This is a genomic window from Brucella ciceri (assembly GCF_041930145.1).
Classification (GTDB): domain Bacteria; phylum Pseudomonadota; class Alphaproteobacteria; order Rhizobiales; family Rhizobiaceae; genus Brucella; species Brucella intermedia.
Genome location: NZ_JBHEEV010000001.1, coordinates 514809 through 572086 on the forward strand (window position 1 = coordinate 514809; position 57278 = coordinate 572086).

The following is a 57278-nucleotide window of genomic DNA, read 5'->3' on the forward strand; positions in this document are numbered from 1 at the left end:
CCGAGAAACTGCCTGCTTCCACGACCCGCATAAAAACCTGCATTTCGCCGATGCGATTGTCCATCGCCCGCTCCATCTGTGAAATCGTTTCACAGATAATGTGGATTCCGAGCGGATTTTCAAGCCCGCGCGATTGTCCTATCTGTGCAGCCGAGATCAGACCTGACCGAAAGCTGACTGGTACAAGGCTCTGAAAATTCATGGCCCGAAGCATGAGCCTCCCAAGCTCGCGCAACCGACGCGATACGCCGAAGGCCAACCGACAGGAGATGACATGAAAATCGTGAACGCACATGGCGCGGCCATACCCGCGCTCGGCTTCGGCGTTTTCCGCATGACGGATGCCGAAGTGGAAAGCGTTGTCCCGGCGGCGCTGGAAGCCGGCTTCCGCCATTTCGATACGGCGCAGATCTACCAGAACGAAGCGGCCCTCGGTCGTGCACTGGAAAAAGCGGGCGCACGGCGCGAAGACCTGTTCCTGACCACGAAAGTCTGGGTGGACAATTACAGCCCGGAAAAATTCGGCGCGTCCGTCGATGAGAGTCTCGACAAGCTGAAGGTCGATCAGGTTGACCTCCTGCTTCTGCACTGGCCCGCCGACAAGGTGGCTATCGCCGATCAGATCGACATGCTGAACGCGGTGCAGGCGGCAGGCAGGACACGCTTCATCGGCGTGAGCAACCAGAATGTCGCCCAGATGCGCCAATCCATCGAACGCAGTGCCGCACCCATCGTCACCAACCAGATCGAGGCACACCCCTATCTCGACCAGAATGCCGTGGCCGATGCCGCAAAAGCCGCAGGCGTTGCCATCACCGCCTATTACGGCATGGCAGACGGCGCAGTGCCGCGCGATCCCGCCCTGCAGGCCATCGGCGCCCGATCCGGCAAGACAGCCGCTCAGGTAGGCCTGCGCTGGCTGATCGAACGCGGCTTCATCGCGCTTTCCAAGACGGCCAAGCCTGAACGTGTCGCTGAAAATTTCGACATATTCGACTTTGATCTCAGCGCTGAAGACATGACGGCGATTTCCAAACTCGCCCGCCCCGATGGACGACTGGTCAGCCCTGCCGGACTGGCGCCCGTCTGGGACAATTGAAGAAATAACGGAGAATTTCAGATGAGTGCTGCAAATGCACAGGAAAGCGCAACGAACACGGCCGGTTTCAACTGGCCGCTTCTGGCGCTTGCAATCGGTGCCTTCGGTATTGGCACCACGGAATTTGCGCCCATGGGCCTGCTGCCGGTTATTGCCGATGGCGTCGACGTTTCCATTCCGACGGCGGGCCTTCTGGTCAGCGCCTATGCCATCGGCGTCATGGTCGGCGCACCGATCATGACGCTTGCCTTCGGGCGCTTTGGAAAGCGCACGGCGCTGATGCTCCTGATGGGCATCTTCACGGTTGGCAATATCCTTTCCGCCCTTGCGCCGGATTACTGGACGCTGCTTGCAGCGCGTCTGGTAACAAGCCTCAATCACGGCGCATTCTTCGGCCTCGGCTCCATTGTTGCAGCCAGCGTCGTGCCGCCTGAAAAGCGGGCGAGCGCCGTTGCCACCATGTTCATGGGCCTGACGATAGCCAATATCGGGGGCGTCCCGGCTGCAACCTGGATCGGCCAGCAGATCGGCTGGCGCATGTCGTTCGCCGGCACTGCCGTTCTGGGCCTGCTGGCCATCTCGGCACTCTGGCTTTCGCTGCCGCGTGGTGAAGCAGGCAAGATGCCCGACATTCGCCGCGAGCTTGGCGTGCTGATGCGCCCGACCGTGCTGATGTCGCTCGCGACCACCGTCATGGGTGCTGGCGCCATGTTCACGCTCTACACCTATGTAGCGCCTGTACTGGCCGACCGCACCGGCGCTTCGGAAGGTTTCGTGACGCTGGCGCTCATCCTCATCGGCGTGGGCTTCACGATTGGCAACGCGCTCGGCGGACGCCTTGCCGACTGGTCGCTCAATGGTGCGACGCGGATATTCCTTGCAGCACTTGCCATCATCAGCCTGGCATTGCCGCTGCTGCTGGGCAGCCATATCGGCGCTGCAATCGGCCTCCTCGCCTGGGGTGCTGCGGCCTTCGCCATCGTTCCCCCGGTTCAGACCCGCGTGATGCAGGCCGCATCGGAAGCGCCGGGGCTGGCATCGTCGATCAACATTGGCGCGTTCAACCTCGGCAATGCGGTGGGCGCGGCCCTTGGCGGCGGCGTGATCAGCGCAGGCTATGGCTATGCGGCCATTCCGGTCGCAGGCGGCCTGCTGGCGGCAGCCGGACTGCTGTTCACGCTCTCGCGCCGTCCGAAAGCGGCGCTGGCTCCATCGGCCTGCTAATCCAGCGTCCGCCGGAACCTTAACAGCGCCAGCGACGCAAACAGCACCACGAAGAACAAGAGGGCGTTCACCTCTCCGGCAATGTCGGAAAGGTGGGCGCCCTTCAGCATGACGGCGCGGACGATACGCAGGAAATGCGTGAGGGGAAAGATCTCCCCCAACGCCTGCGCCCAATCGGGCATACCCCGAAACGGGAACATGAAGCCGGACAGCATCAGCGAAGGCAGGAAGAAGAAGAAGGTAAGCTGCATGGCCTGCATCTGCGTGCGCGATGCTGTGGAAATCGTATAGCCGAGCAGGACGAGCGACAGGACGAAGATCAGGACACAGGTCAGCAGAAGCGCCAGCGATCCCACGAAGGGCACACCGAACAAAAGCTTGGCTGCGGCCAGCACCACCACGACCTGCACACCGCCGACGGCCAGAAACGGCAGCACCTTGCCCAGCATGATTTCGGCGGGCGTGGCGGGCATTGCGAGCAGGTTTTCCATCGTGCCGCGCTCGGTTTCGCGGGTCAGCGCCATGGCGGTCATCATCACCATGGTCATTTGCAGGATCACCCCCAGCAGGCCGGGAACGATATTGTATTGCGAAACGCCTTCCGGGTTATAGCGGCGGTGCACGACGACCTGTAGCTGCCCCCGCGCTGCATCGGCGGCTTCGGCTTGCTTGCCCTGTTCACGCAAAAGCGCCTGACCGGCGACGGTTCCGAGCGTGGAAATCGCACCGCTTGCCACCGACGGATCGGTCGCGTCAGCCTCGATCAGGATCTGCGGCTGCTCGCCCGCATCGACCCGCCTTGCAAAATCCGACGGGATCGTCACCACGAAGGAAACCGCGCCGCTGGCTATCAGCGCTTCCGCTTCGGCCGCACTCTGCACAACATGGTCGAAGCGATAGTAGCCCGTTGTTTCCAGAGCGGAAATCATGGCCCGCGTATAATGGTCCTGGCTTGTCACCACCAGAGCGCTCGGCAGGCTCTTCGGATCGTTGTTGATGGCAAAGCCGAAAAGCAGGAGCTGCATCAGCGGAACGACCAGCATCATGGCGAAGGTGATGCGGTCACGCCGCATCTGGATGAATTCCTTCACCAGCATCGCGCCAAGCCGCTCGAAGGAGAACCAGCCGTTCATTGCTCACCGCTCCGGGACGCCCTGTCTTTCGACATATTGTCCTGCGCATTGGCCATGAACTGGATGAACACATCTTCAAGGCTGGTTTCGCCCGCCTCGACGCTAATGCCCTCACGATGCCTGATCTTTTCCAGAGCCGCCTCGAGCTTCGCCCTGTCGGACCCTACGACATGCAGCGTCGCACCGAAAGGCGCAACCTGCTCGACACCCGGTTCGCCAGCCAGTTCGCGTGCCACGTCTCCAAGCCGGGGACCGTTGACGATAAAGGTCGTCAGCCCCGCCTTATCGATGACATCGCGGACCGTTCCCGTCGCCAACAGCTTGCCATAAGAAATATAGCTGATGCGGTGGCAGCGCTCGGCTTCGTCCATATAGTGGGTTGAAACAAGCACGGTCAGCCCGCCATCGGCCAGACGATGTATCTCGTCCCAGAAATCGCGCCGCGCCTTCGGATCGACACCGGCGGTCGGCTCATCCAGCAGCAGAAGCTTCGGCTTGTGCATGATGCAGGCGGCCAGCGCGAGCCGTTGTTTCCAGCCGCCGGAAAGCGTGCCCGCCAGCTGGTTTCCGCGTGATGTCAGGCCCAGTTCCTCAAGTGTCCGCGCCACATGGTCCTTCACCGGCTTCAACCGGTAGAGCCGCGCGACAAATTCGAGATTTTCGGCGATGGTCAGGTCTTCGTAGAAGGAAAAGCGCTGCGTCATGTAGCCGACTTCACGCTTGATCTTCAGTCCTTCCGTCCGAAGATCGAAGCCAAGCACCTGACCCTCCCCCTCGTCGGGCGTCAGCAACCCGCACATCATGCGGATGGTTGTGGTCTTTCCAGAACCGTTTGGCCCGAGAAAGCCGACAATCTCCCCCTCAGCCACCGACATGCTCACATGATCGACGACGGTAGCGTCGCCGAAACGCTTGACGAGACCTTTGACATCGATGGCGTTCGACATTGCCGCCTCCGCTTACCGGGGGGCCAGATCGACGTCCACGATCTGGCCGGGCTGGAGAGGCGACGCGGGATCGACGGGATGCGCCTCGACCAGATATACAAGCTTCTGGCGCGTTTCGAGCGAGTAGATCACCGGCGGCGTGAATTCCGGGTCGGGCGAAACATAGCTGACGCGAGCCTGCAAACCCGGAGCGCAGCCATCGCAGCGCACCGACAGCATATCGCCAACCCGTATCGCGGAAAACTTGTCCTCCGGTATGTAGACCTTCAGCTTTACCGCACCGTCGGGCAGCATGGTCAAAACCGGTGCGGACGGACCGGCAATATCGCCTGGATTGCGAATGACGTCGGTGATCCGCCCAGCCGCCGGGGCCTCGATCGTCCGCTTGGCCAGATGCCAGCGGGCGGAATCAAGCTGCGCTTCGGCACTTCTGACCGCATTTTCCGCCGCCTTGATCGTTTCCGGACGGGCGGGCAAGCGACCCACTGCAAGATTGGCCGTCGCCTGATTGATCGACGCTTCGGCCACCTCGACCTTGGTGGCGGCATCATCGAGCTGCGCCTGCGTCATCACCCCGCGCTTCGTCAGATCCTGCGTGCGCAACAGCGTCCGCCGGGCATCGTCGGCCTGTGCTTTGGCGGTCCTGACCGCCGCTTCGAGAACGGCGATTTCGTCGGGGCGCTTGCCGACCTGCAAATCCGCCAGTTGGGCGCGTGCCTGGGCCAGTGCCGCCTCGGCCTGCGCGACAGCGATCTTTGCGTCCGCGTCCTCCGTCTGTGCAATCGGCTTGCCCGGTTCGACACGGTCACCACGCCTGACGGCCACGGACTGAACCTGCGCCACTTCCAGCGGGGCAAGCTGCACGAACTCGCCCTCGACATAGCCGACAGCCAGAGGCTGTGCGCTGCATGCGGCGAAAAGATAGGACGCAAAAGGGAGAACACAGAGAAGGCTCATGACGACACCTCGCCGTTTTTCGCAGCGTCCTTCGCCGCAAGGATGGCCATCAGGTTCTGCCGCACAACTGCCGCCACCGCCCCGGCCTCTTCCGCACCCATCGCGGACCAGCCCATGCGCCGTTTCACCGCCTCGCGGCCAATACGGAAATAGATGACCTGCCCGAGCAGGGTGAAGATGAGAAGCCGCGTGCCTTCGCTTTCGGCGGGCTCGCCCGTTGCGACTTCCCAGATGGCACAGAGCCTTTTATGGGTCGGCTCGAATACGCCGGAATAGATGCGATCAAGCGCGGCCGTCGGATGCGCAAGCTCGCGAAGAAGAAACTGGACGATCTCGCCGGATTCCGGCTGCGCCACGATGAACTGCGCCATGCGCTCCACCGCCAGGGCAAGCATTTGCCGCGCTTCTTCCCTGGTCCCGGCGGAGGCGCCAATCACCCCGTAATGACCGAGAGCCTGACCGGCCACCCCCTGTATCGTCTCCACGATATAGTCCGCCGCCGCCAAACGAAGCCCTTCCTTGCCGCCGAAATGATAGGCGATGGAACCGATATTCGCCTTGGCCAGCGCAGCAATCTCGCGCGTAGACGTGGCATCGAAGCCCTTCGACCCGAAAAGCTGCAATGCCGCATGGATAAGCGCGGCGCGCGTCTGTTCGACCGACGGCTGCGGTTGCTCCTGCCCGATATTCTTCGATCTGCTCATATACCGATTTAATCAATCGATTGATTAAATGTCAAGCGATGCGAACAACGGAAGCCTGTTCGGGGGCCTGAGCTTCCGTTGTTCGCTGCGGCAAGCGGCGGAATAAAACCCGCCGCCGCCAGCCGGGTGGGACTTGGAGCAGTTCCATTTCACAAGGAACCGTGGCACCGCTACGCACTTTTGCTGGAAATGCTGTAGTTCAAACGCGGCCGTGTCAGCCGCGTATCCCGACATGCCGACCGACGGCAATCGGTGTCGGCATCTCCTGATGGGAATGGAACAACCGCTCAAGGGCTTCCCGGATGCCGGGCTTTGCCGCCACCGCTTTGCCCGCCTTGCTGTCGACATGCAGCAGCATCTGTTCCGCACTGGCAATTTCCGCATCGCCTCGCCGCAGGCTGTGAAAGACATGGGCGCGCTTCTCGTCGAAGGAAAGCAATTGCGTTTCGACATGCAACTCGTCGCCCGCCTTCGCCTCGCCGCGATGCATGATATGGGTTTCGACCGTATAGTAGCTGTGACCGGATTTCAGATAGGCGTCATCTACGCCGATATGCGCCAGAAACCTGTCCGTCGCCTGCCCGAACACGTCCAGATAACGATGCTCGGTCATGTGTCCGTTATAGTCGATCCATTCGGGGATCACACGTGCATCGAGAAGCCGAAGCGGGCCGGAACCCGCATCGGGGCGGTCCGCCGCCGTCTCAAGCCGCGCGGTATAGTTGTTGAGAAGCGCGCCCGCCCCCCAGCCCTTGCCCTGCTGCTGTTGCGACAGAGCCCGGATGATCGCAACAAGGTTTTCGTCGCGAATCCGCTCCAGATCGCGGATGGAAAGCCCTTCATTCTGCGCGTCCGACTGATCGGCGATGCGGTCAATCAGGCTGTCATCGAGGTCGGGCACATCCGTCAGTTTCGTCCATGGCCATTGCAGCGCAGGACCAAATTGCGCGAGGAAGTGCCGCATGCCTGCCGGGCCGCCGGCAATACGATAGGTCTGGAAAAGCCCCATCTGCGCCCAGCGAAGCCCGAAGGAATAGCGGATGATGTCGTCAATCTGCTCCACCGTGGCGATACCGTCGCGCACGAGCCACAGGGCCTCGCGCCACAGCGCTTCCAGAAGCCGGTCTCCGACGAAAGCGTCGATTTCCTTTTCGAGCACGACCGGCTCCATGCCGGTCTGGCGATAGAGTGCGGAAGCCCTTTCAATCGTTGCCGCCGCGGTCTTTTCGCCGGGAACGAGTTCCACCAGCGGCAGCAGGTAAACGGGGTTGTAAGGGTGGGCAATCAGCAGGCGCCCGGGATGCCGCAACCCGGCCTGCAACTTGCTCGGCAGGAAGCCGGAAGTGGATGACGCGATCAACGCATCGTCTGAACAGGCGGCCTCGATCTCGGCCATTACGGCAAGCTTCAGGTCGAGGCGCTCGGGCACACTTTCCTGAATGAGCACGGCCCCTTCAACCGCCTCCGCCAGCGAAGCGGAAATGGACAGCCGCCCCTCCTGCGGAAGGTGCACGGTTGTCAGCGCCGCCAGCGCCTTGCGCGCATTGTCGAGAATATGTTCGGTCGTCGCCCTGGCGTCCGGCGACGGATCGTAGACGGCAACATCGAAACCGTTGAGCAGAAAGCGTGCGGCCCAGCCGCTGCCGATGACACCGCTGCCGATACAGGCGATCTTGGGAGGATGGCTGTTCATGGATATCACCAGCGCTTCGTAAGCTTGAGTTTTTCGCGGACTTCGGCAGGCGTCAGGACCCTGGTTCCCATATTGACGGCGATGGCCTTGGCCCGTTCGACCAGATCGCCATTGGACGCCAGAACGCCCTTGTCGAGCCAGATATTGTCTTCCAGTCCGACCCGGATATTGCCGCCTGCCAGCACGGCAAGCGCTGCATAGGGCAACTGATTGCGGCCAATGGAGAATGCCGAGAAAATCCAGTTGTCCGGCAGGTTGTGGAGGATCGAAACCAGCGTCGCCAGATCATCGGGCGCGCCCCACGGGATGCCCATGCACAATTGCACCAGAACCGGATCGTCAAGCAGGCCCTGCTGCTGCAGCCATTGGGCAAGCGGCAGATGGCCGGTATCGAAGATCTCGATCTCCGGGCGCACGCCGAGCCGCTGTATCTGCGCGGCCATTTCCTTGAGCATGGCGGGCGTGTTGGTCATCACATAATCGCCCTCGCCGAAATTCATCGTGCCGCAGTCGAGCGTGCAGATTTCCGGCAGGAGTTCAGCGACATGGGCGAGCCGCTCCGTCGCGCCCGCCATGTCGGTCTTGGCGGCATCCGGCGGCAATGGCGCTTCGGAGGAGCCCAGAACCAGATCGCCGCCAACGCCTGCGGTCAGGTTCAGCACGATATCGACACCGGATGCCCGGATGTGATCCACCACCTCGCGGAACAGTTCCAGCTTGCGCGACGGTTCGCCCGTCTCGGGGTCGCGAACATGGATATGCGCGACGGCGGCGCCCGCCTCGGCACTTTCGATGGCCGCGTCCGCGATCTGGCGCGGCGTGACCGGCACCTTGTTCGAGCGATGCGTGGTGGCTCCGGCGCCGGTGACGGCAGCGGTGATGAATATTTCGCGGGCAGGCTTTAAAGGCATGTTCGTTTCCCTCAATTTTCACTGAGCTTGACAGGTCCCGAAATGCCGGGATTATCATTTTACGAAATCTATTTGGCGAAGAGCGAAGAGCGAAGAGCATGATCTTTGAACCGTCGGACGAAGAACTGACCGTTACGCTGCTTGTCCTGCCGGATTGTTCGCTGATGTCGCTGGCCGCGACGCTGGACCCGATGCGCGGCGCCAACCGCGTGACGGGCCGCTCGCTCTATCGCTGGCGCGTGGTCTCGCCGGACGGCAGCGATCCGGTCACGTCGAGCGGCCTCAAGGTTTCGGCGGACGGAAAATTCGAGGCTGGCGCGCAGGACATCCTCATCATCGTCAGCGCCTTTCACGCATTGGAACATGCGACGCCGAAGCTTCTCGCCATGCTGCGGCAGGCTGCCAAGCAATCGAAGCTCATCGTGGGTGTGGAAGCCGGATCATGGGTCCTGGCAAAGGCCGGATTGCTCAACGGCCGCAAGGCAACCACGCACTGGGAAGACCTGGAAGCATTTTCGCAGCGCTTTCCCGAAGTCGAAATGCAATCGGATCGCTGGGTGCGGGATGGGGCACTTCTGACGACCGGGGGTGCGGCCCCGGCGCTCGACATGATGCTGGCGCTCATTCGCGCCCGCCATGGTTACTCAATCGCGCTCGATGTCGCGAGCCTCTACGTCTATGATGAGGTGAAACAGGCTTCGGATGCGCAGCCGCTGGTCTCCCTCGGGAGATTGCTCAATCGCGAGCCGCGACTGGCCGACGCGATAAAGATCATGGAAACCCACATAGATCGCCCGATCCCTGTGTCGAGCGTGGCGCGCAGGCTGGGCCTTTCGACGCGCAGTCTCGAATTGCTGTTTGCCAATGTGATCGGCCAGTCACCGGGCAACTACTATCTGTCGCTCCGGCTGAAAGCTGCCCGGCGGCTGATCCTCGACACCCGTCTTTCCATGGCCGACACAGCAGAACAGACCGGCTTTTCGTCGATCAGTTCGCTGTCCCGCGCCTTCAAGCGGCATTTCGGTCAGTCGCCGAGCAAATTGAGGCAGTAAACGACTTACAGACCGAGACCCGACTTTACCGCAGCAAGCGCCGGCTTGCCGTCGGTAGTGGTCACACCGTCGAGCCATGCATCGAGCTGCGCCGGGTTGTCCTTGATCCATTTCGTGACGGCATCCTTGGCTTCCATGCCGTCGTTCAGGATCATGTTCATCATCGTGCTTTCCATCTCCGTGCTGAATTTCAGGTTCGACAGGAAGCGCGAGACATTGGGGCAGTCGGTTGCATACCCCTTGCGGGTCAGGGTCTCGACGGTGGCCGCACCATCGTCCGGCCCAAACAGGTTTTCGCCATTTTGCAGATAGGTCAGCTTGTAGCGAATGTTCATCGGATGCGGCGTCCAGGCGAAGAAAACGACAGGTTCATCCTTGCGCACCGCATTTTGAACCTGCGAAAGCATGGCCTGCTCGCTCGATTCCGCCAGCTGGAAATCCTTCAGGCCGAACTTGTCCTTCTCGATCATCGACTGGATCGTGGCATTGGCGCTGCTGCCAGCCTCAATGCCATAGATCTTGCCGCCAAGCTGATCCTTGAATTTGGCTATGTCGGCGTAGTTCTTGATGCCGAGATCCTTGCCCGTGGCGGCAAGACCGATCTTCGCGCCCTGAAGGTTCACACCGGCCTGCTCGACCTTTTTGCCCTCGATATAGGGTTTGCGCGCTTCCTCCTGAAGCGGCATCCAGTTGCCGAGGAAAATATCGATCTGACCGTTTTCCAGCGACTGGAAGGTGACAGGCACGGAAAGAATAGTCGTTTGCGGCTGATACCCGGCTTTTTCCAGCAGCAGGGAGGCAAGCGCCGTCGTTGCGGTAATGTCGGTCCAGCCGACATCGGAGAATTTGGGTGACTTGCAGGCTTCGCTTTCGGCAGCCTGCGCCTGCACGCTGGCAAGGCTGGCGACGCTGGCTGCAAGCAAAAGAAGTATGCGTTTCATTATCTTCTCCCCTTTGTTTTTATTGAGAACAACATGATAGGGGAAACAGGAAATACCTCTTCGCAATATACGCAATCATCTTTGCGTTTTGCGCAGCCTTTGGCCCTCAACCGTCCGGGCAGGTTTGGAAAAGCTGCCCAAAACCGGGACGAAATTTACCTGCCCGCACCATATTGCGCGTCGCTGACATGCTCCATCCAGTCCACGACCTTGCCGTCGAGCTGTTCCTGAATGGCGATATGGGTCATGGCGATGTTGGCCGATGCGCCGTGCCAGTGTTTCTCGCCGGGCTCGAACCAGACGACGTCGCCGGGCCGGATTTCCTCGATCGGCCCGCCTTCACGCTGCACGAGGCCAAGCCCGGCAGTGACGATCAGGGTCTGGCCAAGCGGATGCGTATGCCATGCCGTGCGAGCGCCGGGCTCGAAAGTCACGGTCGCCGCCGCCGCGCGCCTGGCATTGTTTGGAGAGAACAGCGGATCGATACGGACATTGCCCGTAAACCAGTCGGCTGGGCCTTTGCCGGAAGGATCGGTTCCGTTTCGCTTGATATCCATGGCGCGTTTCCTTTCGAATAAGAGAGACGCACCATAAATCAAGTCCGCGACGAGATCAGCGCCTTTTGGCGGGGTGCGCCTGCAAAATCACGTTATGCCGTTTTTCAAGCTCGACGTTGACCGCCTCGATTTCCCGCGCCTTGCGCGCATCGTCCCAGCCGAGTTCCCGCGCAACAATGCTGGCGATCGCAGCGAGATTGCTGGTCGTCAGCGCCCCGTCGATGGCAAGGGTCGTGCGCCGCAGTACGACATCCGCCAGGTGCACGACGAGTTCGTTGCGCGCGATCCATGCGATCTCCGTCGCGCTGATCGTTTCGGTTTCCGGCAACATCGTTACCGAGGCCCCGGCTTCCTCGCGGAGGATGGGCAGGGCCGTCGTGCCATAGCGCTTCAACAGGGTCTCGACCCGTGCGGCGGGCAACCGAGTTTCGGTGGCATATTTCGTCACCCAGGCCTTGCGGGCGCGATCATCGGCAGGATAGTCCCTGCCGCCACCAATGGCGAGATTGCGCGTGGACACCTGCCGGGTCTTGCCGAACCGGGTCAGAACCTTGTCGGCCACTTCCTCGGCAAAGCCCCGGAACGTTGTCCATTTGCCACCGACCAGCGCAATGATCGGGAACGGACGTTCGCTGTCCGGCTCGATCACTGGCGCGGAATGATCGCGGCTGATCAGGCCCGGTTCGGAAGCGTTGGACGCCGGAAGCGGGCGGATGCCGCTATAGGTATAGACGATCTGGCTGCGGTCGAATTTGAGCTTCGGCAGCAGCGAACGCAGGCTGTCGATGAAATAATCGGTCTCGTGATCGTCGCAACGTACATTGTCGGGATCATCGGATGGAATGTCGGTGGAACCCACCAGCGCCAGACCATGATAGTCGTAGACAAGGCAGATGCGCCCGTCATCCGCCTCGAAATAGATCATCCGCCCGTTAAGGCTCTTCACCAGTTCGGGGTGGTCGACAAGAATATGCGAGCCCTTGGTGCCGCCGATCATCTTGGTCGGTTTCCCGAGCGCGGCATTGACCCGGTCGATCCATGGCCCGGCCGCATTGATGACCAGCTTTGGCCTGACGGCGAATTTCGCACCGTCCGGCCCCTCGAAGCCCACCACGCCGTTTTCAGCGGAAATGAGCGTCATGAAATTGGCGGCAGCGCTTTTCGGACTGGCGCGCAGGCCGTCGCTCACGAGTTCATAGACCAGACGTTCCGGCTGGCTGACCTTTGCGTCGTGATAGATGCCGCCTGCCACGATTGCGGGCGTGATATAGGGCATTTCCTTCGTCGCCGTTTCCTTCAGCAGAAAACGGTGACGCGGCATGACGCGTTCGCGCGCGCCGAAATAGTCGTAGAGCGCCAGACCGATCTTGATCAGCACGGCGCCACGGCTGCGCGGCGCGGTCGTGGAACCGAACAGGGTGCGCAGCGCCGCCGTGATGCCCTTGGTCCATGAAAAGACGGGAATGAAGGTCGGCAGAGGCTCCACATTGTGCGGCGCGTTCTTCAGCAGCAGATTGCGCTCCAGCGTGGACTGCGCCACAAGACCGAACTCTCCGGTTTCCAGATATTTCAATCCGCCATGGATCAGCCGCGACGGGGCGGCGCTGGTGCCGGAACCGAAATCCGCCTTGTCGACGATCAGGCAGTTCACACCCTGCTCGCTTAGATCGCGAAAGAGCCCTGCCCCGTTGACGCCCGCACCGAGAATGAGCACATCCACGCCTTCGGCCTCAAGCTGTCCGATGCGGTTCTTCATCTGGGCCAGACTTACGAAATCATTCATGTCACTGTCTCTCTGGGCGAAGGACGCCCTTCATTTCAATCCGTGAGGGCTTCGATCTTCGGCCAGATCGGCCCGAGTGCCGACGCGATTTCCTTGAACAGCTGATAGCGCGTCTCATAGAGCGCGCTCCGCTCCGCATCCGGCTGATAGGTGCGGCCGATGGCATCGAGATCGCGCGGGTCGTTGTAGACATCGGCAAAGACACCGGCGCCCTTGCCAGCGCACAGCGCCGCACCCCATGCTGCCGCTTCATCCGTATCCGTCACCGTAACGGGCATGCCGAGCACATTGGCGAACATCTGCGCGAAAGCCGGACTGCGCGACACGCCACCCGTAAGCCGCGCGGCGGAAATCGCAAATCCGTCCTTCAGATGATCGACATGGATGCGGTGGTTGAAAGCAATGCCTTCCCACACAGCGCGCAGCATGTCGCCCCGATCCTGCCAGCCACGCAGACCGAAAAACGCGCCGCTCGCCATCGCCCCATAGGGCGAGCCGAAAAGATAAGGGTGGAACATCGCCGTCGAAGGCTTCGCCAGTGCCGAATCGATTTCCGGGCGCAGCATGTCGTGGATTGATCGCCCTGTTTCCTCCGCCTCGCGGCGTTCCGCCGGGCAGAGCTTGTCGAGGAACCAGTCATAATTGGCCGTCGATGCGGGCGAGATCGACATGTTGTTCCATTCGCCCGGCGCAATGCCGTTGCGGCAGAACCAGCTCTTGTCGACACGCGGTTCGGACGACAGCGTTTCGTTGATGGAATAGGTTCCGGCAACCACTGCAACGGTTCCGATGCCAAGCCCGCCCACGCCGAGCGCGGAGGCCGTCACGTCATGAAGCCCGCCGACAACCGGCGTACCGGCAACGAGACCGGTGCGCTTCGCGCATTCAGCCGAGACCTTGCCGACAATCTCATCGGAGCGCGACATGGGCGGCAGCGCGTCCCAAAGCGCATCGAGCCCGAACAGAGCGAGCGCTTCCTTCGAGTATTCCTGCGTGTTCACATCGGTAAAGGAGGTGGAGGCTTCGGTGCGATCCGTGCCCACGTCACCGGTGAGACAGAAGCGCAGCCAGTCCTTGCAGGCGATCACATGGGCGATGCGGCGGTAGCGTTCCGGCTCGTTTTCCTTCACCCATGCCAGAATGGCCGATGGCGCCGACGCATGGGGCAACTGGCCGGTAACGGCGATGGCGCGGTCCGCGACCGGGCTGTTCACCCAGCGCTCCGCCACATCCACGGCGCGGCTGTCGAGCGAGAGGATACCCGCGCCGAGCGGCCGGCGATCCTTGTCGAGCATATAGATGCCGTCGCCATGCGCAGTGGTGGCGATTGCCAGAACGTCGGAAGCTGGACGTCCGCTTTTGGCGATGGCTTCGGCAATCGCATCGGCGGTCGCATTCCAGAATTCATCCATGTCGCGTTCGACATGGCGCGGGCGCGGGAACGATTGCGCAACGCGGCGGCGCGCAACGGCAAGGGTGGTTCCGTCAACGTCGAACAATACGGCTTTGGTGACGGTGAGGCCGCTATCGATTCCGAGCAGAGAAGGCATGTATCGTATTCCTGATAAATATGCTGAGGCTAGTCCGGCCTGCCGCCTGTCCGGGCGCGCGCAACGACGACATTGATGCCTTGCGCCTCCATGCGCTCGATATGCGCAAAGGGCGTGTTCTCATCGACGATGACGACATCGAAATCGGTCAGGGCCCCGAAATTGTGCAGGGCGCGGCGCTCGAACTTTGTATGATCGGCCAGCAGGATGCGTTTGGCGGCGCAATCCAGCATGGCGCGCTTGGTCTCCACCATTTCCGGTGACTGGTGGAACAGAAGATCATCCGTGATCGCGGCAATCGATATGAAGGCCACATCGGCGCGAAGACGGCGAATTTCGTGGATGGTCATGCCGCCGACGAAGGCGTTGCACCAATTATAGAGCTGGCCGCCGAGACCGAGCAGCGTCACGTCCTTCATGTCGCGCAGTTCGTTCATCAGGATGAGCGAATTGGTGATAGCGGTCAGCGGCCCCTTTTCGGCCAGGTGCGGCACCATTTGCAGGACGGTGGTGGAATCGTCGAAGAAAATCGCCTGGCCGGGTTCGACGAACTGCATTGCCGCTTCGGCGATCAGTTTCTTTTCTTCCGACTGGCGGGTGACGCGATAAAGATCGCTTGCCTCGATCAGGCTTGTCGGCGCCGCCGACACGATGCCGCGCGACTTGCGAAACAGGCCGCGGCTCACCAGTTCATCGACGTCGCGATGCGCCGTCATCAGGCTGATGCCGAACCTTTCGGTCAGGTCCTCGATCCGCATCGAGCCTTCAGCCATTACAGTTTCCGCAATCTGCTGGCGCCGGACGAGCTGACGCGCATGCCGACTGTCATTCGGCACCTGCTCCGCCATAAGCTTGTCAATGCTTGCTTTGTTGCTCACTGCCATGCCCGTCACTTGTCCCCTTGCTTGCGCGTTCCGAAAGCTCCGGAATCGCCTGATAGGCTTCATATTGCGCGGTCTTCAGCCCCAAAATCCAGCGAGTGATTGCATGGGACTTTCTTGAGGAGAGGGACTTCTGGAAATACGCATCCCGGAAGCGGCTGGGCTGCCGGGATGCGCCTTGTTCAAACCTTACTGTTCGAGAACGAACGGCGAGGTGTACTTGTCGACATTGTCCTTGGTGATCAGGATGCAGTCGAAGAGCTGCTTTTCCTGATCGACGCCGGTCTTGCCGGTCTTGATGAAGTTGTCGGCCTGCTTGACGGCAGCTTCCGAGAACACGGCAACCGGCTGCAGAACGGTGTACTGCAATTCACCGGCCTTGATGGCTGCGACCGCATCCGGCGAACCGTCGAAACCGCCGACCTTGACCTGATCGAGCTTGCCGGCCTTCTTCAGAGCGGCAATCGCGCCCAGAGCCATTTCGTCGTTACCGGAGATGACGCCGATAATGTCCGGGTTGGCCTGAAGCAGGGCCTGCATCTTGTCGTGGCCCTGGGTACGGTCCCAGTTGGCGACGTCCTTGCCGGCCTTCACCAGATCGGGATACTGCGACAGAACGGTATCATAGCCGTTCGAGCGCGTTGCGGCGTTGTTGTCCGACGGCGAACCGAACAGTTCGACATACTTGCCCTTGTCGCCAACGCTTTCGACCCACTGGGTCGCGCCGAGGGCTGCGCCCTGCGCGTTGTTGGAAACGAGCTGCGCCTTGGCCAGGCCTTCCTGGTTGATTTCCGCATTGACGAGGAAAACCGGGATATTGGCGGCGATTGCGCGCTTGACCGCACCGACCGAACCGTCCGCATTGGCCGGATCGAGAATGATGGCCACCGACTTGTTGGTGATAGCGGTGTCGATCAGGTTGCTCTCGGTGTTGGTGTCGCCCTTGTGGCCACCGACAACAGCCTTGTAGCCGAGACCTTCGGCGGTCTTCTTGGCGATTTCACCTTCGGTGAACCAGTACGGGTTGGACGGATCGTTGACGATGATCGTCATCAGTCCTTCGGCCCAGGCCGTGCTGGCGATGAGAGGCAACGCTGCCGCAGCGGCGAACAGAACGCGCATTCCCTTCTTGAACATGGTCTCACTCCCTTAACATTTTTCGTTTGCGTTATGCCGGTTCCCCGGCGGTACTTATTTCCATCAGGCCGTTTTCGAGATCATGCGCCTTTCCGGAAACCTTTCGATACGCCCGAATTTCAGCGGCCCCACCCGGAACGGTGGGCAGAGCCGCTTTCGATTATCGCCGGGAGTATTGAATGCTGTTGAGCAGAACCGCGAGCACGATCACCGCGCCGGTAAAGACGGTCTGCCAGTAGGAGGACACGCCGATGATCACGAGGCCGTCGGAAAGGAAACCGATCACGAAGGCGCCGAGAAGCGTGCCCTGTATAGTACCGCGCCCCCCAGTGAGCGCAGCGCCACCGATAACCACGGCGGCGATTGCCGTGAGTTCGTAGGTGGTGCCTGCCGTCGGGCCTGCCGACGTCAGCTGCGAAGCAAGGATCAGACCGGCGATCGCAGCGCAGATGCCGGAAATGACATAGACCGACACCTTGACGCGCTTGACCGGCACGCCGGACAGTTCAGCCGCACGTTCATTGCCGCCCGATGCATAGAGCCAGCGGCCGAATGCGGTGCGGTTGAGAACGATGGCGCAGATGATGGCGAGAACCACCAGAACCAGAACACCGATCTGCACGCCGAACAGCTTGTTGAAGCCGAGCCAATCGAAGCCGGTATTGCCAAGCTCCGGCCGTCCGCCGAGATTGTTGTAAGTCAGGCCATTGGTCATCAGCAGCGCCACGCCGCGCGCGCAATAGAGAACGCCAAGCGTCGCAACGAAGGCTGGAACCCGCAGATAGGCAATCAGCACGCCATTGATCGCGCCGACGAACGCGCCAAGCGCACAGGTGATGATGACGACCGCCCATACCGGGAAATAAAGAATGACGCCGAAATGCTGCAAGGTGACGCCCTGCATCAGGAAACCGGCAACCACGCCCGCCAGCCCCAAAGTAGAGCCGACCGAAAGATCGATGCCGCCATTGAGGATGACGAGCAGCATGCCGATGGCAAGCAGGCCGAATATCGCCACATGCGACGACATGGTGAGGAAATTGTTGACCGTGAAATAATTCGGCGAAAGAAACGAGAAAACTGCAATGATCGCAATCAGCGAAAAGAACGCGCGGCCTTCGAGCAGCAGGTGCACGAGGCTGGTCTTTCGCTTCGCGCCGTTCGGAGCGGCTGTTTCCTTGTTGGTGCTTGTGACTGACATTCTATCAGTGCTCCATAACTATTCTTGAGCGTTTCTAGGAAAGGGGCGCTGGAACCGCTCTATCTATTTGTTTTTACGCATTATCCTACGCAAAACCGCTTCGCACTTTTGCTGGAAATGCTCTAATGACCGACCATGGCTTCGCCCGAGGCGGCCATGATCTTCTCCTTGGACACGTCCGATCCGAATTCGGCGGAGATGCGTCCACGGTGCATGACGATGATACGATGAGCGATGCTGAGGCATTCGCCGACTTCCGAGGTCGTATAGACGACGGCCAGGCCCTGCTTCGCCTTTTCGGCCAGAAGCTTGAACACTTCCGCCTTCGCGCCGATGTCGATGCCGCGGCTCGGCTCATCGAGCAGGATGACTTCCGGCTCGGTCGCCAGCATCTTGCCGATCACGACCTTCTGCTGGTTGCCGCCGGAAAGCGAACCGATTGCCGCTTCGCCGCCATCGGTCTTGATGTGCACATTCCGGATCGACTGATCGACAATCTGTTTCTCGCGTTTGCGCGATGTGAAAAGGCCCTTGGTCATCTCGGCGATGCTGGCGAGCGACAGGTTCTTGCCGACCGTCATCGTCTGCACGAGACCGTCGCGCTGGCGATCTTCCGGCACCAGCACAAGGCCCCGCTCGATGCGCTGCGCGATGGTGAGGCCGGAAACGTCCTGCCCTTTCAGGAGCACGCGTCCCCCGCTAGCCTTGAGACGACCGGCAACGGTTTCCAGCAATTCCGTGCGACCAGCCCCCATGAGGCCGTAGATGCAGACGATTTCACCGGCGCGCACATTGAGCGACATGCGGTCGACCAGCGAAAAGCCTGCGCCGCCCGGATCGGGAACGGTCAGGTTTTCGACAGAAAGCGCCACATCGCCCCATTCATATCCGGTGGGCGGCGAGCCGAGATCGAAGTTCTCGCCGACCATGTTGCGCACGATCCATTCCAGATCGATTTCCTCACGCGGCGCATAGGCAGTCATCGTTCCGTCGCGCAGCACAACCGCATGATTGGTGATCTGCAGCGCTTCTTCCAGATGATGCGAAATATAGACGATGGCGACGCCACGCGCCGTCAGGTCGCGGATGACCTTGAACAGGACTTCCACTTCCGAGGCGCTCAACGCCGAAGTGGGCTCATCCATGATGAGAATGCGCGAATTGACCGAAAGCGCGCGGGCGATTTCCACCACCTGCTGCTGGCCGAGACGCAGTTCCTCGACCGGCGTCAGCGGGTCGATGTCTTCTTCCAGTTCGGCCAGAAGCTCGCGCGTCAGCCGTTCTTCCTCGGCAAAATCGACGCCGGTGGCGGTGCGGATCTCGCGTCCCATGAAGATGTTGTCGCGCACATTCATGTTGGGCGCGAGGCTCAGCTCCTGATGGATGATCGAGATGCCGTGGTCGCGCGCTTCGGTGGACGAGTTGAACGTCACCGGTTCGCCGTCGAGAATGATCGTGCCGGAAGTCGGCTGGATGACGCCGGACAGCACTTTCATCAAGGTGGATTTCCCGGCGCCGTTTTCGCCGAAAAGCGTCGTGACCTGACCACGGCGGATTTCAAAATTCACGCCTTTCAGGGCATGAATGCGACCGTAGGATTTGGCGACGTTATGCGCGGCAAGAACGACATCGCCGTTTTTGCCTTCGATTTTGGGAGCGGTGCTCATTTCACTTCGAGCCCCACAGGCGTGACGAGCCAGTTCTTGGGATTGACCAGCTTGAACACGCCGACAACCGAAACGGTCTTGCCCGTCAGGTTTTCTACATCGACGCCCGAAAGCACCTGCTTCTTCATCTCGTTGTTCAGCGCCGAACCGGCGTTCTGATATTCGATCTGGTTCTTGAACTGGCCGAACTGGATTTCGCCGGTGGCATCGCGCAGGTCCGTGCCGTTGACGGCGGGGCCGGTCTGGATGCGGATCGCCATGCCTTCCGGCAGGCCTTCAACCTTCACGACATTGTAGTTGGACTTGCGCTCTTCCACGACGCCGGTGAACTTGACCGGGATGACCGGATTGACGTCGCCCACGCCATATTTCTTTCCGGCTGCAGCCTTATCGGCAGCGAGAGCCGTTCCGACTTCCACGGCATCGACGGCGCGCTGCTCGACGCTGGCCTTGACCTTGGGAAATTCGGTTGCGCCATAGGCATCGGGAGAGAAAGCCTGCTGGCGCACATCGGAATCAGACCCGATCTTCACGACCTTCGTGTCGAAAGCAATCGCGCCGACAACCACAACCGCAGCGATCACGCTCCAGACGATGGCGCGGCTCAGCTTGGCGGGTTTTTGTGAAACTTGACTGGTTTGTGCACTCATTATCAAACGCCTTCAGCAATTCTGCCGGATTGTCGTTATAGAAACAGAAGATGCGGCTGAATTCAGACCGCCCGGAGATCATCCTCGACCATCACGCCTGCCGGGTAGGCGAAAGCCTCCGCGAGAGCGGTGCAAGATGCGGCAGACGAGATCATGATATCCTCCACGTGAATTCCAGGGCCCCGCTCCTCCGTGCATCCTGGAACAGATGCGCCGCCCATCGGAACTTATGATAGCGGCGTGTTATTAACTCCAATAATGATGTTATAAAGCTCCAAAGCTGTCAATCGGATGTTTTCCAAACGCCGGTGAATTAGCATAATTTCGCGCTGAATCCCGATCACGATCCAGCGAAATCCACTACATAATCCGTTATCGGGCGCGTTATTCGCAGCTTTGACATTCATCGCCAGCCCGGATGGATCAGCAATCCGCGTCACTTAAATTATCATTTATATTCAAATATTTAAATTGAAGCCAACATAGAAGACAGCTCAACATATCGCGGAAGAACCCGGACAAAACCGCAAGCCGCCGCATAGCGATTTTCTCCACATTCACTCTTTGGTGAAAAAAAATGCGCACTCTCGAAAATTTTACAGACAAGGTGATAGCGTTATGTTATCTCCAGCTTACGCCATTGCCCGATTTCATTATAAACGGGGCCGCGAGCGATGTATTTTCAGTCGCGGGAGGAATCCAAATGTCAATGAAGGCAGATATCCGCCATGCGTAAGACAGGTGACATCATCATCGGGATCGACGCGGGCACGTCCGTGCTCAAGGCAGTCGCTTTCGACCTCAGCGGACGCCAGATCGAATCCGCGGCGGTTCGCAACAAATACGATACCGGCGACCATGGCGCGGTTACCCAGTCGCTTTCCCAGACATGGCAGGATTGCGCGCGCGCCTTGCGCGATCTCGGCGCCAAGTTGCCGGGCCTTGCCGAACGCACCGCGGCGATTGCCGTCACCGGACAGGGCGACGGAACCTGGCTTGTGGGCCACGGCAACCAGCCGGTTGGCGACGCCTGGCTGTGGCTTGATGCCCGCGCCGCCTCCACCGTCACGCGGCTTGCCGCCGGGCCCATGAACCGCGCGCGCTTTGAAGCGACCGGCACGGGACTCAATACCTGCCAGCAGGGCTCGCAGATGGCGCATATGGACGCCACCGCGCCGGAGCTTCTGGACAATGCGGAAGCAGCCCTTCACTGCAAGGACTGGCTCTATCTCAATCTCACCGGCGTTCGCGCCACCGATCCGTCGGAAGCAAGCTTCACCTTCGGCAATTTCCGCAATCGTCAGTATGATGACGTGGTGATCGAGGCCCTCGGCCTGACGAAGCGCCGCGGATTGCTGCCGGAGATCATCGACGGCACCGAAGTCCAGCATCCGCTATCCCCCGAAGCGGCGGCTGCAACGGGTCTGCGGGCGGGGACGCCGGTGAGCCTTGCCTATGTGGATATGGCGATGACTGCGCTTGGTGCGGGCGTGCGCGGCGGTACGGCTGACGCCGGATGCTCGACCATCGGCTCCACCGGCGTGCATATGCGCGCAAAGCCGGTGGCCGATATTCATCTGAACAAGGAAGGCACCGGCTACGTCATCGCGCTGCCGATCCCCGGCATCGTCACGCAGGTGCAGACCAACATGGGCGCGACCATCAATATCGACTGGATATTGCAGGTCGCAGCCGATCTCATGTCGACGCCGGACAAGCCGGTTTCGCTTGGCGATCTCATTCCCCGCCTCGATGACTGGTTCAATGCCAGCCGTCCCGGCGCCATCCTCTATCACCCGTATATTTCGGAAGCTGGCGAGCGCGGCCCCTTTGTCAATGCCGATGCGCGGGCCGGTTTCATCGGGCTTTCCAGCCGCGACCGTTTTCCGGAACTGGTGCGTTCGGTCGTGGAAGGCCTCGGCATGGCGACGCGCGATTGCTACGCGGCAATGGGCGAAATGCCTGCCGAACTGCGCATCACCGGCGGCGCTGCCCGCTCGAAGGCGCTGCGCGGCACGCTGTCGGCTGCCGTCAACGCGCCTGTGCGCGTTTCGGCCCGCGAGGAAGCGGGCGCGGCGGGTGCTGCCATGATGGCCGCCGTGGCCATCGGCGCCTATCCGACCATGGACGACTGCATCGCCGAATGGGTGGAACCGCTGCTGGGCGCGGGCGAAGCCCCGGATGCGGCGCGCGCACGGCATTATGAAGAACTTTTCGTTGCCTATCGGGAAGCGCGACTGGCTCTGACGCCGGTCTGGGACAAGCTCGCTTCCGGCAAATAAGGAAATATTGAAATGGCTGAACCGGAAACCTGCGACCTGTTTGTAATCGGCGGCGGCATCAACGGCGCGGGCGTGGCCCGCGACGCTGCCGGGCGCGGCCTCAAGGTCGTGCTGGCGGAAAAGGACGATCTGGCGCAGGGAACCTCGTCGCGCTCCGGCAAGCTGGTGCATGGGGGCTTGCGCTATCTCGAATATTATGAATTCCGCCTCGTACGGGAAGCGCTGATCGAGCGCGAAGTGCTTTTGAACGCCGCTCCCCACATCATCTGGCCGATGCGTTTTGTGCTGCCGCACAGCCCGCAGGACCGTCCGGCCTGGCTGGTGCGGCTCGGCCTGTTCCTCTACGACCATCTCGGTGGCCGCAAGAAGCTGCCCGGCACGCGCACGCTCGATCTGCGCCGCGACCCGGAAGGCACGCCGATCCTCGACCAATACACCAAGGGTTTTGAATATTCCGACTGCTGGGTGGACGATGCCCGCCTCGTGGCCCTCAATGCGGTGGGCGCTGCCGAAAAGGGCGCAACCATCCTCACCCGCACGCCTGTCGTCTCCGCACGTCGCGAGAAAGGCGGCTGGATCGTGGAAACGAAGAACCGCGACACGGGCGAGACCCGCACATTCCGCGCGCGCTGCATCGTCAACTGCGCCGGACCATGGGTCACGGATGTCATTCACAATGTCGCCGGTTCCAACTCGTCGCGCAATGTGCGCCTCGTCAAGGGCAGCCACATCATCGTTCCGAAATTCTGGTCGGGCGCGAATGCCTATCTCGTCCAGAACCACGACAAGCGCGTGATCTTCATCAACCCTTATGAGGGCGACAAGGCGCTGATCGGCACCACCGACATCGCCTATGAAGGGCGCGCCGAAGATGTTGCGGCGGATGAGAAGGAAATCGAATATCTGCTGACCGCCGTGAACCGCTATTTCAAGGAAAAGCTCAGGCGTGAAGACGTGCTGCATTCCTTCTCCGGCGTGCGCCCGCTGTTTGACGACGGCAAGGGCAATCCTTCCGCCGTCACCCGCGACTACGTCTTCGACCTCGATGAAACCAACGATGCGCCGTTGCTCAACGTCTTCGGCGGCAAGATCACCACCTTCCGCGAACTGGCGGAACGCGGCATGCATCGCCTCAAGCACATTTTCCCGAAAATGGGCGGCGACTGGACGCATGGCGCACCGCTTCCCGGCGGCGAAATCGCCAATGCCGATTATGAAACCTTCGCCAATTCCCTGCGCGACACCTATCCGTGGATGCCGCGCACGCTCGTCCATCATTACGGGCGTCTCTATGGCGCACGCACGAAGGACGTGGTTGCAGGCGCGCAGAACCTCGAAGGGCTTGGCCGTCATTTCGGCGGCAACTTCCATGAAGCGGAAGTGCGCTATCTGGTGGCAAAAGAATGGGCGAAGACGGCGGAAGACATTCTCTATCGCCGCACCAAGCATTACCTGCACCTGACAGAAGCCGAACGCGCCGCATTCGTGGAATGGTTCGACAACGCTAAAATCGTCGCTTGAGGACACATCATGGCGCTGACGCTTTCGCTGAATACCAATCCGCTTGTGAACCGCTTTGCCGAGCCGGGCGACCTGATCGAAACGGTTGCCCGCGACCTGCGCCTGCGCGACCTCCAGCTGACCCATGAATTCATCAATCCGAGCTGGCAGGCTTCGACCATCCGTCGCCTGACGCGCGACATGGACAAGGCCTTGCAGCGCACCGGCGTCCGTGTCACTTCGGGCATGACCGGCCCCTATGGCCGCCTCAACCATTTCGGCCATCCCGATGCGGAAGTGCGCCGCTACTATGTCGACTGGTTCAAGACCTTTGCCGACATTATCGGCGACCTTGGCGGCAAGTCGGTCGGTACGCAGTTCGCTATCTTCACCTACAAGGATTTCGATGATCCGGCGCGCCGCGAAGACCTGATCAAGATCGCCATCGACTGCTGGGCCGAAGTGGCCGAACATGCGGCTGGCGCCGGTCTCGACTATGTGTTCTGGGAGCCGATGAGCATCGGGCGCGAGTTCGGCGAGACGATTGCCGAATGCATGAAGCTTCAGGATCGCCTCACCGCCGCCGACATGGCGATCCCCATGTGGATGATGGCCGACATCGACCATGGCGACGTCACCTCGTCCAACCCGGACGATTATGACCCTTACGCCTGGGCGCGGGCCGTGCCGAAGGTCTCGCCGATCATTCACATCAAGCAGAGCCTGATGGACAAGGGCGGGCATCGCCCGTTCACCGCCGCGTTCAACGCCAAGGGCCGCATCCAGCCGGAACCACTCCTCAAAGCCTTTGCCGAAGGCGGCGCGGTTGATAATGAAATCTGCCTGGAGCTTTCCTTCAAGGAGCGCGAGCCGAACGACCGCGAAGTCATCCCGCAGATTGCGGAAAGTGTGGCTTTCTGGGCTCCCCACATTGACACCGGCGCCAAGGACTTGAAAATATAGGTAATTTCAGGAACCGGACCGTTTTCAATGGCAGATGCTGACGATTCACTGGCGCTGCGCGCCGCCTGGCTTCACTTTGTGGGCGGCATGACCCAGTCAGCCGTCGCCAAGCGCCTCGGCCTGCCTTCGGTGAAGGCGCATCGCCTGATTGCCAAGGCCGTCGCCGATGGTGCGGTGAAGGTAAGTATCGACGGTGACATTACCGAATGCATCGACCTCGAAAACCGCCTCGCCGACATGTACGGCCTCGATTATTGCGAGGTTGCGCCCGACATTGGCGAGGAAGGCCTGCCGCTGATGGTCCTCGGCCATGCCGGGGCGGATTTTCTGCGCCGCGAGATCGAGCACGGCGATCACGAAGTCATCGGCATCGGCCATGGGCGCACGCTTTCTGCCGCCGTCAGCTATATGCCGCGTGTCGCGGCCAGCAATGTACGTTTCGTATCCCTGCTGGGCGGCCTGACGCGCAATTTCGCCGCCAACCCGCATGATGTGATGCACCGCATCGCGGAAAAGACGGGGATGCCCGCTTATGTGATGCCGGTTCCCTTTTTCGCCAACACGGCGGAAGACCGTGAAGTGCTGCTCGCCCAGCGCGGCGTCACCACGGTTTTCGACATGGGTTGCCGCGCCGAACTGAAGATCGTGGGCATCGGCACGGTGGATGCGCAGGCGCAGCTCGTCACATCCGGCATGATAGAATTGAGCGAAGTTGAGGAGATTGCGAACCTCGGCGGCGTCGGCGAAATGCTCGGCCATTTCTTCGATGCAAACGGCCAGCGCCTCGAAACCGCGCTCACCGCCCGCACCATCGCCGCCTCGGTGGAAAACGCTGATATGAGCCGAATCATCGGGCTGGCCGGCGGAATTTCCAAGGCTGACGCCATTCGCGCCGTGCTGAAAAGCGGCCGGCTTTACGGCCTCATCACCGATGAGCGCACCGCAAGGGCTCTTATCCGACAGCCAGATGGAAAATAACAAAATCACATTTTTCTCGTGGATTTTTTTGTGATTTTGTGATCTAACTTCATGCGATAAATGTTCCGCCAATGAGATCGGAAACAGCGTGAAGCGCGACGACAGACGACAGGCGATCATAAACCTTCTCATCGAAAATCAGGCCGTCGACCTCGACGATCTGGCGGACCGGTTTGCTGTTTCCAAGATGACGATCCACCGCGATCTGGATTCGCTGGAACATTCCGGCGTGCTGCGCAAGGTGCGCGGCGGCGCGACCATCGATACCGGCACCCAGTTCGAGAGCGATTTTCGTTTCCGCGAGCGGCAGGACGGCGAAGCCAAGCAGAAGATGGCCCGCGCCGCGCTGGAACTGGTGGAACCCGGCATGACCGTGATGGTCAATGACGGCTCCATGGCAGCTGTCCTCGGCGGCATGTTGCTGGAAAAGCGCCCATTGACCGTCATCACCAACAATGCCGTCATCGTCGATGAGCTGAAGGGCGAGAACGGGATCAATCTGATCGCGCTCGGCGGAACCTATTCAGCCAAGTTCAACGCCTTTTTCGGCATACTGACGGAAGAAGCGCTGTCGCATTTGAGTGCCGACATCGCTTTCGTTTCGTCGCCCGCCGTCAACGGGCAGCTTGTCTATCACATGGATGAAAACGTGGTGCGCACCAAGCGCGCCATGACGGCGTCCGCGGCCCGCACCTGCCTTCTGGTCAATCACCAGCGGTTCGGGCGCCCTGCCCTCCACGTCATGGCAAATCTCTCCGATTTTGACGCGATCATCACCGATTCATCACCCGGCGCCGCCATACTGGACGAACTCGAGCAGGCCGGGATCAGACTGACAATAGCAGCAGACTAGGAACAGTTACGCATGAGCAGATTCTGGGTTGGAACGAGTTGGAAAATGAACAAGACGCTGGCCGAGGCCCGCGCCTTTGCCGAAGCGCTGAAGGCTGCCGATGGCGGTCGTTCCGCCGATATCCAGCGCTTTGTCATTCCACCGTTCACCGCCGTTCGCGAAGTGAAGGAAATCCTGTCGGGGACCTCCGTCAAGGTCGGCGCGCAGAACATGCACTGGGCCGATCAGGGCGCATGGACCGGCGAAATTTCACCGCTGATGCTGAAAGATTGCAATCTCGACATCGTTGAGCTTGGCCATTCGGAGCGCCGCGAGCATTTCGGCGAGACCAACGAAACGGTTGGCCTCAAGGTCGAAGCCGCCGTGCGCCACGGCCTGATCCCCCTCATCTGCATCGGCGAAACGCTGGAAGACCGCGAAAGCGGACGCGCGGCTGAAGTGCTGGAAGAAGAAGTGCGCGGCGCTCTTTCCCGGCTTTCCGACGACCAGAAACAGGCTGAAATCCTGTTCGCCTATGAGCCCGTATGGGCCATCGGCGAGAACGGCATTCCCGCTTCCGCCGATTATGCCGACGCGCGGCAGGCCGAAATCATCGCGGTTGCCGAAAGTGTGCTCGGACGCCGCGTGCCTTGCCTCTATGGCGGCTCGGTCAATCCCGGCAATTGCGAAGAACTCATCGCCTGCCCGCATATCGACGGCCTGTTCATCGGCCGCTCGGCGTGGAACGTGGAAGGCTATCTCGACATTTTGGACAAGTGCGCCAGAAAGATTCAATCCAATTAAAGGAGCAATCCCATGAAAGTAGCAGTAGCAGGCGACAGCGCCGGCGAAGGTCTGGCCAAGGTTCTCGCCGACTATCTGAAGGACCGTTTCGAGGTTTCGGAAATCTCGCGCACGGATGCTGGCGCGGATGCATTCTACGCCAACCTTTCCGACCGCGTGGCTTCCGCAGTTCTCGACGGCACCTATGACCGCGCCATCCTCGTTTGCGGCACCGGCATCGGCGTGTGCATCGCAGCCAACAAGGTTCCGGGCATTCGCGCCGCGCTCACGCACGACACCTATTCGGCAGAACGCGCAGCGCTTTCCAACAACGCCCAGATCATCACCATGGGCGCCCGCGTCATCGGCTCGGAAGTGGCCAAGACGATTGCCGACGCCTTCCTCGCACAGACCTTCGACGAAAACGGCCGTTCGGCTGGCAACGTCAACGCGATCAACGAAGTCGACGCGAAATACAACAAGGGCTGATCGCCCTTATTTGACGTCCCGGCCCGAAACGCTTCCGCTTTTCGGGCCGGTGGCGAAACCGGTTCAGCTTTCCGGAATGACGGCAGCAAAGTCCATTGCACCGTGAAGGATGTGGACGACAATCACCTGCTCACCATCAAGGCGATAAAAGATCAGATAATTGCCGTGAACCTTTCGGCGTATGCCCTGCTTTTCATATCGGGGCACCTTGGGAAAAGCCTTTGGAGAGGCGGCAATCGCCAGGCATTCCCGTTCCATTTCATCGATAAAGGATAAAGCTCTGAGCGGATTGTCCCTCGCGATATAATCGCCTATCCGCAGGAGGTCATTCGTCGCTTCGTCCGTGAAATGGACCTTCATTCGGTCGTGTCCGGCAACATTGCCTGATAGCGTTTACGCAAGGCCCCGAAAACGTCCTCCGCGCCGGCTGTCCGGCTTGCATCAGCGTCGGCGACCCCGCGCATGATGGAGGCGTCGAGCGCAGCAAGACGGGTTTCCCGCTCCTGAACGAGGCGCACGCCCTCACGCAGAACCTCACTTTTCGAGCCGTATCGTCCCGTATCGACAAGGTCCTGTACGTAGCTTTCAAGCTGCTTGCCAAGTTCTGCACTGATCATCTGTCCTGCCTCCATCGCTCTGCGATAGTGACAAGATAGATTTCTTATCAATTATTATCAAGACCCTCGACCGTGCAAACAAAAAGCGGAGGATTTCCCCTCCGCTTTTCATTTAGCTTATAGCAAGGCGCTAAGATGCTAACGCATCACGCCCTGAAGATGCTCAATCGCCGCACGGGCTTAACCAAGTCTCAGCAAGACTTGGTTAAACAGCAGAACTTAGCTGAACTTCGGGTCCAGCGAACCATCGCGATAACGCTTTGCCATGTCGGAAAGCGGGATCGGACGGATTGAGGCGGCATGACCGGCAGTGCCGAACTGCTCGAAACGCTCCTTGCAGAGCTTGGTCATGGCAGCCATTGCCGGCTTCAGGTACTTGCGCGGATCGAACTCGCTCGGGTCTTCCTGCAGGACGCGGCGGATCTGGCCGGTCAGCGCCATGCGGTTGTCCGTATCGATGTTGATCTTGCGCACGCCATGCTTGATGCCGCGCTGGATTTCCTCGACCGGAACACCCCAGGTCGGCTTCATCTGGCCGCCATATTTGTTGATGATTTCCTGCAATTCTTCCGGCACGGAAGACGAGCCGTGCATGACGAGGTGCGTGTTCGGCAGCTTGCGGTGGATTTCCTCGATCACATGCATGGCGAGCACGGAACCGTCCGGCTTGCGGCTGAACTTGTAGGCGCCATGCGAGGTGCCCATGGCGATCGCCAGTGCATCGACCTTGGTTTCGCGCACGAACTTCACGGCTTCGTCCGGATCGGTCAGAAGCTGGTCGTGCGACAGCACGCCTTCCGCGCCGTGGCCGTCTTCGGCATCGCCCATGCCGGTTTCGAGCGAACCGAGAACGCCGAGTTCACCTTCCACCGAGATGCCGCCCAGATGCGACATCTCGCTGACCTGACGCGTGACCGAAACGTTATAGTCCCAGTCGGCCGGGGTCTTGCCGTCGGCTTTCAGCGAACCGTCCATCATGACGGAGGTGAAGCCTGCCTGAATGGCGGTCATGCAGGTTGCGGCTTCATTGCCATGGTCGAGGTGGACGCAGACCGGGATATGCGGATAGATTTCCGTCACCGCGTCCATCATGTGGCGAAGCATGATGTCGTTGGCATAGGCACGCGCGCCGCGCGAAGCCTGCAGGATCACCGGCGCATCGACGGCATCCGCCGCTTCCATGATGGCCAGAGCCTGTTCCATGTTGTTGATGTTGAATGCCGGGACGCCGTAACCCTTTTCAGCGGCGTGATCGAGCAATTGCCGCAGCGTAATGCGCGCCATTTCTAGCCTCCTAGAGCGCATCCCGAAAAGTGTGAAACGGTTTTCGGAACAGGATGCGCGTTGCAAAACAATTGGATGGAGCATTTGCAATGCTCCAGGCGATGTCAGGTCAGGTTATTTCGCGAAGTACTCGCCGAGGATGTCCACCTCTTCGGCAACGCCGAACACCAGCGCACTGCGCTCGTGATAGGTTTGCGGGACGATATCGAGAATGGATCTCGAACCGTCGGTCGCCTTGCCTCCCGCCTCACGGGCGAGGAAAGCAATCGGATTGGCTTCGTAGACGAGCCGCAGGCGGCCCTTCTCGTAGCCGGGGCGGCTGTCGTTCACGTAGAAGAACAGCCCGCCGCGCTGCAGGATGCGGTGCATGTCGCCCACCGCAGCACCAAGCCAGCGCATGTTGAAGTTACGCCCGCGCGGACCGTCCTTGCCGTTATAGGCATCATCCACATAGGCTTTCATGCCAGCCGAAAGGTGGCGATAAACGGATGCGTTGAACGCCAGATCGGAGGTGCGCTCGGGCAACGTCACATTGCGGCGCGTGATATGGAAAATCCCGCTCACCGGATCGAAGGTCGCGAAGATCACGCCTTCGCCGACCGAAAAGCCGAGATCGACCGAATTGCCGTAGGACACATAACCGGCGGCGAGCTGGCGGTTGCCGGGCTGCAGGAACGGTTCTTCCACATCGGCGGGAAAGATCGAGAAGATCGTGCCAAGCGGTGCGCCGAGGCCCACATTGCCGGAACCGTCGAGCGGGTCGATGGCGACGGCGATCAGCCCATCGGCCTTGCCAGCCACCGGCAGGTCCGCTTCTTCGGAAAGAATTGAGGCCGCGCCCGCAGCAATCAGCAGCTCGACGAACAGGTCGTGCGAACCGACATCGATGCACTTCTGCTGGTCCTGATCGCTGTTGACGCCGACGAGCTTGCCCGGATCGCCGGGAAGCGAACCGCGAGCAATGCGACCGGCAAGCCGTGTCGCGCCCGCCAGAATGGCCTTGATCGCATCGGCGGTCGCAAGACGCAGACCATCCTTGCCAGCCCAGTTGTCCAGATAGGCGCCGACCGCTTCGGCTTCCACGCGCTCGCTGTCGCCCACCAGAACCAGCGGAGAAAAATTGCCAGCCATCGTCATTCGCCCTGCTCCAGCAAGAACTTGGCGCGGGCGACAATCGCCTCGGCCGTAATGCCGAATTTCTCATAAAGCACCTCGGCAGGGGCCGAAGCGCCGAAGCCGTCCATGCCGATCACATCGTCTTCGCTGTCGACATAACGTGTCCAGCCGAACTTGCCCGCAGCTTCGACAGCGATGCGCGGCGCATCGCCCAGAACACCCTTGCGGTATTCCTTGCTCTGCTTTTCGAACAGGTCCCAGCTCGGCATGGAGACGACCGCGGTTGCGATGCCTTCTTCAGCAAGCTTTTCGGCAGCCTTCACGGCGAGCGAGACTTCGGTGCCCGTGGCAAGCAATGTGATCTGGCGTTCGCCCTTCGCCTCACGCAGCACATAGGCGCCGCGTGCGGAAAGATTCTCGCCATTGTCGGTGCGCAACTGCGGCACGTTCTGGCGCGACAGGGCCAGAACCGAAGGCGTGTTCGGATCGGAAACCGCAACAGCCCAGCATTCCAGCGTTTCAATCGTATCCGCCGGGCGGAAGACATGCAGGTTCGGCATGGCGCGCAGGCTGGCCAGATGTTCGACCGGCTGGTGGGTCGGGCCGTCTTCGCCAAGACCGATGGAGTCATGCGTCAGCACATGGATGACGCGCACGCCCATCAGAGCCGAGAGCCGGATGGCGTTGCGGGCATAATCGGAGAACACCATGAAGGTGCCGCCGTAAGGAATGAAGCCGCCATGGACCGCAATGCCGTTCATGGCCGCACCCATTGCGAACTCGCGCACGCCGTAGCTCACATAGCGGCCGCTCTTTTCCGGCGTGAAGTCGCTGTCGACAGCCGGAACGCGGGTGAGGTTCGAATGGGTAAGGTCAGCCGAGCCGCCGATCATTTCCGGGAGCGCCGCCGTCAGGCTTTCAAGCGCAATCTGGCTTGCCTTGCGGGTCGCGACATTCTGCGGCTTGTCGAGAAGGCGCTGCTTTGCGTCCGCGACAACCGCAGCGAAGCCTTCCGGCAGGACACCGGCGATCCGGCGGTCGAATTCGGCACGTTCGGCTGCGGGCAGCGCATCGACGCGCTTCTGCCATGCATCGCGTTCCGACGCGCCACGGGCACCGGCTTCGCGCCAGGCATTGAGCAGGGGAGCAGGAATTTCAAAGGCTTCCGCCGTCCAGCCGAGCGCTGCCTTGGTGGCCGCATTTTCGGCGGCACCAAGCGGAGCGCCGTGAACGCCGCTCGTACCGGCGCGGTTCGGCGAACCATAGCCGATGACGGTCTTGAGCGCGATCAGCGTCGGGCGGTCGGCCTGAGCCTTGGCGCGCGTCAACGCCGCATCGATGGCGTCGTGATCGTGACCGTCGACCTTTTCGACATTCCAGCCGCACGCCTTGAACTTGGCCGGAATATCGTCGGTGAAGGCGATTTCCGTGCTGCCGTCGATGGTGATGCCGTTGTCGTCATAAAGCACGATCAGCTTGCCGAGGCGAAGATGCCCGGCGAGAGAGATCGCCTCCTGGCCCACGCCTTCCATGAGGCAGCCGTCGCCGCAGAAAACATAGGTGCGGTGATCGACTATATCCTTGCCGAACTGGTCGGCGAGCGCGCGTTCGGCGATTGCCATGCCGACGGAGCTTGCAAGGCCCTGACCGAGCGGCCCGGTGGTCAGTTCGACGCCTTCGGTATGGCCATATTCGGGGTGACCGGCGGTCTTAGAACCCCACTGGCGGAAGTTCTTCAGCTCATCGAGCGACACGTCCTTGTAGCCCGCCAGATAGAGCGCGCTGTAAAGCAGCATCGAGCCATGGCCGTTGGAAAGCACGAAGCGGTCGCGGTCGGCCCAGTTGGGGGCCGACGCGTCGAATTTCAGGTGCTTCGAGAACAGAACGGCTGCGGCGTCGGCCATGCCGAGTGGCATTCCCGGATGGCCGGAATTGGCGGCATCGACGGCATCGATCGAGAGAGCGCGAATGCAGTTGGCGAGTTGCAGCATATCTGATACGGGCGGGGCGAAATTCATCGGCGGCAACCTCCTTGCCAAATGCAAAGTCTCAGGCATTTCCGGCAAGGCGAAACCCGGGTTCCGGCACCGGCATGCGTATAAACAACAAAGCCACGGCGCATTATGCAACGCGGGCGTTACGCCGACTGGATGCAATGCGCTCGTGCTGCCCGGGTTTGCGCGGTCCCTTCAGGACCAGCCTCCCGGGCACCAATTCCGGTAACACCGTTTCAAAAGCATAACAATATGGTCATAACATTATAACGATTTAAATGTGATCTTGAGTGTGATTTTTCTTTCCACACCCCCGTTTCAGGCCCTTTGGACGGGCAGAATCGCAGGATCGGCGCCGCGACTCACCCCCGCAAAACAAAAAGACAGCCCGCGGGCGACCGCGGACTGTCATTTGAATGATCCTTGCGATGGGGCGGATTACGCGCCCGCCATGCGCTGGCGTCTCTCGCGTAACAGCATCGGACCATATTCCAGAACGTAAAGCCCGAAAGCGCCCATCCAGAGCAAGGCCGAGGCGGCGAGGATGGTGTGGAAGAAATTCGGCATGATTTCCGCCAACGGACGGATCAACGCCGCCGCGACAAGGCAGAGATAAGCGGCCTGCGTGACGGGCGATGCCGTCAGTTCGCGCCCGGTATGGCCGCGGGTGGCCCGCGTCATGACCGCCAGCATCATGCAGCCGATCGCACCCACCGTCACAACATGCAGTGCGGAATAGGGATTGAGGCGATCAATGGCCGAGAGACCGATGGCGATGAAACCGAGCGGGATGAACGCATAGGCGACATGAAGAACCAGCAGCAGCTTTTCCCGCGCCACAGACCATCCCCGCCAGCGGTAAAGCCGCACGATGTGAAACAGGGCTGCAATCCACGCCAGTACCGCCGTTATCGTCTGGTCGGGAGCGGCGATCCAGCCGATACAGGCAGCCACTCCGACGAGAATGCTGAAACCGTCATAGCGGTTGAAAGGCACCGGAAAGCGCGTCTCCCCCATCTTGTTGAGCCAATTGCGGGTGAAGCTTGGCACAATGCGCCCACCAATCACCATAACCAGCAGGACATAGGCGCTGACCCCGATGCGGTCGGCCAATGCCACGTCACCGTCGGTCAGGATCAGATAATGGAAGACGAGATTGGCAACCATCACCGTTGCCACGCCAACCAGCACCTTCAGGTTTTTCCATTGGCGCCCGGCAATGATTTCCCGCGCGCAGATGAAAAGCAGCGAGGGCAGAAACAGACTTTCGACAGCGACTGCAAAGCGCACATCGATCAGGTCAGGCTCGAGAAAGACGAGCCGTCCTGCAAGCCATACCCCGCAGAGAATGGCGAGCGGTGTGCCCGATACCGGCAGGCCGCCTGTCCAGTTCGGAATGGCGGTCAGCAGAAAGCCTGCGAGAACGGCGGAAGAAAAACCGAACACCATTTCATGGGCGTGCCAGTTCAGCCCGCCATAGGAACCGCCCAACGGCGTTCCAAGAGTGAGCGACAATATCCAGAAGAGCATGGCCAGAACGGCCCATATGGCTCCGCCCAGAAAGAATGGGCGGAAGCCATAGCTGAGGAGGACGGGACCGGTCATCTTCAGTCCGCGCGGCATACCTTTTTGATCGGATGGCATCGCAGCAGGTACTGCCTGCAGGCCTGGCTGTCTGGTCATGATGTCCTCGCCATGAAGCCGGTCAAGTCCGGCTCATCGAGTTTCGGTATTACTGGCCCCTATTACTGGCCCGCATTATTTGGCGCTGGCGATGACCTTTTCCAGCCGCTCCTGAACGACCTTCGGCTTCTTGGCCGAAACGATCTGTTCGAGATTGGCCGGGCTGTCGCCCACGGCGATCAGCGCGATCATGCCCATTGCATAATGCGGAGTGCACTTTACCAGATATGCGCCGGGTTCCGTAACCGTCAGCACATAATTCTCGTTGATCTTGCTTTTGAACTTCTCCGCGCCTTCCGGGATCATGTCCTTGATGGATTCGACATTGTGCCCCTTGTCCACCGGCACGAAGGTGATCGTGTCGCCGGGATTGGCCTTGATATAGGCGGGCTCGAAAACCATGGCGCCCTCGGCGCCCTTGTTGAGCATGTGAACTTCGATATTTTCGGCAAGGGCTGGGGCCGCCAGCACCGCAAGAATGCCTGCTGCAGCAAATTTGATTGCGAGTTTACGCATTTTCGTCCTGATCTCCATCGGGTGGGCGCAGCTGCCGTCTCGGCTTTACACGCCACACGACGGGATTTAGACCCGCCGCAGGCCATTCTCTTTGATCTGGATCAAACAGGTTGCGTTATTCATGATAATGACTCTCAGAATAAAAAGGGTTGATTTTCCGCGTCGGCCCACCGCACCATTTCGGGTGAAGCCCTTTTGCCGCAGGCCCCGGCCCGCCTCCCCGGCATGACAACCCTGCATGCATCTTGTATGCATTTCAGCGAACTTTATTCGCCCCTATCCGCACTGCCTCAAGAACCGGCAAGGAATGACAGAATGAGCGACACCATTTCGATTTCGACAGAAGAACTCGCCGGGCTTGTGCGGGAAATCCTGAACAAGGCGGGTTTCAGCGCCGACCATGCCGCAGCCATCGCCAAGACGATTGTGGCGGGCGAGCGCGACGGCTGCAAATCCCATGGTGTCTACCGCATCGAAGGCTGCCTGCGCACGCTGAAAAGCGGCAAGGTGGTCGCCGATGCTGATCCGGTCGTCGCGACCGATGACAGCGCCGTTGTTCGCGTCGACGCCAAGGGCGGCTTTGCCAATCTGGCCTTTGAACGTGGCGCCCCTGCCCTGGTCGAGAAGGCACGCAAGCTCGGCATTGCGGCGCTGGCGATCAACGATTGCACCCATTTCGCCGCCCTGTGGCCGGAAGTCGAGGCGCTTGCCGAACAGGGGCTTGCCGCAATCGCCATGTGCCCGAGCTATGCAACCGTTGCGCCAGCAGGCGGAACGAAGCCGCTTCTGGGCACCAACCCCTTCGCCTTCGGCTGGCCCCGCCCCGGCGATTATCCTTATGTGTTCGACTTTGCCACCAGCGTGGCCGCGCGCGGCGAACTGGAGCTTTATCGCCGCGCCGGAAAGCAGCTGCCCGAAGGCTGGGCCGTCGATGCGGACGGCAAGCCCACGACCGACCCGGAAGCAGCCCTTGCAGGCGCGATGCTGCCATTCGGCGAGCACAAGGGCTCGGCCATTTCCACGATGATCGAACTTCTGGCTGGTGTGATGATCGGTGACTTCACCAGTCCTGAAGCGCTCGACTTCCTTGGCACGACGACGCTTGCGCCGCGCCATGGCGAACTCATCATTGCCTTCGACCCTGCCCGCATGGCGGGCGGTCGTGGCAATCCGCAAGAGCGCGGCGAAGTCCTGATCGAAGCGATTGCCGGACAGGGCGCGCGCCTGCCGTCGCAGCGCCGCTTTGCCGCTCGCCGCGATTCACTCAGCAAGGGCATCACACTCACCGCCGCTGAAATGGCGCTGCTGGAAAAGCTCAAGGAAAAGGGTCTCGACGCAGTGTCGTGATCCCAAACAAAAAGGCGCCGGAAACCGGCGCCTTTTTGTTTTTTGAACTGATTTCAGGCAGCGTATTTCGTTGCTGCGCTGCCCTGCTTGTTCCAGTCGGCATACCAGGTCTGGAACAGCTTCAACTGGGTTTCGCAATAGCCGCGCTGGCTATCGGACAGCTTGTCCGTCTCGTTGAAATGCAGTTCATATTCCGGATTGCCGGTCAGCACCATCATGTGCTTGTAGAAGAGAACGAGGTCCGGACCTTCATCGAAGGACGACAGCACGTCGAGTGCGGCTTCCAGTTCCAGCGCCAGCTTGCGCGCTTCGACGTCGCCGGTGGCTGCGGCCTTCGACAGGGCAACCAGATGCTGCACTTCCTTCGGCAGCACATTGCCGATGCCCGTGATTGCGCCGGTTGCACCGCAATTGACGAAACCATGGAAAACGCCGGTATCGACGCCGACCATCAGGGTCACATTGTCATCGGCGCTGGTGATGTTTTCAGCGGCGTAGCGCATGGCTTCCGCGCCGCCGAATTCCTTGAAGCCGATCAGGTTCGGATGTTCCGCACGCAGCGCGAAGAACAGGTCGGCGCGGGTGGCGAAACCATAGTAAGGGCTGTTGTAGATCACGGCAGGCAGATCGGGAGCAGCCGACAGGATCGCCTTGAAATGCGCCTTCTGCGCCGAGATGGACGAGCCGCGCGACAGAACACGCGGAATGACCATCAGGCCCTTCGCGCCAACCTTCTGCGCGTGGGCAGCATGGGCGGCGGCAATCTTGGTGTTGACCGCGCCGGTGCCGACGACGACCGGCACGCCGGCCTTGGCAAGCGCTTCAACGCCAGCCATGCGTTCCTCGTCCGAAAGAAGCGGCCAGTCACCCATGGAGCCGCAATAGACAACCGCAGACATGCCCTTCGCGATCAGTTCCTTGCCTTTGCGGACCAGCGCATCGAAATCCGGCGTGCGGTCGGGCTTGCAGGGGGTCATGAGGGCCGGAATGCAGCCGGAGAAAATGTTAGAAGTCATAGCGTCTTTCCTTGGCGTTTTCCTTGGGCGCTTTCGCGCGAGCTGAACCTACAATCGCTCTGTCGAACCTTGTATTGCAATCAAATATACACTTTGTATTTTTCTTGTCGACCAAAATTTTAAATGAGGATAGGATTGCTTGACCGGTGGAACTTAAACTGCTGTTAGAATGCGGTTGTGCCGCGCCAAATACACCGTAAGAAGGCAGAAAGATCATGGACAAAGACGACGCCAACCAGACAGCCGACCGGAAGAAGGGTTCAGGTGTCAAGCTGGTTTACGACGTGCTGCGCGACGAGATCATCGATCTTTCGCTCGCGCCGGGCAGTCCCATCGATGAAAACCAACTGGCAGAACGCTTTTCCATGTCGCGCACGCCGATCCGCGAGGCTTTGGTGCGGCTTGCAAGCGACGGCTTCGTGACCACGCTCCCCAATCGTTCGACTGTCGTGTCCAATATCGACTTCCTGAGCCTGCCCGCCTTTTTCGACGCGGTGACGCTGATGTACCGCGTCACGACGCGACTTGCAGCGCGCAACCGGACCGACAAGGATCTTGAGAATATCCGCGCGCATCAGGAAGCCTTTGCCCGCGCCGTCCGCTCGCAGAACGCACTGGAAATGATCGCGACCAACCGCGATTTTCATGCGGCCATTGCCGAAGCCGGACGCAATCCCTTCTACACCACGTTCTTTTCGCGGCTTCTCGACGAAGGGCGCAGGCTCTTGCGCCTTTATTACCAGTCCTTTGCGGACCGCCTGCCGGAGCGTTACGTCACCGAGCATGAGGACATGATCCGCGCCATCGAAGAGCGCGATGTCGACACCGCCGATCTGCTCGGCAAGGCGCATGGCGACCAGATCGTCTATCAGATCCGCAAGCTGATTGCGGAAGACCGCCGCGACCAGCTGGATCTATAGAGCATCCATCGTCATACGGCTTCGGGCAATCGCCGCGCTTCCATCACGCGGTCGCACCATCCGAGCACGGCCTTGCTGTCGGGTGCCAGAAGAACGCCGCAATCCCCGGCAAAGTCGTTCCAGCCCTCGACATAGGTTTCGCGCACCACGGTCAGCACCGGAATCTGGCGCGCATAGGCCGTTTCGATGATGGAGCGGAAACCATGCCCTTCCGTCTCGCCCTTGCCGAAACGGTTGAGGATCAGCATATCCGCGCCGTCATCGAGTTCCGTCTGAAGCGCGCCTGCCACATCGGCAAGGGCCGCCGGATCGAGGCGGCAACCCTTCGACCCGGAACCGAGCGCCTGCGAAATGATCTGCGTGACGCCGGTGCCGATATGCTCGATCTCGATATCGCGGCAGCATTCCTCGCCGCCGGTTTCACGGTGCTGCAGAAAGCCGGCCACGCGCAGGCCCGCCTGTCTTGCCCGATGCGCCGCACCTGCCAGAAGCTGGTCCACCGGCACATCCTTGGCGGCGAGGATGGCCGCAAGCGTCGGTTCGTTCCTCATGCCTCGGCTCCCTCGTTCGACAACAGATCGATGCCGGTAATCTCAGCGTCGGCTGCGAGGATCGCGATATATTGCGACACCGCCTTCGACCAGGTGGAGGCTTCCAGCCAGCCCGCAATCCGGTCGGCCACATAATCGAACGGCAGTTCCTCGCCTTCGATGCGGCGGTCAAGCCGCACAATATGAAAACCGAAGCGGCTTTCAATGGGATTGGCCGTGATTTCCCCTGCCGCCATGCGCTCCAGCGCCCTTTCAAATTCAGGCACCGTGCTGCCGCGCGTGAGCTGGCCCAGATTGCCGCCTTGCGCGCCCGAAGGGCAGGACGAATATTCATGCGCGACCGAGGCGAAAGTGGCAGGCTCGGCAATCACCGCCGAAGCCAGGCGGGCAGCGGTCGCGCGGGCCTTTTCGCGGGCCTGGCTGTCGGCGGGATCGGCGGCGATCAGGATATGGCTCGCCTCCAGAATGGGCGCACTGGTGAAGCGGTGGCGGTTGTTTTCGTAGAAGCGCAAGGCTTCCTCCCGCGTGGCGGAAGGCACTTCCACCTCCCGTTCGATCACCATGCGCACCAGCGCATCCTCGTCGGTTTCGCTGCGTCCCTCGGCGTCCTTCTCGCGTTCCGGCACGATGCCCGCCTCCCTCGCCCGCTGCAAAAGCAGTTCGCGGACCGCGAGCGCCCGGGCCGCGGCAAGCAGCGCCGCGCCGGGATTGTCCGACGGATGGTTCTGCGCCTCCGTCAGGATGTCGGTTTCGTTGATCGCCACGCCATTGACGGACACCGCATCGAAAACCGGGCGCGGCTTGGGCGGCACCCGCGTATCCGGCTCCTGATAGGTGGTATAGCCGGTCGGGTGATTGTGCTGCCCGGCAGCGGGTTGTTTCCGGTCGAAAAGCGTTACCATGAGCCTTACTCCGCAGGAACGCGCATATGCGAGGGCTGAGCCGTATGGTTGCGCTCACGCACGACCTGATAGCCCGGACGCCAGATATAGCGCACCGGTGCGCTCAGCATATGCACAAGGCGCGTGAACGGGAACAGCAGGAAGATCGTCAGCCCCAGGAAGATATGCATCTTGAAGACAAACGACGCATCGGTGATGTAGCTCGATGCAGCCGGGTTGAAGGTGAAGATGCCCTGCGCCCAGTTCATGAATGTCACCATTTCGCCGCCGTCGATATGTTGCAGCGAAACCGGAATGGTGCCGAGGCCCAGCAGAAGCTGCACCCACAACAGCATGATGATCAGCGTGTCGGTCGGCCTTGAAGATGCGCGCACGCGCGGATCGAACAGGCGGCGATGCACCAGCATGCTGGCGCCGATGATTGCCATAACCCCGGCAATGCCGCCCGCCACGACGGCGAGAATCTGCTTTGCCTCATGGCTGACGCCAAGCATGTCGAACACCCAGATGGGTGTCAGCAGGCCGACGAAATGACCGGCGAAGATGAACAGCACGCCGACGTGAAACAGGACCGAACCCCACATGAGCTGCCTGCGCCGCAAAAGCTGGCTCGAGCCCGAACGCCAGGTATAGGGCTCGCGGTCGTAACGGAAGATCGAGCCGAGCACGAGCACGCTCAGCGCGATATAGGGATAGATGCCGAAAAGAAACGTATGGAGGTAAGCCATTTTCCGTCTCCTATAGATGTGAAGGGTTGGACGGGGAGCCGGGCTTGCGCTGTGCCGCACGCATCTGCATGCGCAACCGGTCCGGGCCGCAGGCGTTTTCACCCGCATTGCCGCCGAACGTCACCGCTTCTTCTTCCCAGATGCGGTCGAGCGCGGCGAGGTCGTTCGGGTCGTCTTCTTCCTGCCGAAGCAATTCTCCGACGAGGCTCTGGTCCGGCTTGGCGTTGGCGACATGCAGGAGCGCCGCAAAGGCGTTGGCATAGGGCGACTGGCGCTTGCGCAGCCGCTCGCCGATGGCCGCCGTGATATGGCCGGTCTGGGTGAGAAGATCATGGATTTCCTCCGGCGAGCGCGTCGACAGGAACTCGAGAAACAGCGGCAGATAGTCCGGCAGTTCCCTGGCATCCACCACAAAGCCGTTGTCGTCATACATCTTCATCAGGTCGACCATGGCCTGGCCGCGATCGCGGCTTTCACCATGCACATGCTCGAAAAGATGCAGCGACAGCGACCGCGTGCGGTCGAAAAGATGCACATAGCGTTCCTGCGCCTCGTAGAGGTCGCAGTCGCAGACATAATCGACAAGACTGTCGAGAAGCCTGCGGATGCCGGGCGAAAGCCTTTCCCCGGCAAGCGCCTCTTTCAGCTCCTCTCCGCCCAGTTGCAGCTCGGGCGTGGGATAGGAAAGCAGCAGCGAAATGATTTTCAGGGTCCTGTTCATTACACCTGCTCCCTGAAAATATCGGTCGGCGTTTGGACCACTTTCTGGCGCTTGGCACCGAACAGATCTTCCGTCGACGTGCCGCCCGAGCAGCCATTGCCGAAGGTGAAGCCGCAGGAGCCGCGCACGTCATAGGCGTCCTCGGTGATTTCACGATGCGTCGTCGGGATGACGAAGCGGTCCTCGTAATTGGCAATCGCCATGATGTGGTACATTTCCTCGATCATCGCGCCGCTCATGCCGACGCGGTCGGCAATCGCCTCGTCGATGACGCCATCGACCGTCTTGGCGCGCATATAGGCGCGCATGGCGAGCATGCGTTCCAGCGCCGAGATGACCGGCTCTTCCTTGCCTGCGGTCAGGAGATTGGCGAGGTAGCGGACCGGGATGCGCATGGAGCGGACATCCGGCAGCGGGCCGTCCATGCCGAGCTTGCCGGCAGCCGCAGCCGATTGCAGCGGCGAAAGCGGCGGCACATACCAGACCATCGGCAGGGTGCGGTATTCGGGATGGAGCGGGAAGGCGATCTTCCAGTCCATCGCCATCTTGTAGACCGGCGAATGCCTGGCGGATTCCAGCCAGGCTTCCGGCACGCCGTCCTTGCGCGCCTGTTCGATCACGGCAGGATCGTTCGGATCGAGGAAGATGTTGAGCTGTTCCTGATAGAGGTCCTGTTCATTGGCCGTGGAAGCGGCCTCCGAAATACGGTCTGCATCATAGAGCATCACGCCCAGATAGCGGATGCGGCCGACACAGGTTTCCGAACAGACGGTCGGCTGGCCTGCTTCGATGCGCGGATAGCAGAAGATGCACTTCTCGGACTTGCCCGAGCTCCAGTTGTAATAAATCTTCTTGTAGGGGCAGCCGGAGACGCACATGCGCCAGCCGCGGCACTTTTCCTGATCGATCAGGACGATGCCGTCATCCTCGCGCTTGTAGATCGCGCCGGACGGGCAGGCCGCAACGCAGGTGGGGTTGAGGCAGTGCTCGCACAGGCGCGGCAGGTACATCATGAAGGTATTTTCGAACTGGCCGTAGATTTCCTTCTCGACGCCTTCGAAATTGTAGTCCTTCGAGCGCTTGGCGAACTCGCCGCCGAGAATTTCCTCCCAGTTCGGCCCCCATTCGATCTTTTCCATCCGCTCGCCGGAAATCAGCGAGCGCGGGCGGGCGGTCGGCATGGTCCTGCTTTCGCCTGCCGTCTGCAGATGGCCGTAATCGAAGTCGAACGGCTCGTAATAGTCGTCGATTTCCGGCAGGTCCGGATTGGCGAAAATCTTGGCGAGGATGCGCCATTTTGCGCCCATCTTCGGCTCGATCTTGCCGTTCTTCTTGCGGACCCAGCCGCCGTTCCACTTCTTCTGGTTTTCCCATTCCTTGGGAAAACCGATGCCGGGCTTGGTCTCAACGTTGTTGAACCAGGCATATTCCACGCCTTCACGGTTGGTCCAGACGTTCTTGCACGTCACCGAGCAGGTGTGGCAGCCGATGCACTTGTCGAGATTGAGCACCATTCCAATTTGCGCACGGATTTTCATTCTGCTGCCTCCTTCACGGCGGAGTTGCGGTTGCCTTCTTCAAGCGGCCCTTCCATCCAGTCCACATGGTCGAGCTTGCGCACGACCACGAACTCGTCGCGGTTGGCGCCGACGGTGCCGTAATAGTTGAAGCCATAGGATTGGTGGGCGTAGCCGCCGATCATATGCGTCGGCTTGGTGATGATGCGGGTGACGGAGTTGTGAATGCCGCCGCGCTGGCCGGTGAGCGGCGAGCCGGGCGTATTCACGATCTTCTCCTGCGCGTGATACATGAAGATGGTTCCATCCTTCATGCGCTGGGAGACGACCGCACGGGCCACGATGGCGCCGTTGGCGTTGTAGACTTCCACCCAGTCATTATCGACGATGCCGGCCTTTGCCGCATCCGGCTCCGAAATCCAGACAACCGGCCCGCCGCGATTGAGCGTCAGCATCAGGAGATTGTCCGTATAGGTGGAGTGGATGCCCCATTTCTGGTGCGGCGTGATGAAGTTCAGCACCAGATGCGGCTGGCCGTCCGCCTTTTCGCGGATTGCCGGATTGACCGTCTTGGTGTCGATGGGCGGACGATAGACGCAGAAGCCCTCGCCGAAGGCGCGCATCCACAGGTGATCCTGATAGAGCTGCTGACGGCCGGTCAGCGTGCGCCACGGGATCAGCTCATGCACATTGGTATAGCCCGCATTATAGCAGACATGCTCGGATTCGAGCCCCGACCATGTCGGCGAGGAGATGATCTTGCGCGGCTGCGCGACGATATCGCGATAGCGGATCTTCTCGTCTTCCTTGGGAAGAGCCAGATGGGTGTGGTCGCGGCCTGTGAACTTCGACAGCGCTTCCCATGCCTTGACCGCCACTTCGCCGTTGGTTTCCGGCGCAAGCGAGAGAATGACCTCGGTTGCGTCGACATCGGTATAGATGCGCGGACGCCCTTCGGTTGCGCCCGGCTCATGAACCCTGCCGTTCAGCTTGCCGAGAAGCTCGACCTCATGCTCGGTGTTCCACGAGATGCCCTTGCCGCCATTGCCAAGCTTGTCCAGAAGCGGCCCGACGGAGGTATAGCGCTTGTAGAGGTTCGGATAATCGCGCTCCACGACCACGACCGATGGCATGGTCTTGCCGGGGATCGGCTCGACTTCGCCCTTCTTCCAGTCGAGAACATCCTTGGGCTGCGCCAGTTCGCCCGCCGTGTCATGCAGGGTCGGCACCAGAACGATGTCCTTCTCGACGCCCAGCACTTCCGGCGCCACTTCCGAGAACTTCTTCGCGATGCCCTTGAAGATGTCCCAGTCGCTGCGTGCTTCCCATGCCGGGTCGGCGGCACTCGACAACGGATGGATGAAGGGATGCATGTCGGAGGTATTGAGGTCGTTCTTTTCGTACCAGGTGGCAGTCGGCAGAACGATATCGGAATAGACGCAGGTCGTGGACATGCGGAAATCGAGCGTGACCAGAAGGTCGAGCTTTCCTTCCGGCGCATTCTCATGCCACACGGCCTCGCGGCTTTCCTGCGCGCCTTCCTGTCCCAGATCCTTGCCAAGCAAGCCGTTGGACGTGCCGAGCAGGTGCTTCAGGAAATATTCATGCCCCTTGCCCGACGAACCGAGCAGGTTCGAGCGCCAGACGAACATGTTGCGCGGCCAGTTGGCCTCGTGGTCCGGGTCCTCGCAGGACATGGTGACAGTGCCGTTCTTCAAGGCATTCGCGATGAAGTCCTTCGGCTCCTTGCCCGCTGCGGCTGCCTCTCTGGCAAGCTCCAGCGGGTTGGTCTGGAGCTGCGGCGCGGAAGGCAGCCAGCCCATCCGTTCGGCGCGGATGTTGTAGTCGATCATCGTGCCTTCCCACGCCCCCTCGGGCGCGGTGGGCGAAAGGATGTCCTGCACCTTCACGGTCTCGTAGCGCCACTGGTCGGTATGCGCATAGAAGAACGAGGTGGAGTTCATGTGGCGCGGCGGACGGTTCCAGTCCAGCGCGAAGGCAAGCGCGGTCCAGCCGGTCTGCGGGCGCAGCTTTTCCTGTCCCACATAATGGCTCCAGCCGCCGCCCGACTGGCCGATGCAGCCGCACATCACCAGCATGTTGATGATGCCGCGATAGTTCATGTCCATGTGGTACCAGTGGTTGAGACCGGCACCGAGAATGACCATGGAACGGCCATTGGTCTTTTCGGCATTGGTTGCAAATTCGCGGGCGACGGCAATGATCTGGTCGCGCGGGACGCCCGTGATCTTCTCCGCCCAGGCCGGTGTATAGGGCAGGCCCTCGTCATAGGACCTGGCGGAGTTCTCGTCGCCAAGCCCGCGATCGAGGCCGTAATTGGCGGCGAACAGGTCGAACACGGTCGCGACCAGCACTTCGCCCTTCTTCAGCTTGAGCTTGCGGGCCGGGACCTTGCGCACCAGCACGCTGTCATGGTCGGTGCCTTCAAAATAATCGTGCTCGCGATTGCCGAAATAAGGGAACGCCACATCGGCGACGGCATCGTGCGCGCCCGCCGCAATGAAACTCTTGGCGAGTTCCACATCCTTACCCCGGCCATCCTTTTCTTCAAGGTTCCACTGGCCGTCATCGCCCCAGCGGAAGCCGATGGAGCCCTGCGGGGCAACATAGGTACCCGATCTCGTATCAAAGGCGACCGTCTTCCAGTCGGGATTGTTGGCCTCGCCCAGATCGTCCTTCAGGTCCGAGGCGCGCAGGAAGCGGTCCGGCACGTAGCGTCCGTCCTTCTTCGAGAGCATGACCAGCATCGGGAAGTCGGAATATTTGCGGCAATAATCCTCGAAATAGGGAACCTGCCGGTCGAGATGGTATTCGCGCAGGATCACATGGCCAAGCGCCATGGCAAGGGCGGCGTCGGTGCCCTGCTTCGGGTGCAGCCAGAGGTCGGCGAACTTTGCGGCTTCCGAATAGTCGGGCGAGACCACGACCGACTTGGTGCCCTTGTAGCGCACTTCCGTATAGAAATGCGCATCCGGCGTGCGGGTCTGCGGCACGTTGGAACCCCAGAGCATCAGGAAGCCCGCATTGTACCAGTCTGCCGATTCCGGCACGTCGGTCTGTTCGCCCCATGTCATGGGTGACGCGGGCGGCAGGTCGCAATACCAGTCATAGAACGACATGCAGACGCCGCCGAGCAGCGACAGGTAACGCGAACCCGCCGCATAGGACACCATCGACATGGCCGGGATCGGCGAGAAGCCGATCACGCGGTCCGGGCCGTATGTCTTGGCCGTATAGGCATTGGCGGCTGCGATGATCTCGTTGACTTCTTCCCACGTGGCGCGAACGAAGCCGCCGAGACCGCGCACCTTCATATAGTCGGCGCGCTTGGCCGGGTCCTGCTGGATCGCAGCCCAAGCTCCGACCGGCGTTTTCAGCGCACGTTCCTTGCGCCACAGTTTCAGGAGGCGCGAGCGGATCAGCGGATATTTCACGCGGTTGGCCGAATAGACATACCAGCTATAGCTTGCCCCGCGCGAACAGCCGCGCGGTTCGTGGTTCGGAAGATCGGCGCGGGTGCGCGGATAGTCCGTCTGCTGGGTTTCCCAGGTGATGATGCCGCCCTTGACGTAGACCTTCCACGAGCAGGAGCCGGTGCAGTTCACGCCATGGGTGGAGCGCACGATCTTGTCGTGCTGCCAGCGCTTGCGATAGGCGTCTTCCCAGTCACGGTTTTCGTTGGTGGTGACGCCATGGCCCTCCGAGAAGGTGCCGACATTCTTGCGCGCAAGAAAGTTCAGGCGATCGAGGAGTAGACTCATGATTTTATCCTCATTTTGGTTCGTTAGGCGGCAGCAGCGGCTGGCTTGCTGCGGTGCTCCACGTCGTAGAGCAGCCCGCCTTTTCGGGTGTAGACGCCCCAGGTGATGACGAGGCATGTCACGTAGAAGATCAGGAAGGCCCAGAGTGCGGCTTCCGGCCCGCCGGTCATGCTGATCGAGGTGCCGTAGCCCTTCGGAATGAAGAAGGCGCCGAAGGCAGCGATGGCCGAGGTGAAGCCGGTGATGGCCGCGGATTCCTTGTCCGCTTCGTGGCGGCGTTCTTCCGCGGTGGCCTTGGGCATGAGCCTGTCCATTTCCTTCGACATGATCGCCGGGATCATCTGGAAGGTGGAGGCGTTGCCGATGCCGGTTGCGAAGAACAGCAGGATGAAGGAAGCGAAGAAGCCCCAGAACGCGTTCGGCTGATCCTTGATGCCGACGAAGTAGAGCACGCCCGCCACGCCGATCATCATCAGCACGAATGCCCAGATGGTGACGCGCCCACCGCCGTATTTATCGGCAAGCCAGCCCGAACCCGACCGCGACAGCGCGCCGACGAGAGGCCCGAGAAAGGCGAACTGAAGCGCATTGACTTCCGGGAAGAGGATGTTGGTCAAAAGCGGGAAGCCTGCCGAATAGCCGATGAACGAGCCGAAGGTTCCCGTATAGAGCCAGCACATGATCCAGTTGTGCCTGCGGCGGAAGATGACGGCCTGATCGGCAAACGAAGCCTTGGCCGATGCGATGTCGTTCATGCCGAACCAGTTGGCGAAGGCCGTGATGATGATGAACGGCACGAAGAAGAACCCGGCATTCTGCAGCCACAGCGGTGCGCTGCCCGCTTCGGTCGCGACCATTGCCGGATCGCCGCCGAGCTTGCCGAAGATACCGGCGGTGATGACCAGCGGCACCACGAACTGCACGACGCTGACGCCGAGATTGCCGAGGCCCGCATTGAGCGCTGCCGCATTGCCCTTCTCGTGCTTGGGGAAGAAGAACGAGATGTTGGACATGGAGGAGGCAAAGTTGCCGCCACCAAAGCCGCAGCAGAGCGCCAGCAGAAGGAAGATGAAATAAGGCGTGTTCGGGTTCTGCACCGCATAGCCGATGCCGATGGCCGGAATGACCAGCGACCAGGTGGTCAGTGTGGTCCACAGGCGACCGCCGAAGATCGGCACCATGAAGGAATAGAAAATGCGGAAGGTCGCGCCCGAAATGCCGGGGAGCGCTGCCAGCCAGAAGAGCTGGTCGGTCGTGAACTGGTAGCCCACCAGCGGCAGCTTCGCCACCACCACGGACCAGACCTGCCAGATGGCGAAGGACAGCAGAAGCGCGGGGATCGAAAGCCACAGGTTGCGCCTGGCGATCTTCCTTCCCTTCTGCTCCCAGAAGGCAGGATCGTCCGGACGCCAGTCGGTGAGGACGGAATCGCCTTTTGCCGGCTTGATTTCGGCCTTCTTCAGGCCCTGCAATTCGGCGAAGGCCGGAAGTTCTTCCGTGGCCGCGCCTTGCGAGGCGCGTTCCATCTGGCGGATCGAGACATGCATCCATGTGAACGACACGGCGACGATGACGAAAAGCAGCATGAAGCAGCTTGTCCAGAGGCCGGTCTGATCGAGGAGCACGCCGAACAGGATCGGCAGGATGAAGCCGCCAAGGCCGCCGATCATGCCCACGAGGCCGCCGACAGAGCCGACATTGCCCGGATAATAGACCGGAATGTGCTTGAAGACCGCAGCCTTGCCGAGCGCCATGAAGAAGCCGAGGATGAAGACGGTGATGGTGAAGCCGATCACGCCCATTTCGGCATGGAAGGCCAACGGGCCGTTATCGCTCTGGATGACGTAATCCGTCGGCGGATAGGACAGCACGAAGGTTGCGACCAGCGAGACGGCGAAGGTCCAGTACATGACCCGGCGCGCGCCATAGACATCCGAAAGATGCCCGCCATAGGCGCGGAACAGGCTGGCCGGGACGGAGAAGAACGCCGCGATGATGCCTGCCAGGCGAATATCGACGCCATAGACATGGATCAGATATTGCGGCAGCCACAGCGCGAGTGCCACGAAGGCGCCGAAGACGAAGAAATAGTAGAGCGAGAAACGCCAGACCTGCACATTCTTCAGCGGTTCCAGCTCCATCAGCGTGCTGGTGGGCTTTATGCCCTTGAGACGGCGCTCGACCAGAACCGGATCGTCGCTCGTGGTGAAATAGAAGATGAGCGCCATGACGACCATCGCCGCCGCCCAGACTTCCGCGACCGCGTGCCAGCCAAACGCAACCATGACCATCGGCGCGAAGAACTTCGTCACCGCCGAGCCCACATTGCCCGCGCCGAAAATGCCCAGCGCGACGCCCTGCTTTTCCGGCGGATACCAGCGCGACACATAGGCGACGCCGACCGAGAACGACCCGCCCGCCACGCCGACGCCAAGCGCTGCAACCAGCATCTGCGGATAGGTGGTGGCGTAGGTCAGAAGCCAGGTGGCGACCGCCGAGACCAGCATTGTGAGCGTGAAGATGGCGCGGCCGCCATAGCGGTCCGCCCAGATGCCGAGGATGACGCGGATCAGCGATCCGGTCAGGATGGGCGTGCCGACCAGCAGGCCGAACTGCGTTTCGCTCAGTCCAAGCTCGGACCGGATTTCAATGCCGATGATTGCGAAGATGGTCCAGACCGCGAAACAGACTGTAAAAGCGGTCGTACTCATCGCTAGCGCCGTTGTCTGCGCCCTGGGATTTTCCCCTGCGACATGTTGCATAGGCGTACTCCGAATTGAATACCATTGGGAGGTTTCGTATGCACTTATGCGTCGACTGCGAGATGAATACATTGATTAAGATCAATATCTTTAGACTATTCAAGTTGAATTTTAGTTCTTGGTGACTTAAGGACAATAATAAACCGAGTTTGGCCCAAGTATTGATTAATGCATATTGCACGATTGATATTTATCAATTATATTAGCGGGCAATAACTTGCCCCCTGAAGTGAGGATCGATGCGGAGAGAAGAAATCGACGCGCTGAGAAATCTGCCGCTTTTCGCGGACATGGCCGACGCCACGTTCGAGCGGCTGGTGCGCCCGAGTTTCGTGCAGTCGTTTCCGCCCCGCACGACCCTGATCAGGGAGGACGAGCCTGCGGATTTCCTGTTCGTGATCCTGGACGGGCTTGTGCTGATGTCGGCGAAATCGGACGATGGCGAGACCGCGCTGGAGATACTGCGCGCCGAAGACATCTTCATCCTCGCAGCCGTGCTGAACGATGATGTGTGCCTGCAAACCGCGCAGACGCTGACCCCCACCCGCGTGCTGATGGTGCCTTCCAGCCTGGTGCGCGACCTGATGAGCGAGGATGTCGGCTTCATGCGCGCCATCGTTTTTGAAACCGCGCGCGCCTATCGCCGTCTGGTGAAGGAACTGAAGGCGCAGAAGCTGCGCAGCAGCGTACAGCGCCTCGCCAACTGGATCGTCAAGGAATCGCTTTTGAACGACGGCGCCGACGTGGTGATGATTCCTTACGAAAAACGCACGCTCGCCGCCTATCTCGGCATGACGCCGGAGAACCTGTCACGCAATTTCGCGACACTCGGTTCGCATGGCGTCACGGTGCAGGCCTCGGCGATCAAGATCACCAACAAGAACAAGCTGCTGCAATTTGCGGCCCCCTCCCACCTGATCGACAGGCAGGAACCGGCGCGCGCATTCGACAGAATTTGAGATCAGCAGCCTTCATCTTCCTGTCAAACAGAACGACTATCCGGTGACTTTCTCGATCGAACGGGCCGCCGTCATGAAAGCACCTCTTGCTGCACTGTTTCTCGCCCTTGCAACCAGCGCCGTTGCGCATGAAATGCCCAAGCCCGAACTGATCGGCGCTTTCACCCTGCCCACCGGCCTGAAAATCGGCGGCGTCGAATTCGGCGGAATATCCGGCCTCGACTACGACCCGCGTGCAGATGTCTATTACGCCATATCCGACGACCGTTCGGAAAACGCGCCAGCGCGCTTTTACAAGCTCAAGCTCGCCATCGACGGTTCCGGCATGCAGAGCCTCGATATTCTGGAAACGGTTACGCTTCTGGACAAGGCGGGCAAACCATTTGCACTGAAGGACGTGGACCCGGAAAGCATCCGCTTCAATACGGCCACCGGCACCATCTACTGGTCGAGCGAAGGCGACAGGAATGGCAGACCGTTTGTCGGCGAAGCAAAGACCGATGGCAGCTTCATCCGCGAATTTGCCTTGCCGGAAGCTTACATTCCCGACGAGGGCAGGACACGCGGCATCCGCAACAATCTTTCCTTTGAAAGCCTGACGATCACACCTGACGGCAAGACGCTTCTGGCCGGTACTGAAAACGCGCTGGTACAGGACGGGGACAAGGCGACGCTCGACCATGGCAGCCGCTCGCGCATCATCGCCTTCGATCTCGCATCAGGCAATGTGACGGCGCAATATGCCTATGACACCGGCCCGATCTTCACCAAGGCGACTGAGCCGCCCTTCTGGAACGATAACGGCATGTCGGAATTCGTTGCCGATGGAAACGATCTCCTCACCGTCGAGCGCTCCTTCGCCATGGGCGTGGGCAACCGGATCACGCTCTATCGCGCATCCTTCGATGGCGCCAGCAATGTGAAAGACGTTCCGTCGCTCGCCAGCGAGCCGGTAACGCCGCTGTCAAAGCAGCTCCTCCTCCAGCTCGACGAAGGCGATTTCGGCCTCGACATCGACAATATCGAGGCCGTCACCTTCGGGCCGGTGGTGGACGGGAAGAGGACGCTGGTCCTCGCTTCCGACAACAATTTCAGCCACGGACAGGTTTCGCAGTTCATCGCCCTGAAGCTGCCCTGAAGCGACATGACCGGCCACAGCATTTCCAGCTGAAGTGTGGCGCGGTTTTGCGCAGGATGTTCAGGTCCAGAAATAGCGCACGGTGTGGAAGAAGACCGGGGCTGAAAAGACGAGGCTGTCGGCCCGGTCGAGCATGCCGCCATGCCCTTCGATCATGTGGCCCCAGTCCTTCACGCCGCGATCGCGCTTGATGGCGGAGGCGACAAGCCCGCCGAAGAAGCCCATGATGCAGGATGCGGCCGCAAGCGCGCCCGCCTGGAGCGGCGAAAACGGCGTCAGCCAGGCAAGCCCCGCACCCAGAAGCGATGCCGCCGCAACCCCGCCGACAAAGCCTTCCCAGGTCTTTGACGGCGATATGCTGGGCGCGATGCGATGTTTGCCGAACAGCTTGCCGAAAATATATTGCAGCACATCGCTGCCCTGCACGGTGGCCACCAGAAACGCGATCAGCAGCAGTTTCTTGCCGTCGAACCCGGGAATATCCAGCGTCATCAAGGCCGGTACATGGCTGATGCAATAGACCGACAGCATGATGCCCCATTGCTGCTCGCTGATGCGTTCCAGAAAGCGCGACGTGTCGCCGGAAAGCGCCGTCAGCACCGGCATTGCGAGGAAGCAATAGACCGGGATGAAGATGGAATAGAGCCCGTACCAGTCGATCCAGATCAGGTAATATTGCACTGGAATGACCAGCAGGAACATGCCGAGCAGCACGCGGTGGTCGGCGCGCCTTGTCTGGGTCAGCGTCGCATATTCGCGGAGGGCCGCGAACGAGATCATCGCGAACAGCACGATCACGCCACCCTTCCCGAACAGGAAAGCGACGCACATGGCGCCAACCATGATCCACCATGCCTTGATGCGGGCATTGAGATTGACCAGCGTGGATGAAAGCGGCTTCGGCGCGCGCCATGAAAGAACACCGGCCACGGCGCTTGCCGTTATCAGAACGCCCATGAGGCCAAGGAATAATCGGGTTGTTTCGCTCATGGCTGTTTACCGTTACGGGGCTGTATATCGAGAAGGCTCTGGCGGGCGCGGGCGAGAAATTCCTTGCGGTCCTCACCCTCGCGAAGCTGGACCGGCGCGCCGAAAACGACACGGCACAGAAGCGGCACCGGCAGCATCGCGCCCTTGGGCAGCACGCGCGACATGTTTTCGATCCAGCATGGCACCAGTTCGACATCGGGGCGCGCCAGCGCCAGATTGTAGATGCCGGAGCGAAAGCGCAGCAGCGCCTCGTCTGTCATGTTGCGCGTGCCTTCGGGAAAGATGATGAGCGAATAGCCGTCGGCCAGCGCCTTCAGCATCACTTCCATCGGGTCCTGCGTGCGTTCCACCCAGTTGCGTTCCACAAGCACGGTGCGCAACAGAACTTCCGCCATGAACTGGCGCACGCGGTTGCCCCGCCAGTAATCCGCGCCGGCGACGGCACGGGTGCGCGCGCGTTCTTCCTGGTCGAGACAGGAAGAGAGCAGGATGAAATCGCCATGACTTGTGTGATTGGCAAAATAGATGCGCTGGTTGCGCGACGGGCCAGTGCCGCTCCAGATCGGCCGCACGCCGGTAATCCCCCGCGACAGGATTGCCAGAAACGAACCGAAAATCGATTGCACCTGATGCCGGATCAGTTCCCGCATGTCACAGCCCCTGACCCGATGGCACCACGGCCAGCAGAATGAAAAGCACGATCTCAACCCCCATGAAGAACCGCAGGCGCTCCACGATGCGCCGCGAACCCTCGATCCTCGCCGCAAGCGGACGAACAGGACCGGCATGGGTGCGCAGGCCCATGCGTTCCAGAATTCGGTCCACCTCGCTCAGGCCCGTTTCGCCGGAAGCGGCAATCAGCCGGAAAAGCGCTGCATCGAACAGAAGATGCGCCGCGATACCGAGCACGATCAGCGCGCTTGCAAGCAGCAGCGGCCAGATCAGCCAGAAAGCCAGATCGTGCACCGGGCGCAGGAAGGGCGCGACCGCAAGAAGAACCACCGCGACGGCAATGCCGGGAAAGGCGTTGCGGCGCAGCCAGACCGCCGTGGAGGATGCAGGCGCGTTCATGCCGCCTCCCCCGCCAGATGCAGATGAACGGGCCAGCCTTTGGCGCGGATCAGCGTTTCTGCTTCTCGCGCATTGGCCACGCGGCCAGTCGAGACGAGCCAGGCCACCGCAACCGTGGCGCTGCGCTGGAAACCGAGCGCGCAGCAGATGAGAACCGGACCGTGATGGCGAGCCGCTTCAACAGCATCGGCGGCCAGTTGCACTTTTTCCGATGGCGGCGCGACCATATCGATCGCGGCAAAGCTCTTCCATTCCGCGTCATGCGGCGGCGGCACCATTTCAGCGGCCAGATCGATGACGGTCGCGAAGGATGAAAGTTCTGCGGCTCTAGGAAAACGCCCCAGAAACACCCCGTCGGCAAGCTCCACATGCGGCGGCAGCCTGCGGGTCCAGAACCGCACATTCAGCCCGGCAAAAAGACGATAGGGCCAAAGGAGCCAGCGGCTTGCAAGACTGACCGATCCATCCGTCTGCTTCTGGAAAATGCCAGCACCGGCCCCGAAATAGCCAAGCGCCACGATGGCCAGCGCGGTTGCGGGCCAAAGCCAGAAGATCGCATAGCCAGTCATGCTGAGGCCATGAATGCCGAGCGCGAGAAAAAGCACAGCGCCCGCCAGATAATATAGACCCAGCCGACGCGCTTTTGGGTTCGTGGTCAACTGAAAACCGGCAAATGGTGACGACCCACTACGCGGAAAAAGCCACAGGGCAAACAGGCCGAGCAAAGCGCCTGCCGGAATATCGACCGCGTGGTGCTGATAGGTGGTCAGCACCGACAGGCCGATCAGCAGGCACCAGACATGCCAGACCACGCGCACGGCGCCGCCCATCACGCGGCGCATCTGGTCCCAGATGATGATCAGAAGCGCGATATGCAGCGAAGGTGCCTGATTGAAGGGTTTGTCGAAACCGCCGAGCACATCGAACATGAAGCCCGGAATGCCAGCCGTTGCCGGTTTTACGAAGGTCGCCGTCAGCGGAAAGGCGACGAAGCAGAGAACAGCGATGATCTGAGCCGCCAGATAACGCTTCGCCAGCCGGTCCACCTGTTCCGGACTGTCATTGACGAACAGCGCGACCGCGTAGAACAGATTGACCGACCAATAGGGCACGATGCTCCACGCGATGAACGGAACCCGGTTTTCCCACGCGAAGGCAAGGTTCGGCACATGGCTTTGCTGCGATGCGAGCCAGTTGGCCGTGCCGTATGTCAGGTAGAAGAAGGGAGCGAGAAACAGAAGCCAAAGGATGGCGCGACGGACCACGGGCCGCCGCGAATATCCCTCGCGTTCCGTCAGATGCACCGTCACGCCTTGCCGTCTCCGACCCGCTCTGCAATCGAGACGGTGAAAATGCCCCACTGATCGATGCGCTGTTCGATCTTGCGATAGCCTGCCTTTTCGACAAGCTGGTCCATCTCGCCCTGCGTGCGGCGGCGCATCACCCATGCCTCGCCGCCGCGATGCGAGGTCAGCGCCCGCGCGATCATTTCAAGCTGCGGATGCCATGGCTGGTTGGTGTAGATCAGCAGTGCGCCGGGCTTCTGCACGCGGGCAAGCCCCGACAGCGAACGATTGATCAGTGCATTGTCGGGGAAAAGCTCGTAAAGACCGGACACGATGGCAAGGTCCGGCTGCGGCGTGACAGCGGCAAGGCTTTCCTCGTTGAAAGCATCGCCCTCTTCCATATGGGCAATGGCCTCCAGCCCGCGATCCCTGATGAGCTTGTTGCCCGCCAGCACATTGATCGGCGAATAGTCGCGCAGATGGATGCTGTCCGGCATCGCGCCGGCGCGCACCACCGCGTCGATCACGTAGCGGCCATGGCCGCAGGCAATATCAAGAATATTGGTCGAGCGGCCTTCGCTCTTCAGCCGGTTGATCGCCACGCCGATCAGTTCTTCCAGATGCACCTTGCGCTGCCGGATGCCCCGCCAGCCGATCGCTTCCAGAAACTGCCTGTCGATGAGCTTGCCGCCCGGTCCAATACCGCGCGCTTCGTTCTCATAAACGTAATCGAGCGTCGAACCGGAATCGAAGCCGGTGCGCCTGCCGACTTTCAGCCCTTCCGAAAACAGTGCGCCGAAGGCTATCGAAGCCCGCGTCGACGCCCAGTAAAGCCCCTGCGCCGTCAGAAGCGGCAGCGGGGTCGACAGCCGGTCCGCCTCGTCGCGCGTGTGGCCTGCAATATGCGCTTCCGTCAGGTCGGCGCGCTGCGGCGCTTCGGCAAAGCGCGCCTCGATGAAATCATGAATGCGTTCGATGGCCGGTTTGCGATCCCGCTCGCCCAGCGTGTCGTGGTAGAAGCCCTTGAGCACGTGCCGCTCCTTGATGCGGCTGCCGAGGTTCTCGAAGAAGCGATGTTGCGGCGCGGGGCGCACGACGAAATCGCTGCCGGAGATGAGCAGTTGCGTCGGAACGGTAATCGCCCGCGCATCGTCCACCACGCGCTTCGCCGTCTCGTAGAGTTGCAGCAGGATATGCGATGCAATGGGCCGTGCGATCAGCGGATCGGTGCGATAGGATTCGATGCGTTCCGGATCGTGGGTCAGGAACTGCGGCTTGACGTAGGAATTGACGTAGAAAGTGCCTTTCAGCTTCTGCCACAGGCCGATGCCTTCCTTGGCGAATGGCACATAGAGCTTGATGTCGAAGGCGGGCGAAGCCAGCACCAGCGCCCGGATATTCGGCGCATAGTCATGCACCCATGCGGCAGCAAGCACCGCACCGACGCTCTGCGCGATGATTGCCACGTCCTCGATGGCCGCGCTGGTTTCCCGCCGGATATGGGTGACGAAACTGTCGAGATCGCGGATCGACGCGCCGAAGGATGGCGAGAAGCCGCGCACGCCCGGCGACTGGCCGTGGCCGCGCGCATCCCAGGCATAGAAGGCGTAGTCATCCAGCCCCAGCTCATCGACGAGGTGCGCGACACGGCCGCTATGCTCGTGCCCGCGATGCAGCAGGACGATGACGCCTTTCGGCTTTCCGGAAAGCGCCGGCCAGAAACGGTAGAACAGCGACGTGCCGTCATGGGTCGCGAACCGGCTTTCCTGCGCCACGCGATGCGGTTTTACTGCCTGCTCGTCCATGCATCCCTCTCCACAGCGTTTCCTCGCGAGGCGGCTGCCCCCAATTTCTATTGAGTGAAACAAAATGTTTGCTTAAACGAGCTGGAGCGAACCGCAAATAGCTGTTCAATACTTATTCTTCGTTTCCCAAGAGATTCTTGATGTCCGTTTATCAACTCAAGTCGCGTTTCCAGAATTTACTGAGGCCGCTGGTCGTGCGACTTGCCGCAGGCGGTGTAACCGCCAATCAGGTTACAGTCGCCGCCGCGCTCGTCTCGATCATACTTGGGGCTTTTCTGGCGTGGAGCGGAAATGCGGCATGGTTTGCGCTCGTCCCGGTCTGGCTGTTCCTCCGCATGGCCCTGAACGCCGTCGATGGAATGCTGGCGCGCGAACATGGGCAGAAATCGACGCTGGGCGCCTATCTCAACGAGATCGGCGATGTGGTTTCCGACGCGGCGCTCTATGCCCCTTTCGCGCTGGTCGCCCCGTTCACCGGCCCGTGGATTTTCGCGGTCATATTCCTTGCCACGCTGACGGAATTTGCCGGTCTTGCCGGGGCTTCCGTGGGTGCGAGCCGCCGTTATGACGGCCCGATGGGCAAGAGCGACCGCGCCGTGGTCTTCGGCGTGCTTGGTGCCTGGATCGCCATCGACGGCACCTTGCCGGACTGGATGTTC

51 protein-coding genes and 1 pseudogene (2 of these 52 cut by a window edge) are annotated in these 57278 nt (G+C 60.7%); 16 read left to right on the top strand and 36 right to left on the bottom strand.

Annotation, left to right across the window (positions count from 1 at the left end; translation table 11 throughout):
• A protein-coding gene (locus JNC63_RS02330; RefSeq protein WP_006472458.1) for a LysR family transcriptional regulator crosses the window boundary here: on the bottom strand, nucleotides 1-64 show its 5' portion. It extends 842 nt beyond the left edge of the window; only the first 64 of its 906 coding nucleotides appear in the window; its start codon is at nucleotides 62-64; its stop codon lies off the left edge, out of view.
• A 210-nt stretch (nucleotides 65-274) separates the two neighbouring features.
• Here JNC63_RS02330 and JNC63_RS02335 point away from each other — a divergent pair, with 210 nt between their 5' ends.
• Both JNC63_RS02335 and JNC63_RS02340 read left to right on the top strand, forming a co-directional pair.
• Nucleotides 275-1099, top strand: coding sequence for an aldo/keto reductase (locus JNC63_RS02335; protein WP_374846106.1), 825 nt, complete (start codon nucleotides 275-277; stop codon nucleotides 1097-1099).
• A 21-nt stretch (nucleotides 1100-1120) separates the two neighbouring features.
• Nucleotides 1121-2323 carry an MFS transporter gene (locus JNC63_RS02340; RefSeq protein WP_006468404.1) on the top strand — a complete coding sequence of 401 codons (1203 nt, stop codon included), beginning with the start codon at nucleotides 1121-1123 and terminating at the stop codon, nucleotides 2321-2323.
• Here the strand turns inward: JNC63_RS02340 and JNC63_RS02345 are convergent.
• The 6 genes from JNC63_RS02345 to JNC63_RS02370 all read right to left on the bottom strand — a co-directional run bounded on the left by JNC63_RS02345 (nucleotide 2320) and on the right by JNC63_RS02370 (nucleotide 8668).
• Nucleotides 2320-3456 (bottom strand): ABC transporter permease, encoded by a 1137-nt coding sequence (locus JNC63_RS02345; RefSeq protein WP_006468403.1) that lies wholly within the window; start codon nucleotides 3454-3456, stop codon nucleotides 2320-2322. The genes JNC63_RS02340 and JNC63_RS02345 overlap by 4 nt on opposite strands.
• On the bottom strand, nucleotides 3453-4403 hold the full coding sequence (locus JNC63_RS02350; protein WP_006468402.1) for an ABC transporter ATP-binding protein: 951 nt from the start codon (nucleotides 4401-4403) through the stop codon (nucleotides 3453-3455). The genes JNC63_RS02345 and JNC63_RS02350 overlap by 4 nt, the downstream gene beginning before the upstream one ends.
• A 12-nt stretch (nucleotides 4404-4415) precedes the next feature.
• Nucleotides 4416-5360, bottom strand: a complete 945-nt coding sequence (locus JNC63_RS02355) for an HlyD family secretion protein (RefSeq protein ID WP_006468401.1) — start codon at nucleotides 5358-5360, stop codon at nucleotides 4416-4418.
• Nucleotides 5357-6064, bottom strand: coding sequence for a DUF1956 domain-containing protein (locus tag JNC63_RS02360; RefSeq protein ID WP_006468400.1), 708 nt, complete (start codon nucleotides 6062-6064; stop codon nucleotides 5357-5359). The genes JNC63_RS02355 and JNC63_RS02360 overlap by 4 nt, the downstream gene beginning before the upstream one ends.
• A gap of 214 nt (nucleotides 6065-6278) precedes the next feature.
• Nucleotides 6279-7757: a carnitine 3-dehydrogenase gene (locus JNC63_RS02365; protein WP_006472457.1), complete on the bottom strand. Its 1479-nt coding sequence runs from the start codon at nucleotides 7755-7757 to the stop codon at nucleotides 6279-6281.
• Between the two features lie 5 nt (nucleotides 7758-7762).
• A complete protein-coding gene (locus tag JNC63_RS02370; protein ID WP_006468396.1) occupies nucleotides 7763-8668 on the bottom strand; it encodes a beta-keto acid cleavage family enzyme in 906 nt (301 codons plus the stop codon).
• 98 nt (nucleotides 8669-8766) lie between these two features.
• Between JNC63_RS02370 and JNC63_RS02375 the strand changes: the two genes are divergently transcribed.
• The gene (locus tag JNC63_RS02375; protein WP_006468395.1) at nucleotides 8767-9720 is read left to right on the top strand and encodes a GlxA family transcriptional regulator; all 954 of its coding nucleotides are present in this window, start codon (nucleotides 8767-8769) and stop codon (nucleotides 9718-9720) included.
• A 5-nt stretch (nucleotides 9721-9725) separates the two neighbouring features.
• Here the strand turns inward: JNC63_RS02375 and choX are convergent, their stop codons facing one another.
• From choX to JNC63_RS02420, 9 genes are all read right to left on the bottom strand, one after another.
• Nucleotides 9726-10661 carry a choline ABC transporter substrate-binding protein gene (gene choX, locus JNC63_RS02380; RefSeq protein ID WP_006472456.1) on the bottom strand — a complete coding sequence of 312 codons (936 nt, stop codon included), beginning with the start codon at nucleotides 10659-10661 and terminating at the stop codon, nucleotides 9726-9728.
• Nucleotides 10662-10816: 155 nt separating this feature from the next.
• The gene (locus tag JNC63_RS02385; protein ID WP_006472455.1) at nucleotides 10817-11218 is read right to left on the bottom strand and encodes a (R)-mandelonitrile lyase; all 402 of its coding nucleotides are present in this window, start codon (nucleotides 11216-11218) and stop codon (nucleotides 10817-10819) included.
• A gap of 55 nt (nucleotides 11219-11273) precedes the next feature.
• Nucleotides 11274-13001, bottom strand: coding sequence for a glycerol-3-phosphate dehydrogenase/oxidase (locus tag JNC63_RS02390; RefSeq protein ID WP_006468392.1), 1728 nt, complete (start codon nucleotides 12999-13001; stop codon nucleotides 11274-11276).
• 35 nt (nucleotides 13002-13036) lie between these two features.
• Nucleotides 13037-14551 carry an FGGY-family carbohydrate kinase gene (locus JNC63_RS02395; protein WP_006468391.1) on the bottom strand — a complete coding sequence of 505 codons (1515 nt, stop codon included), beginning with the start codon at nucleotides 14549-14551 and terminating at the stop codon, nucleotides 13037-13039.
• Nucleotides 14552-14580: 29 nt separating this feature from the next.
• Nucleotides 14581-15435, bottom strand: coding sequence for a DeoR/GlpR family DNA-binding transcription regulator (locus JNC63_RS02400; RefSeq protein ID WP_006468390.1), 855 nt, complete (start codon nucleotides 15433-15435; stop codon nucleotides 14581-14583).
• 186 nt (nucleotides 15436-15621) lie between these two features.
• The gene (locus JNC63_RS02405) at nucleotides 15622-16569 is read right to left on the bottom strand and encodes a D-ribose ABC transporter substrate-binding protein (RefSeq protein ID WP_006468388.1); all 948 of its coding nucleotides are present in this window, start codon (nucleotides 16567-16569) and stop codon (nucleotides 15622-15624) included.
• Between the two features lie 160 nt (nucleotides 16570-16729).
• Nucleotides 16730-17770 carry an ABC transporter permease gene (locus JNC63_RS02410; RefSeq protein ID WP_006468387.1) on the bottom strand — a complete coding sequence of 347 codons (1041 nt, stop codon included), beginning with the start codon at nucleotides 17768-17770 and terminating at the stop codon, nucleotides 16730-16732.
• A 122-nt stretch (nucleotides 17771-17892) separates the two neighbouring features.
• The gene (locus JNC63_RS02415) at nucleotides 17893-19437 is read right to left on the bottom strand and encodes a sugar ABC transporter ATP-binding protein (protein WP_006468385.1); all 1545 of its coding nucleotides are present in this window, start codon (nucleotides 19435-19437) and stop codon (nucleotides 17893-17895) included.
• A complete protein-coding gene (locus JNC63_RS02420) occupies nucleotides 19434-20087 on the bottom strand; it encodes a DUF2291 family protein (RefSeq protein WP_006472454.1) in 654 nt (217 codons plus the stop codon). The genes JNC63_RS02415 and JNC63_RS02420 overlap by 4 nt, the downstream gene beginning before the upstream one ends.
• On the opposite strand from JNC63_RS02420, the pseudogene JNC63_RS02425 reads away from it, so the two are divergent.
• From JNC63_RS02425 to derI, 8 genes and pseudogenes are all read left to right on the top strand, one after another.
• Nucleotides 20067-20184: pseudogene (locus JNC63_RS02425) on the top strand (ATP-binding protein); the annotation flags it as partial. The gene JNC63_RS02420 and the pseudogene JNC63_RS02425 sit on opposite strands and share 21 nt — an antisense overlap.
• 631 nt (nucleotides 20185-20815) lie before the next feature.
• On the top strand, nucleotides 20816-22369 hold the full coding sequence (locus JNC63_RS02430) for an FGGY-family carbohydrate kinase (RefSeq protein WP_006468380.1): 1554 nt from the start codon (nucleotides 20816-20818) through the stop codon (nucleotides 22367-22369).
• Between the two features lie 12 nt (nucleotides 22370-22381).
• Nucleotides 22382-23890: a glycerol-3-phosphate dehydrogenase gene (locus JNC63_RS02435; protein ID WP_006468379.1), complete on the top strand. Its 1509-nt coding sequence runs from the start codon at nucleotides 22382-22384 to the stop codon at nucleotides 23888-23890.
• A 9-nt stretch (nucleotides 23891-23899) separates the two neighbouring features.
• On the top strand, nucleotides 23900-24832 hold the full coding sequence (locus JNC63_RS02440) for a sugar phosphate isomerase/epimerase family protein (RefSeq protein ID WP_006468378.1): 933 nt from the start codon (nucleotides 23900-23902) through the stop codon (nucleotides 24830-24832).
• A gap of 27 nt (nucleotides 24833-24859) precedes the next feature.
• Complete coding sequence (locus tag JNC63_RS02445) at nucleotides 24860-25810, top strand: sugar-binding transcriptional regulator (protein ID WP_006468377.1); 951 nt, start codon at nucleotides 24860-24862, stop codon at nucleotides 25808-25810.
• Nucleotides 25811-25898: 88 nt separating this feature from the next.
• Nucleotides 25899-26663, top strand: a complete 765-nt coding sequence (locus JNC63_RS02450; protein WP_006468376.1) for a DeoR/GlpR family DNA-binding transcription regulator — start codon at nucleotides 25899-25901, stop codon at nucleotides 26661-26663.
• A gap of 12 nt (nucleotides 26664-26675) precedes the next feature.
• A complete protein-coding gene (locus JNC63_RS02455) occupies nucleotides 26676-27446 on the top strand; it encodes a triose-phosphate isomerase (RefSeq protein ID WP_006468375.1) in 771 nt (256 codons plus the stop codon).
• 12 nt (nucleotides 27447-27458) lie between these two features.
• The gene (gene derI / locus JNC63_RS02460) at nucleotides 27459-27914 is read left to right on the top strand and encodes a D-erythrulose-4-phosphate isomerase (RefSeq protein ID WP_006468374.1); all 456 of its coding nucleotides are present in this window, start codon (nucleotides 27459-27461) and stop codon (nucleotides 27912-27914) included.
• A gap of 63 nt (nucleotides 27915-27977) precedes the next feature.
• Here the strand turns inward: derI and JNC63_RS02465 are convergent, their stop codons facing one another.
• The 7 genes from JNC63_RS02465 to JNC63_RS02495 form a co-directional block, all read right to left on the bottom strand.
• A complete protein-coding gene (locus tag JNC63_RS02465) occupies nucleotides 27978-28274 on the bottom strand; it encodes a type II toxin-antitoxin system RelE/ParE family toxin (protein WP_006468373.1) in 297 nt (98 codons plus the stop codon).
• Entirely contained in the window at nucleotides 28271-28531 is a 261-nt protein-coding gene (locus JNC63_RS02470) for a type II toxin-antitoxin system ParD family antitoxin (RefSeq protein ID WP_006472453.1), read from the bottom strand. Before JNC63_RS02470 ends, JNC63_RS02465 begins: the two co-directional genes overlap by 4 nt.
• Before the next feature lie 219 nt (nucleotides 28532-28750).
• Nucleotides 28751-29815 carry a class II fructose-bisphosphate aldolase gene (fba, locus tag JNC63_RS02475; RefSeq protein ID WP_006472452.1) on the bottom strand — a complete coding sequence of 355 codons (1065 nt, stop codon included), beginning with the start codon at nucleotides 29813-29815 and terminating at the stop codon, nucleotides 28751-28753.
• Between the two features lie 114 nt (nucleotides 29816-29929).
• Entirely contained in the window at nucleotides 29930-30952 is a 1023-nt protein-coding gene (locus JNC63_RS02480; RefSeq protein WP_006468369.1) for a class 1 fructose-bisphosphatase, read from the bottom strand.
• On the bottom strand, nucleotides 30949-32949 hold the full coding sequence (gene tkt / locus JNC63_RS02485) for a transketolase (protein WP_025092109.1): 2001 nt from the start codon (nucleotides 32947-32949) through the stop codon (nucleotides 30949-30951). Before tkt ends, JNC63_RS02480 begins: the two co-directional genes overlap by 4 nt.
• Before the next feature lie 414 nt (nucleotides 32950-33363).
• The gene (locus tag JNC63_RS02490) at nucleotides 33364-34608 is read right to left on the bottom strand and encodes an NnrS family protein (protein ID WP_006468367.1); all 1245 of its coding nucleotides are present in this window, start codon (nucleotides 34606-34608) and stop codon (nucleotides 33364-33366) included.
• 75 nt (nucleotides 34609-34683) lie between these two features.
• Nucleotides 34684-35124, bottom strand: a complete 441-nt coding sequence (locus JNC63_RS02495; protein ID WP_006473392.1) for a pseudoazurin — start codon at nucleotides 35122-35124, stop codon at nucleotides 34684-34686.
• A 315-nt stretch (nucleotides 35125-35439) separates the two neighbouring features.
• On the opposite strand from JNC63_RS02495, the gene JNC63_RS02500 reads away from it, so the two are divergent.
• Nucleotides 35440-36471 (top strand): Ldh family oxidoreductase, encoded by a 1032-nt coding sequence (locus JNC63_RS02500; protein ID WP_374846107.1) that lies wholly within the window; start codon nucleotides 35440-35442, stop codon nucleotides 36469-36471.
• Between the two features lie 53 nt (nucleotides 36472-36524).
• Here the strand turns inward: JNC63_RS02500 and JNC63_RS02505 are convergent, their stop codons facing one another.
• On the bottom strand, nucleotides 36525-37487 hold the full coding sequence (locus JNC63_RS02505; protein ID WP_006468364.1) for a dihydrodipicolinate synthase family protein: 963 nt from the start codon (nucleotides 37485-37487) through the stop codon (nucleotides 36525-36527).
• Nucleotides 37488-37702: 215 nt separating this feature from the next.
• Here JNC63_RS02505 and JNC63_RS02510 point away from each other — a divergent pair, with 215 nt between their 5' ends.
• Nucleotides 37703-38407, top strand: a complete 705-nt coding sequence (locus tag JNC63_RS02510; protein WP_006468363.1) for a GntR family transcriptional regulator — start codon at nucleotides 37703-37705, stop codon at nucleotides 38405-38407.
• An 11-nt stretch (nucleotides 38408-38418) separates the two neighbouring features.
• Here the strand turns inward: JNC63_RS02510 and JNC63_RS02515 are convergent, their stop codons facing one another.
• The 7 genes from JNC63_RS02515 to JNC63_RS02545 are packed head-to-tail and all read right to left on the bottom strand — an operon-like array spanning nucleotide 38419 to nucleotide 49370.
• Entirely contained in the window at nucleotides 38419-38958 is a 540-nt protein-coding gene (locus JNC63_RS02515) for a DUF2478 domain-containing protein (protein ID WP_006468362.1), read from the bottom strand.
• Nucleotides 38955-39860: a peptidylprolyl isomerase gene (locus JNC63_RS02520; RefSeq protein ID WP_006468361.1), complete on the bottom strand. Its 906-nt coding sequence runs from the start codon at nucleotides 39858-39860 to the stop codon at nucleotides 38955-38957. Before JNC63_RS02520 ends, JNC63_RS02515 begins: the two co-directional genes overlap by 4 nt.
• 5 nt (nucleotides 39861-39865) lie before the next feature.
• Complete coding sequence (gene narI / locus JNC63_RS02525; RefSeq protein ID WP_006472081.1) at nucleotides 39866-40588, bottom strand: respiratory nitrate reductase subunit gamma; 723 nt, start codon at nucleotides 40586-40588, stop codon at nucleotides 39866-39868.
• Nucleotides 40589-40598: 10 nt separating this feature from the next.
• A complete protein-coding gene (gene narJ / locus JNC63_RS02530; RefSeq protein WP_006468359.1) occupies nucleotides 40599-41309 on the bottom strand; it encodes a nitrate reductase molybdenum cofactor assembly chaperone in 711 nt (236 codons plus the stop codon).
• Nucleotides 41309-42847, bottom strand: coding sequence for a nitrate reductase subunit beta (gene narH / locus JNC63_RS02535; protein ID WP_006468358.1), 1539 nt, complete (start codon nucleotides 42845-42847; stop codon nucleotides 41309-41311). Before narH ends, narJ begins: the two co-directional genes overlap by 1 nt.
• The gene (locus tag JNC63_RS02540) at nucleotides 42844-46608 is read right to left on the bottom strand and encodes a nitrate reductase subunit alpha (RefSeq protein WP_006472080.1); all 3765 of its coding nucleotides are present in this window, start codon (nucleotides 46606-46608) and stop codon (nucleotides 42844-42846) included. Before JNC63_RS02540 ends, narH begins: the two co-directional genes overlap by 4 nt.
• A 23-nt stretch (nucleotides 46609-46631) precedes the next feature.
• Nucleotides 46632-49370, bottom strand: a complete 2739-nt coding sequence (locus tag JNC63_RS02545) for a nitrate/nitrite transporter (protein WP_025092112.1) — start codon at nucleotides 49368-49370, stop codon at nucleotides 46632-46634.
• Nucleotides 49371-49609: 239 nt separating this feature from the next.
• Between JNC63_RS02545 and JNC63_RS02550 the strand changes: the two genes are divergently transcribed.
• Together JNC63_RS02550 and JNC63_RS02555 are read left to right on the top strand one after the other, a co-directional pair.
• Entirely contained in the window at nucleotides 49610-50329 is a 720-nt protein-coding gene (locus tag JNC63_RS02550) for a cyclic nucleotide-binding domain-containing protein (RefSeq protein ID WP_006468355.1), read from the top strand.
• Nucleotides 50330-50402: 73 nt separating this feature from the next.
• Nucleotides 50403-51467, top strand: coding sequence for an esterase-like activity of phytase family protein (locus JNC63_RS02555; protein WP_025092113.1), 1065 nt, complete (start codon nucleotides 50403-50405; stop codon nucleotides 51465-51467).
• 60 nt (nucleotides 51468-51527) lie between these two features.
• On the opposite strand, the gene JNC63_RS02560 is transcribed toward JNC63_RS02555, so the two are convergent.
• The 5 genes from JNC63_RS02560 to JNC63_RS02580 are packed head-to-tail and all read right to left on the bottom strand — an operon-like array spanning nucleotide 51528 to nucleotide 56619.
• Nucleotides 51528-52457: a phosphatidate cytidylyltransferase gene (locus JNC63_RS02560; protein WP_006468353.1), complete on the bottom strand. Its 930-nt coding sequence runs from the start codon at nucleotides 52455-52457 to the stop codon at nucleotides 51528-51530.
• A complete protein-coding gene (locus JNC63_RS02565) occupies nucleotides 52454-53107 on the bottom strand; it encodes a lysophospholipid acyltransferase family protein (protein ID WP_006468352.1) in 654 nt (217 codons plus the stop codon). The genes JNC63_RS02560 and JNC63_RS02565 overlap by 4 nt, the downstream gene beginning before the upstream one ends.
• A gap of 1 nt (nucleotide 53108) precedes the next feature.
• Nucleotides 53109-53528, bottom strand: coding sequence for a hypothetical protein (locus tag JNC63_RS02570; protein WP_006472077.1), 420 nt, complete (start codon nucleotides 53526-53528; stop codon nucleotides 53109-53111).
• Nucleotides 53525-54838, bottom strand: a complete 1314-nt coding sequence (locus JNC63_RS02575; RefSeq protein ID WP_006468350.1) for a phosphatase PAP2/dual specificity phosphatase family protein — start codon at nucleotides 54836-54838, stop codon at nucleotides 53525-53527. Before JNC63_RS02575 ends, JNC63_RS02570 begins: the two co-directional genes overlap by 4 nt.
• The gene (locus JNC63_RS02580; RefSeq protein ID WP_006472076.1) at nucleotides 54835-56619 is read right to left on the bottom strand and encodes a bifunctional alpha/beta hydrolase/class I SAM-dependent methyltransferase; all 1785 of its coding nucleotides are present in this window, start codon (nucleotides 56617-56619) and stop codon (nucleotides 54835-54837) included. The genes JNC63_RS02575 and JNC63_RS02580 overlap by 4 nt, the downstream gene beginning before the upstream one ends.
• Nucleotides 56620-56759: 140 nt before the next feature.
• Between JNC63_RS02580 and JNC63_RS02585 the strand changes: the two genes are divergently transcribed.
• Nucleotides 56760-57278, top strand: the 5' portion of a protein-coding gene (locus JNC63_RS02585; protein ID WP_006472075.1) for a CDP-alcohol phosphatidyltransferase family protein. Its footprint extends 87 nt past the window's final position; only the first 519 of its 606 coding nucleotides appear in the window; its start codon is at nucleotides 56760-56762; its stop codon lies beyond the right edge, outside the window.

Bases quoted from the DNA above. Each gene is read 5' to 3' on its own strand.
- JNC63_RS02565 (WP_006468352.1), bottom strand. From the start codon at position 53,107: ATGCGGGAACTGATCCGGCATCAGGTGCAATCGATTTTCGGTTCGTTT.
- JNC63_RS02360 (WP_006468400.1), bottom strand. From the start codon at position 6,064: ATGAGCAGATCGAAGAATATCGGGCAGGAGCAACCGCAGCCGTCGGTC.
- JNC63_RS02430 (WP_006468380.1), top strand. From the start codon at position 20,816: ATGCGTAAGACAGGTGACATCATCATCGGGATCGACGCGGGCACGTCC.
- JNC63_RS02415 (WP_006468385.1), bottom strand. From the start codon at position 19,437: ATGAGCACCGCTCCCAAAATCGAAGGCAAAAACGGCGATGTCGTTCTT.
- JNC63_RS02445 (WP_006468377.1), top strand. From the start codon at position 24,860: ATGGCAGATGCTGACGATTCACTGGCGCTGCGCGCCGCCTGGCTTCAC.
- JNC63_RS02505 (WP_006468364.1), bottom strand. From the start codon at position 37,487: ATGACTTCTAACATTTTCTCCGGCTGCATTCCGGCCCTCATGACCCCC.
- narJ (WP_006468359.1), bottom strand. From the start codon at position 41,309: ATGAACAGGACCCTGAAAATCATTTCGCTGCTGCTTTCCTATCCCACG.
- JNC63_RS02580 (WP_006472076.1), bottom strand. From the start codon at position 56,619: ATGGACGAGCAGGCAGTAAAACCGCATCGCGTGGCGCAGGAAAGCCGG.
- JNC63_RS02340 (WP_006468404.1), top strand. From the start codon at position 1,121: ATGAGTGCTGCAAATGCACAGGAAAGCGCAACGAACACGGCCGGTTTC.
- JNC63_RS02540 (WP_006472080.1), bottom strand. From the start codon at position 46,608: ATGAGTCTACTCCTCGATCGCCTGAACTTTCTTGCGCGCAAGAATGTC.
- JNC63_RS02365 (WP_006472457.1), bottom strand. From the start codon at position 7,757: ATGAACAGCCATCCTCCCAAGATCGCCTGTATCGGCAGCGGTGTCATC.
- JNC63_RS02440 (WP_006468378.1), top strand. From the start codon at position 23,900: ATGGCGCTGACGCTTTCGCTGAATACCAATCCGCTTGTGAACCGCTTT.
- JNC63_RS02385 (WP_006472455.1), bottom strand. From the start codon at position 11,218: ATGGATATCAAGCGAAACGGAACCGATCCTTCCGGCAAAGGCCCAGCC.
- JNC63_RS02370 (WP_006468396.1), bottom strand. From the start codon at position 8,668: ATGCCTTTAAAGCCTGCCCGCGAAATATTCATCACCGCTGCCGTCACC.
- JNC63_RS02470 (WP_006472453.1), bottom strand. From the start codon at position 28,531: ATGATCAGTGCAGAACTTGGCAAGCAGCTTGAAAGCTACGTACAGGAC.
- JNC63_RS02420 (WP_006472454.1), bottom strand. From the start codon at position 20,087: ATGAGTGCACAAACCAGTCAAGTTTCACAAAAACCCGCCAAGCTGAGC.
- JNC63_RS02570 (WP_006472077.1), bottom strand. From the start codon at position 53,528: ATGAACGCGCCTGCATCCTCCACGGCGGTCTGGCTGCGCCGCAACGCC.
- JNC63_RS02510 (WP_006468363.1), top strand. From the start codon at position 37,703: ATGGACAAAGACGACGCCAACCAGACAGCCGACCGGAAGAAGGGTTCA.
- JNC63_RS02395 (WP_006468391.1), bottom strand. From the start codon at position 14,551: ATGCCTTCTCTGCTCGGAATCGATAGCGGCCTCACCGTCACCAAAGCC.
- JNC63_RS02390 (WP_006468392.1), bottom strand. From the start codon at position 13,001: ATGAATGATTTCGTAAGTCTGGCCCAGATGAAGAACCGCATCGGACAG.
- JNC63_RS02555 (WP_025092113.1), top strand. From the start codon at position 50,403: ATGAAAGCACCTCTTGCTGCACTGTTTCTCGCCCTTGCAACCAGCGCC.
- JNC63_RS02480 (WP_006468369.1), bottom strand. From the start codon at position 30,952: ATGACGATGGCTGGCAATTTTTCTCCGCTGGTTCTGGTGGGCGACAGC.
- JNC63_RS02335 (WP_374846106.1), top strand. From the start codon at position 275: ATGAAAATCGTGAACGCACATGGCGCGGCCATACCCGCGCTCGGCTTC.
- JNC63_RS02400 (WP_006468390.1), bottom strand. From the start codon at position 15,435: ATGGCAGTGAGCAACAAAGCAAGCATTGACAAGCTTATGGCGGAGCAG.
- tkt (WP_025092109.1), bottom strand. From the start codon at position 32,949: ATGAATTTCGCCCCGCCCGTATCAGATATGCTGCAACTCGCCAACTGC.
- JNC63_RS02495 (WP_006473392.1), bottom strand. From the start codon at position 35,124: ATGCGTAAACTCGCAATCAAATTTGCTGCAGCAGGCATTCTTGCGGTG.
- JNC63_RS02410 (WP_006468387.1), bottom strand. From the start codon at position 17,770: ATGTCAGTCACAAGCACCAACAAGGAAACAGCCGCTCCGAACGGCGCG.
- JNC63_RS02435 (WP_006468379.1), top strand. From the start codon at position 22,382: ATGGCTGAACCGGAAACCTGCGACCTGTTTGTAATCGGCGGCGGCATC.
- narH (WP_006468358.1), bottom strand. From the start codon at position 42,847: ATGAAAATCCGTGCGCAAATTGGAATGGTGCTCAATCTCGACAAGTGC.
- choX (WP_006472456.1), bottom strand. From the start codon at position 10,661: ATGAAACGCATACTTCTTTTGCTTGCAGCCAGCGTCGCCAGCCTTGCC.
- JNC63_RS02560 (WP_006468353.1), bottom strand. From the start codon at position 52,457: ATGAGCGAAACAACCCGATTATTCCTTGGCCTCATGGGCGTTCTGATA.
- JNC63_RS02490 (WP_006468367.1), bottom strand. From the start codon at position 34,608: ATGACCAGACAGCCAGGCCTGCAGGCAGTACCTGCTGCGATGCCATCC.
- JNC63_RS02350 (WP_006468402.1), bottom strand. From the start codon at position 4,403: ATGTCGAACGCCATCGATGTCAAAGGTCTCGTCAAGCGTTTCGGCGAC.
- JNC63_RS02345 (WP_006468403.1), bottom strand. From the start codon at position 3,456: ATGAACGGCTGGTTCTCCTTCGAGCGGCTTGGCGCGATGCTGGTGAAG.
- JNC63_RS02405 (WP_006468388.1), bottom strand. From the start codon at position 16,569: ATGTTCAAGAAGGGAATGCGCGTTCTGTTCGCCGCTGCGGCAGCGTTG.
- JNC63_RS02455 (WP_006468375.1), top strand. From the start codon at position 26,676: ATGAGCAGATTCTGGGTTGGAACGAGTTGGAAAATGAACAAGACGCTG.
- derI (WP_006468374.1), top strand. From the start codon at position 27,459: ATGAAAGTAGCAGTAGCAGGCGACAGCGCCGGCGAAGGTCTGGCCAAG.
- JNC63_RS02545 (WP_025092112.1), bottom strand. From the start codon at position 49,370: ATGCAACATGTCGCAGGGGAAAATCCCAGGGCGCAGACAACGGCGCTA.
- JNC63_RS02355 (WP_006468401.1), bottom strand. From the start codon at position 5,360: ATGAGCCTTCTCTGTGTTCTCCCTTTTGCGTCCTATCTTTTCGCCGCA.
- JNC63_RS02375 (WP_006468395.1), top strand. From the start codon at position 8,767: ATGATCTTTGAACCGTCGGACGAAGAACTGACCGTTACGCTGCTTGTC.
- fba (WP_006472452.1), bottom strand. From the start codon at position 29,815: ATGGCGCGCATTACGCTGCGGCAATTGCTCGATCACGCCGCTGAAAAG.
- JNC63_RS02500 (WP_374846107.1), top strand. From the start codon at position 35,440: ATGAGCGACACCATTTCGATTTCGACAGAAGAACTCGCCGGGCTTGTG.
- JNC63_RS02465 (WP_006468373.1), bottom strand. From the start codon at position 28,274: ATGAAGGTCCATTTCACGGACGAAGCGACGAATGACCTCCTGCGGATA.
- JNC63_RS02520 (WP_006468361.1), bottom strand. From the start codon at position 39,860: ATGGTAACGCTTTTCGACCGGAAACAACCCGCTGCCGGGCAGCACAAT.
- JNC63_RS02550 (WP_006468355.1), top strand. From the start codon at position 49,610: ATGCGGAGAGAAGAAATCGACGCGCTGAGAAATCTGCCGCTTTTCGCG.
- JNC63_RS02515 (WP_006468362.1), bottom strand. From the start codon at position 38,958: ATGAGGAACGAACCGACGCTTGCGGCCATCCTCGCCGCCAAGGATGTG.
- narI (WP_006472081.1), bottom strand. From the start codon at position 40,588: ATGGCTTACCTCCATACGTTTCTTTTCGGCATCTATCCCTATATCGCG.